43 protein-coding genes (2 of these 43 only partly in view) are annotated in these 57,671 nt (G+C 41.6%); 11 read left to right on the plus strand and 32 right to left on the minus strand.

Annotated features, from left to right (window positions below):
* The 20 genes from BCU57_RS14750 to BCU57_RS14845 form a co-directional block, all read right to left on the minus strand.
* A protein-coding gene (locus BCU57_RS14750; protein ID WP_102440000.1) for a PilW family protein crosses the window boundary here: on the minus strand, window positions 1-792 show its 5' portion. 75 nt of this gene lie to the left of the window's left edge; 792 of the gene's 867 nt are visible here — the first part of the coding sequence; the start codon lies at window positions 790-792; its stop codon lies beyond the left edge, outside the window.
* Window positions 792-1,319, minus strand: a complete 528-nt coding sequence (locus BCU57_RS14755; RefSeq protein ID WP_102440001.1) for a prepilin-type N-terminal cleavage/methylation domain-containing protein — start codon at window positions 1,317-1,319, stop codon at window positions 792-794. Before BCU57_RS14755 ends, BCU57_RS14750 begins: the two co-directional genes overlap by 1 nt.
* Window positions 1,309-1,812 carry a Tfp pilus assembly protein FimT/FimU gene (locus tag BCU57_RS14760; RefSeq protein WP_102440048.1) on the minus strand — a complete coding sequence of 168 codons (504 nt, stop codon included), beginning with the start codon at window positions 1,810-1,812 and terminating at the stop codon, window positions 1,309-1,311. The genes BCU57_RS14755 and BCU57_RS14760 overlap by 11 nt, the downstream gene beginning before the upstream one ends.
* Window positions 1,813-2,000: 188 nt before the next feature.
* Window positions 2,001-2,513 (minus strand): type II secretion system protein, encoded by a 513-nt coding sequence (locus tag BCU57_RS14765; protein WP_102440002.1) that lies wholly within the window; start codon window positions 2,511-2,513, stop codon window positions 2,001-2,003.
* Between the two features lie 471 nt (window positions 2,514-2,984).
* Window positions 2,985-3,512 carry a prepilin-type N-terminal cleavage/methylation domain-containing protein gene (locus tag BCU57_RS14770; protein ID WP_102440003.1) on the minus strand — a complete coding sequence of 176 codons (528 nt, stop codon included), beginning with the start codon at window positions 3,510-3,512 and terminating at the stop codon, window positions 2,985-2,987.
* A gap of 122 nt (window positions 3,513-3,634) precedes the next feature.
* The gene (locus BCU57_RS14775; protein WP_102440004.1) at window positions 3,635-4,240 is read right to left on the minus strand and encodes a prepilin-type N-terminal cleavage/methylation domain-containing protein; all 606 of its coding nucleotides are present in this window, start codon (window positions 4,238-4,240) and stop codon (window positions 3,635-3,637) included.
* Window positions 4,241-4,370: 130 nt separating this feature from the next.
* Window positions 4,371-4,889, minus strand: a complete 519-nt coding sequence (locus tag BCU57_RS14780; protein WP_102440005.1) for an MSHA biogenesis protein MshF — start codon at window positions 4,887-4,889, stop codon at window positions 4,371-4,373.
* Window positions 4,890-4,926: 37 nt separating this feature from the next.
* Window positions 4,927-6,144, minus strand: coding sequence for a type II secretion system F family protein (locus tag BCU57_RS14785; protein ID WP_102440006.1), 1,218 nt, complete (start codon window positions 6,142-6,144; stop codon window positions 4,927-4,929).
* 2 nt (window positions 6,145-6,146) lie between these two features.
* Window positions 6,147-7,901, minus strand: a complete 1,755-nt coding sequence (locus BCU57_RS14790; RefSeq protein ID WP_102440007.1) for a GspE/PulE family protein — start codon at window positions 7,899-7,901, stop codon at window positions 6,147-6,149.
* Entirely contained in the window at window positions 7,898-9,193 is a 1,296-nt protein-coding gene (locus BCU57_RS14795) for a tetratricopeptide repeat protein (protein WP_102440008.1), read from the minus strand. Before BCU57_RS14795 ends, BCU57_RS14790 begins: the two co-directional genes overlap by 4 nt.
* On the minus strand, window positions 9,190-10,122 hold the full coding sequence (locus BCU57_RS14800; protein ID WP_102440009.1) for an ExeA family protein: 933 nt from the start codon (window positions 10,120-10,122) through the stop codon (window positions 9,190-9,192). The genes BCU57_RS14795 and BCU57_RS14800 overlap by 4 nt, the downstream gene beginning before the upstream one ends.
* 23 nt (window positions 10,123-10,145) lie before the next feature.
* On the minus strand, window positions 10,146-11,822 hold the full coding sequence (gene mshL, locus BCU57_RS14805) for a pilus (MSHA type) biogenesis protein MshL (protein ID WP_102440010.1): 1,677 nt from the start codon (window positions 11,820-11,822) through the stop codon (window positions 10,146-10,148).
* A 13-nt stretch (window positions 11,823-11,835) separates the two neighbouring features.
* Window positions 11,836-12,165, minus strand: coding sequence for an MSHA biogenesis protein MshK (locus tag BCU57_RS14810; protein ID WP_372001113.1), 330 nt, complete (start codon window positions 12,163-12,165; stop codon window positions 11,836-11,838).
* On the minus strand, window positions 12,152-12,802 hold the full coding sequence (locus tag BCU57_RS14815) for an MSHA biogenesis protein MshJ (protein WP_102440011.1): 651 nt from the start codon (window positions 12,800-12,802) through the stop codon (window positions 12,152-12,154). Before BCU57_RS14815 ends, BCU57_RS14810 begins: the two co-directional genes overlap by 14 nt.
* The gene (locus BCU57_RS14820; RefSeq protein ID WP_102440012.1) at window positions 12,799-13,401 is read right to left on the minus strand and encodes a fimbrial assembly protein; all 603 of its coding nucleotides are present in this window, start codon (window positions 13,399-13,401) and stop codon (window positions 12,799-12,801) included. Before BCU57_RS14820 ends, BCU57_RS14815 begins: the two co-directional genes overlap by 4 nt.
* Window positions 13,398-14,327, minus strand: a complete 930-nt coding sequence (locus BCU57_RS14825; protein ID WP_102440013.1) for an MSHA biogenesis protein MshI — start codon at window positions 14,325-14,327, stop codon at window positions 13,398-13,400. Before BCU57_RS14825 ends, BCU57_RS14820 begins: the two co-directional genes overlap by 4 nt.
* 454 nt (window positions 14,328-14,781) lie before the next feature.
* Window positions 14,782-16,704 (minus strand): RNase E specificity factor CsrD, encoded by a 1,923-nt coding sequence (gene csrD / locus BCU57_RS14830; RefSeq protein ID WP_102440014.1) that lies wholly within the window; start codon window positions 16,702-16,704, stop codon window positions 14,782-14,784.
* Window positions 16,705-17,116: 412 nt separating this feature from the next.
* Window positions 17,117-18,358, minus strand: a complete 1,242-nt coding sequence (locus BCU57_RS14835) for a malic enzyme-like NAD(P)-binding protein (RefSeq protein ID WP_102440015.1) — start codon at window positions 18,356-18,358, stop codon at window positions 17,117-17,119.
* Between the two features lie 438 nt (window positions 18,359-18,796).
* Window positions 18,797-19,009, minus strand: a complete 213-nt coding sequence (gene rpmE, locus BCU57_RS14840; RefSeq protein WP_076538513.1) for a 50S ribosomal protein L31 — start codon at window positions 19,007-19,009, stop codon at window positions 18,797-18,799.
* A gap of 126 nt (window positions 19,010-19,135) precedes the next feature.
* Entirely contained in the window at window positions 19,136-19,900 is a 765-nt protein-coding gene (locus BCU57_RS14845) for a FimV/HubP family polar landmark protein (protein ID WP_102440016.1), read from the minus strand.
* 77 nt (window positions 19,901-19,977) lie between these two features.
* On the opposite strand from BCU57_RS14845, the gene priA reads away from it, so the two are divergent.
* From priA to BCU57_RS14875, 6 genes are all read left to right on the plus strand, one after another.
* Window positions 19,978-22,173: a primosomal protein N' gene (priA, locus tag BCU57_RS14850; RefSeq protein WP_102440017.1), complete on the plus strand. Its 2,196-nt coding sequence runs from the start codon at window positions 19,978-19,980 to the stop codon at window positions 22,171-22,173.
* Window positions 22,174-22,327: 154 nt separating this feature from the next.
* The gene (argS, locus tag BCU57_RS14855) at window positions 22,328-24,073 is read left to right on the plus strand and encodes an arginine--tRNA ligase (protein ID WP_102440018.1); all 1,746 of its coding nucleotides are present in this window, start codon (window positions 22,328-22,330) and stop codon (window positions 24,071-24,073) included.
* Window positions 24,074-24,658 (plus strand): SPOR domain-containing protein, encoded by a 585-nt coding sequence (locus tag BCU57_RS14860; RefSeq protein WP_102440019.1) that lies wholly within the window; start codon window positions 24,074-24,076, stop codon window positions 24,656-24,658.
* A gap of 175 nt (window positions 24,659-24,833) precedes the next feature.
* The gene (hslV, locus tag BCU57_RS14865) at window positions 24,834-25,358 is read left to right on the plus strand and encodes an ATP-dependent protease subunit HslV (RefSeq protein ID WP_076538501.1); all 525 of its coding nucleotides are present in this window, start codon (window positions 24,834-24,836) and stop codon (window positions 25,356-25,358) included.
* Between the two features lie 22 nt (window positions 25,359-25,380).
* Window positions 25,381-26,706, plus strand: coding sequence for an ATP-dependent protease ATPase subunit HslU (gene hslU / locus BCU57_RS14870; RefSeq protein WP_102440020.1), 1,326 nt, complete (start codon window positions 25,381-25,383; stop codon window positions 26,704-26,706).
* 174 nt (window positions 26,707-26,880) lie between these two features.
* Entirely contained in the window at window positions 26,881-27,273 is a 393-nt protein-coding gene (locus BCU57_RS14875) for a gamma-butyrobetaine hydroxylase-like domain-containing protein (protein WP_102440021.1), read from the plus strand.
* A gap of 174 nt (window positions 27,274-27,447) precedes the next feature.
* Here BCU57_RS14875 and BCU57_RS14880 read toward each other — a convergent pair whose 3' ends face one another.
* Both BCU57_RS14880 and BCU57_RS14885 read right to left on the minus strand, forming a co-directional pair.
* Window positions 27,448-31,095: an Ig-like domain-containing protein gene (locus tag BCU57_RS14880; protein WP_102440022.1), complete on the minus strand. Its 3,648-nt coding sequence runs from the start codon at window positions 31,093-31,095 to the stop codon at window positions 27,448-27,450.
* A 57-nt stretch (window positions 31,096-31,152) separates the two neighbouring features.
* Window positions 31,153-31,674: a hypothetical protein gene (locus tag BCU57_RS14885; protein WP_102440023.1), complete on the minus strand. Its 522-nt coding sequence runs from the start codon at window positions 31,672-31,674 to the stop codon at window positions 31,153-31,155.
* 621 nt (window positions 31,675-32,295) lie between these two features.
* On the opposite strand from BCU57_RS14885, the gene BCU57_RS14890 reads away from it, so the two are divergent.
* Window positions 32,296-32,505, plus strand: coding sequence for a hypothetical protein (locus tag BCU57_RS14890; RefSeq protein WP_102440024.1), 210 nt, complete (start codon window positions 32,296-32,298; stop codon window positions 32,503-32,505).
* A gap of 83 nt (window positions 32,506-32,588) precedes the next feature.
* Here BCU57_RS14890 and acnB read toward each other — a convergent pair whose 3' ends face one another.
* Window positions 32,589-35,186, minus strand: a complete 2,598-nt coding sequence (acnB, locus tag BCU57_RS14895) for a bifunctional aconitate hydratase 2/2-methylisocitrate dehydratase (protein WP_102440025.1) — start codon at window positions 35,184-35,186, stop codon at window positions 32,589-32,591.
* A 436-nt stretch (window positions 35,187-35,622) separates the two neighbouring features.
* On the opposite strand from acnB, the gene hxpB reads away from it, so the two are divergent.
* Window positions 35,623-36,285 carry a hexitol phosphatase HxpB gene (gene hxpB / locus BCU57_RS14900; RefSeq protein ID WP_102440026.1) on the plus strand — a complete coding sequence of 221 codons (663 nt, stop codon included), beginning with the start codon at window positions 35,623-35,625 and terminating at the stop codon, window positions 36,283-36,285.
* Between the two features lie 82 nt (window positions 36,286-36,367).
* Here hxpB and BCU57_RS14905 read toward each other — a convergent pair whose 3' ends face one another.
* The 8 genes from BCU57_RS14905 to ampD form a co-directional block, all read right to left on the minus strand.
* Window positions 36,368-38,581 carry a patatin-like phospholipase family protein gene (locus tag BCU57_RS14905; RefSeq protein WP_102440027.1) on the minus strand — a complete coding sequence of 738 codons (2,214 nt, stop codon included), beginning with the start codon at window positions 38,579-38,581 and terminating at the stop codon, window positions 36,368-36,370.
* 107 nt (window positions 38,582-38,688) lie between these two features.
* Complete coding sequence (locus BCU57_RS14910) at window positions 38,689-43,131, minus strand: EAL domain-containing protein (RefSeq protein ID WP_102440028.1); 4,443 nt, start codon at window positions 43,129-43,131, stop codon at window positions 38,689-38,691.
* Window positions 43,132-43,325: 194 nt separating this feature from the next.
* Window positions 43,326-44,756 (minus strand): dihydrolipoyl dehydrogenase, encoded by a 1,431-nt coding sequence (gene lpdA / locus BCU57_RS14915; RefSeq protein ID WP_102440029.1) that lies wholly within the window; start codon window positions 44,754-44,756, stop codon window positions 43,326-43,328.
* Window positions 44,757-44,914: 158 nt separating this feature from the next.
* Window positions 44,915-46,897: a dihydrolipoyllysine-residue acetyltransferase gene (aceF, locus tag BCU57_RS14920; RefSeq protein WP_102440030.1), complete on the minus strand. Its 1,983-nt coding sequence runs from the start codon at window positions 46,895-46,897 to the stop codon at window positions 44,915-44,917.
* An 11-nt stretch (window positions 46,898-46,908) separates the two neighbouring features.
* Window positions 46,909-49,572, minus strand: a complete 2,664-nt coding sequence (gene aceE / locus BCU57_RS14925; RefSeq protein WP_102440031.1) for a pyruvate dehydrogenase (acetyl-transferring), homodimeric type — start codon at window positions 49,570-49,572, stop codon at window positions 46,909-46,911.
* Between the two features lie 76 nt (window positions 49,573-49,648).
* A complete protein-coding gene (pdhR, locus tag BCU57_RS14930; RefSeq protein WP_076538482.1) occupies window positions 49,649-50,401 on the minus strand; it encodes a pyruvate dehydrogenase complex transcriptional repressor PdhR in 753 nt (250 codons plus the stop codon).
* A 360-nt stretch (window positions 50,402-50,761) separates the two neighbouring features.
* Complete coding sequence (gene ampE / locus BCU57_RS14935) at window positions 50,762-51,613, minus strand: beta-lactamase regulator AmpE (protein ID WP_102440032.1); 852 nt, start codon at window positions 51,611-51,613, stop codon at window positions 50,762-50,764.
* Window positions 51,614-51,663: 50 nt separating this feature from the next.
* Window positions 51,664-52,218 (minus strand): 1,6-anhydro-N-acetylmuramyl-L-alanine amidase AmpD, encoded by a 555-nt coding sequence (ampD, locus tag BCU57_RS14940; RefSeq protein WP_102440050.1) that lies wholly within the window; start codon window positions 52,216-52,218, stop codon window positions 51,664-51,666.
* A gap of 321 nt (window positions 52,219-52,539) precedes the next feature.
* On the opposite strand from ampD, the gene nadC reads away from it, so the two are divergent.
* Both nadC and BCU57_RS14950 read left to right on the plus strand, forming a co-directional pair.
* A complete protein-coding gene (gene nadC / locus BCU57_RS14945; RefSeq protein WP_102440033.1) occupies window positions 52,540-53,418 on the plus strand; it encodes a carboxylating nicotinate-nucleotide diphosphorylase in 879 nt (292 codons plus the stop codon).
* A gap of 1,073 nt (window positions 53,419-54,491) precedes the next feature.
* Window positions 54,492-54,857, plus strand: a complete 366-nt coding sequence (locus tag BCU57_RS14950) for a type II secretion system protein (protein ID WP_102440034.1) — start codon at window positions 54,492-54,494, stop codon at window positions 54,855-54,857.
* Between the two features lie 386 nt (window positions 54,858-55,243).
* Here the strand turns inward: BCU57_RS14950 and BCU57_RS14955 are convergent, their stop codons facing one another.
* A complete protein-coding gene (locus BCU57_RS14955; protein WP_102440035.1) occupies window positions 55,244-56,608 on the minus strand; it encodes an O-antigen ligase family protein in 1,365 nt (454 codons plus the stop codon).
* Window positions 56,609-56,980: 372 nt separating this feature from the next.
* Between BCU57_RS14955 and pilB the strand changes: the two genes are divergently transcribed.
* Window positions 56,981-57,671, plus strand: partial view of a type IV-A pilus assembly ATPase PilB gene (gene pilB / locus BCU57_RS14960; RefSeq protein ID WP_102440036.1) — the 5' portion only. The gene runs 1,022 nt beyond the window's last position; only the first 691 of its 1,713 coding nucleotides appear in the window; its start codon is at window positions 56,981-56,983; its stop codon lies off the right edge, out of view.

A 57,671-nucleotide genomic window follows, 5' to 3' on the forward strand; every position in this document is an offset into this window, starting at 1 on the left:
ATGGACTATGGCATTTCGCATTAGGTTTTGTTCAGTCAGTTTAATAGCAGGCTCTAGTAGCAGATTGTTACTAACATTTTCTGCCATCAATACCGCAGTGCCCATTTGCGATGGTGCGGGCTGACTCGCTATATAGCCATAGTCAGCGTAACGATAAAGTTTTACCTCACTATTGCCTATAGGGCTTTCAAAACAATAACTAATAGGCTGACTAGCAAAGTAAATTCGCTTAATTGGCGACTGCTCGGCAAATTGAGCTAGGCCAGTAAATGTTAGCGTAAGCACATTGGCTGAACTTGAACTTGATTGCAGTTCAAAGCGCTTGTTTCTGCTAGCTTGATATACATCGTTAACGCCGCTGCTATTGCTAGCGAGTGGATAAACCAGCGCATATTGCCCTGCGTTAATGCTAATGCCATTATCAATCACTGTGCCGCTGACAAGGGCATCATCAGGGTAAATGGGCAGCTCAAGGTAACTGGTGCTGGAATCAATGGGCAATAATTCAATACATTGATAACTGCCACCTGTTGCAGTGCGTAATCTGACGCTATTTGGCACTGCATTACGAATATCACGGGTCATACGCTCAACCGCAAAACGGCTTTGGCTAAGCACTTGATCAATTGAGCTTGATTCAACAAAAATACGGGTGCCAAAAATAATAAAACCGCTGACTCCAACCACCAGTATGCCCAAAATCAAAATGACGGTGACCATTTCAATTAAGGTAAAACCGACCTGTTTAGCGCCTATATTTGATAAAGGTTTTGCCCGTTGCAGTATGCCCATTAGTAATTACTCCTAACCGCTTGGTAAGTGATCACTTCACCAGCAGGTGTAGTGACATCTACAGTAATTAATTTTTCGGCTTGGCCGTTAAGGTATGACACATCAACTTCTAACTCATAGCCCAAATACACTTCGGCGTAGGTCTGGTTTGAGTCAAGCATGAGACTGCTAATATTCAAGCCTTTGTAATCATCCACATCATTGAAATTATTACGGCTTTCACCGTTTGGCCCCAGCGTGGTTGAACAAGCTACCCCAGCAGCAGAATTACACGCTGGTATACCACCATTTGGATCGGTATTTTCATCAAAGCGCTTACCCCAAATCTCATTCATCACCGAATGGGCAAGCTCAGCAGAGCGAACCCGTGAAAGTGTTTCAACGGCGCGATCGGCTTGGGGTAACAGCATTGAAGTCATCAGTACAATAGAAATGCTCAACACAAGCATTCCCACCACTAGTTCAATCAAAGTAAAACCTGATTTTTTAGTTGTAAAAGCATTAAATGGGGATAATTTATAAGCCATGAATATAGCCCTCAGATTCCATTGCAATACCTAAGGTTTCATCGGCTACCGCATTAAAACACAAGCCTGAACAATTGATGTTTGAGCGGCCATAATTATCAAAATCTAAAAAGAAGGTCGTCGCGCTTGTACTGGCCAGCTCGATATAAGCGCCACCCTGAAAAGCTTGTTCCACTTCTGTTCTCAACAGGTTTGCGGTATTACAGCTTGCGGAGGCGGTGTTAATCGTTTGCGAATAGTGGCTAAGCTGATAACCCGTTGGCGACACACTAATACGATAACAACGATCGCTATTATTCATTGCTCTTAACTGCACTTGGCGCAGCTCACTAATAAATTCGTTTCGCAAAGAATACGCGCTATAGCTGGACTGGGGGATGAGCCTTGGGATCACAAACACAGCAATAATCCCTACGATTAGAATCGTAGTCACCAGCTCAACTAAGGTAAAGCCACAATGAAGGCGTTTATGTTTAAGCCCGAGTGAAAAGATCGTTACCACCTATCAAAAAGTAAATCAGTTATATAGTATGGCAAAATATAGCATAAACGTCTTGATATCCTTTATTTAAATTGCCATTTAGCCTATTGATAATGTTAGCCAGTAATCAGCTTACATACTGGAATCGTGCCAATAAAAAAGCCTGCAACAGCAGGCTTTAGTTTATCTATTCTTAGATATTAACAATCTGAAGCTGTTGGCATTGGTAAAAAAACATCATTGTCATCTGAAACACCACTCACAAATGTTGGAGTGCTGCCTTCCGTTTGTGATGCTTTATATTGAATAAAGCAGTTTGTTGGGGCACCTTCTTGTTGGATTTTAACAGTCCCATCTGTGTCCGAAATATTCCACTCAGGTGAGTTTAAATCTACTGCATGCTGAATTGCAGCAGCCGTACCAGCTAAGTAACCATATGCTGTCGCAACTGAATTGCTAGGGTCAGTTTCATCGCCATCACTGATACCAATATCAACCGAAAAGGTCGGCTCTTTTTCTACGCCCGTTAATGCCGCTTTTGAATACACTAAGCTATTAGCAGCTTGAATCGCTGCTTTAGCACCTTGTAACGTTGATACACGAGCATCACCTTGCAAATTGATAAATTTAGGCGCTGCGGTAACCGCTAAAATACCTAAAATAATGATGACTACCACTAATTCAATTAGTGTAAAACCTTGTTGTTTTTGCATAAATACGACCTATAGATACGACAATATAAAATATGGATGCCTACGTTTTTTCCAAACTTACTGCGCTTGAGTCAAGCAAGGTAAGTGGCTAAGCAATGTTCTCTGTTTAATCCTTAATGGCGAGACTTGTTAGATAAACAACCTTTACCTAACAAGGGCGTCAATTATCTCACTTCGTCAAATTTCTGTCCCGCATAACTCGGTATCAGTTTGTATCATTTATATTTAAAGCAGATAGCCTTGTTGCTTTTGCATAGATAATGACACTGAATAAAACAGAATTATTTAAACATAAAATCAATACCTTACCGACTTATCAACTTATCAACTTATCAACTTATCAACTTATCAACTTATCGCCACGATTTTATTACCCATCATGTGTTACCAAGATTACACAGCTGCAAATTATTTTCTTTTAAACACAAAAAAGCCTGCAGAAGCAGGCTTTTAATGTATTCAATTGTCAAGTTAACAATCAGATGCATCTGGAATAGCTGTATATGTTGGTACTTCAGTAGCACTTGCTGCGGCTTTATAAGTAAAGGAGCATGTTGAAGGTGCACCCACTTGCCAGAAAGTAGCTGGTGTAGTTGTTGTATCAACAATCCAATCTGTAGTCAGGCCATCAGCAGTTGGATCAACTCCTTCACCAATACTGACTTCTAAAGCATTTTGAAAGTCAGCTAGCACATCTGCTGTTAAATAACCATAGTCAGTTGTAACTGTAACTGCAGTCGAAGGAGTTGCCGTTGCATCACCACTAATAATGACTGCTTGAGCAGTACCCTTTTCTTGACCAGCCAACGCTGCCTTTGAATAAACCAGTGTATTAGCACCTTGAATTGCTGCTTTCAAACCACTTAATGCAGAAACTCGCGCATCACCCTGCAGATTAATAAATTTAGGTGCTGCGGTGACAGCTAAAATACCTAAAATAATAATCACTACCACTAACTCAATTAATGTAAAACCTTGTTGCTTACGTTTGATTTGCATAATGTCGACCCTCTTTAAAAAATAAAATTTATGGCATTTACAACATTACTGAATAATCCTTATTCAGTAATTAACTGTTACTTCCTAGTGTGATTAAGGCTTTAGTTACCTTAATCAATAAATTAATCGTTGCTAAAGCTTAATACTTGTCCTGTGCCTGGATTATAAGTCACACCTTTTGCTCCAGCGGTATTTAAGCTCGGTGTTGGCGCCGGAACACCTGTATTGGTATTCAAGGTTAATGAAGCAATTTGATGATAGACACAAACATCAATACTTTGAACCACTGAGCCATCGATACCGGTAGCCGTTCCGCCAATACCCTTTTCAACTTTTACTGTGTAGCGTAAATCACGCGCGTCTTCAGTATAGATGTCGTTACGAGGGGCACTTTGCAGCACACTATTAAACACTTCCTGACACGTTAGGTCAGTCATTGCTGTAACGTCAGTATTTGTACTACCTGTTGGAAAGCCAAAGCGAGTATCTAAAGAAACAACCGTGCCATCTAAAATCACAGATGTATTACGACGACCGTCAACTTCCCACTGGGCGCGAACAAAGCCAACAGCAGTCGCTAAACCACCGGCAACACCTTCGACACTGGCGTTTTGCGCATCTTCAGTGACATTTAAAAAACGTGGAATTGCGGTTGCCGCTAACAAGCCTAGAATGACAATAACAATAACCAGTTCGATTAAAGAAAAGCCTTGTTGCTTCATTTTCATATAAAATACCTCTATTGAGACTGACACCTGTTTTAATTGCAGTCTTATTACCTATTGTTAACTAGCTAAAGCTTATATGTAAACAAATTTTAGCACTTAATGTAGATTAAACACCTATATCGATTAAAATTTAATCTGACCCGGTAAAAATAACCCGCCCCGATGAAACCTGATAACTAATGCTACCACTTTGCGCTGTAGCGAAATGACAAATCTCTAATTCGGTTTGGTAATTTACCTTAACTCCCATATCTAGCAAGTTGCTTGCCATCAATTGTTGCCATAACTCAACACAACCCTGTGCGGAGGCGGATTTTAGCATTGGCCAGCCAAAAGTCGACATCAAAATAATATTATCCTCCCCAGCCAACTTATCATTTTTAAGTTGTTTAGCTGAACCTGACGCTAGGTTTTCCCAACTTAACTTCAAGCGCTGAGGCTTGCCCTGACTAAGCCACTGGCTTTTTACCATCGCCAGCACATACAGCAGCCGATTATGTTCTCGGTGGATACTTTGAGCGCCGATACTCTCGACGCTTGTAAAATGTTTCGCACCGATAACAACCATAATCACGAGCACTAAGGTGATGCTGATAATACGGATATAGCTCTTAACCAAATTATTTTCTGATTGCTGTTGTTTTTGCATTATGCAATTAACTCAAACATTGTGGCGTTATGCATTGTTAGCCACCTTTGACCACATTGAGCATATCCCACATTGGCAGATAAATACCCAAGGCCAAAATTAATACAATGCCTGCTACAAAGCCAATTAAAATCGGCTCTAATTTGGCGGTTAAATTCTTTAAATCGTAATCCACTTCACCTTCATAAAAATCAGCAGCATCATTAAGTAATTTATCGATTTGACCGGTTTCTTCGCCTACTGCCACCATCTGCAGCACTAATGGTGTAAATAAACCACTGTGGTTTGACACCCTTAGCATTGATTCACCAGATTCAATTCCGCGGCGCATGGCAACAATACGGTCATGCATATAACTATTATCTACGGCATCTGCCACTAAACTGAGCGCTTGAGTCATAGGCACACCCGCTCCCAACATCATCGAGAAACTGCGGCAGTAGCGCGATAAGGTTGAGCGTTCAATGATTGAGCCCACCGCAGGAATATGTAATTTCCATTTGTCCCATTGTCGCTCACCTTTTTCGGTGTGATGCCAATATCGAATGCTGACAATAATGGCTACTAAAACCACTGTCATTACATGCCAATAATTAACAAATAAATTAGAGGTGTTAATTAAAATTTTAGTTGCCCACGGCAGTTCGGCGCCAAAACGGGAAAACATAGCTGCAAACTTTGGAATAACCATGATGTTCAACACCACCATGGCAATACCGATGGCTATCAGTACGAATATCGGATAACGCATAGCTGACTTTATTCGGCGGCGAGTCTCTTGCTCTCGTTCGATATAGCCAGATAACTGAATAAAAGCATCTTCCAATTTACCGGTGTTTTCACCCACATGAACCATAGAGATAAACAGCGAATCAAAAATATCTTGATGCTGATTCATGGCGGCAGATAAAGGGCGACCTGAGGTTAATTGCTCTGAAATATCATTAAGGGCATCTTTCATTCGTTGGGAATGCGTAGTTTCAGCCAAACCTGCAATAGCACGCAAAATTGGAATGCCAGAGCGAGTTAACGAATACATTTGCCGAGTAAAAATTTGTAGCTCTTCTAATGACACTTTTTGAGTAAAAATACCGCCAAGATTAAAAGGCTTGGTCGGTTTTACTTCACGCAGCTCAAGGGGAATAATGCCACGAGACATTAACGCATCTGCGGCGCTATTCTCGTTAGCTGACTCAATTAAGGCAGTAACGGCAGCGCCTTGGGAGTTTCGTCCTCGATACTGGAATGTCGGCATAATTAGACCCCTGAAGCAATATTATGCAGAGCGGGGGGCTCCATTCGCAGCTCACTGACATCTTCAACCAGTTTGGCTACCTCTTCTATGGTTGTCATGCCATTAAATAGATATTCAAATGCTGAGTCTGCCAGCGGCACAAAACTTGGGCTTTGCTTGGCGGCATGGGCAAAGTCTTGCGGGTTACCGGTGCGCATCGCATCCACCATGGCATCATCAAGCTCAAGAATTTCAAAAATACCTATACGACCACGGTAGCCGGAGCCATTACAGCTTTGACAACCTGTACCTACTTTAAAGTTGGCTTGGCTAGGATCTTTTTTGCTTACGGCGTTAATCCAAGCTAATTCGCCTGCTGTAGCTTGGTAATCAGTCGCACAGTTCGCACATACGCGGCGCACTAACCGCTGGGCAATAATCACCCTTAGCGCACTGGCAACTAGGTAACTGGCTGCACCCATATCGAGTAAACGTAGCGCACTGGTAATGGCATCATTGGTATGCAAGGTCGATAACACAAAGTGACCGGTTAATGCGCCTCGAAGGCCAATTTCGACGGTTTCTTGATCACGCATCTCACCCACCATGATGATATCGGGATCTTGACGTAAGGTGGTACGTAGTACATTGGAAAAATCTAAGCCTATCTTATGATTTACCTGTACTTGGTTAATCCGCGGCAATTGGTATTCCACCGGATCTTCAACGGTAATGATCTTAGTATCAGCTTTGTTCAACTCACTTAAAATGCCATACAAGGTGGTGGTTTTACCGCTACCAGTTGGCCCTGTCACTAACAGCATGCCGTGAGGTCGCTTAATCTGTTTACGAATGCGCTGCAGAATATGATCCGGCATACCGGTTTCATTCAACGTCAGTAAGCCTGCTGATTGATCCAATAAACGCATTACCACCGACTCACCATGATAAATCGGCATGGTAGACATACGTATATCAATTTTGTGGCCTTTTACCTCTATATTAAAACGGCCATCTTGTGGCATACGCTTTTCAGAGATATCAAGTCCAGCCATTAGCTTTAAACGCAGTACTAATGCTGAGGCAATATTGACTTCATCTAAGGTGTTTTCATGTAACTGACCATCGATACGCTGACGAATACGCAGTACTTTTTCACCGGGTTCAATATGAATATCCGAGGCACGCATTTGCACAGCATCTTCAAAAATCGACTGTAATAATTTAACCACTGTGGTTTCATTATCACTGTCACTGTTGGTGATACTGGCCAAGTCGAACATGTCATCTGCGGCATATTCTTCTTCTAATTCACCCGCGATTTTTGCAATTTCATCGGTGCGTCGATAGAGGTTATCGAAGGCATCCAGTAACTGTCGCTCTGGCGTCACCGCAATGGTCAATTTTTTCGGTGCTACAAACACTTCAAGGTGATCGATTGCTTGTAAATCAGCAGGATCGCTCATCGCCAAGGTCACACTGTCCGCTGTGGCTTCAACGACTAAGGCGCGATACCGGCGCGCCTGTACTTCAGGGATCAAACTGACCACTTCAGCAGGAATAGAAAGACGACTGATATCTAAATAAGGCAGATTAAGCTGCTGGGATAAAAACTTCAGTAATTGATCTTCAGTAATACAGTTAAGATCAATTAAGGTACGACCGAGTTTTTTACCGGAATTACGCTGCTCCGCTAAAGCCTGCATTAACTGATCGTTTGAAATAATGTGTTCTTGAACTAGTAGATCGCCCAAACGCATTTTCAATTTAGGTTTCATTGGCTACCTCCTAGTTGAATTAAACGCTGCTCTATATAAGTCATAGCACCCGTTGATAAACCTCTATATGACATTGCCTTTCGATAAGCATCTGCCGCCTGAGGGTATTGTTGTTGTGAATCTAACGCATAAGCTAAGCCCATCCACCAGCGCGCTTGCGAGGGTTCAATGGAAAGTAATGAGCGATAAGCCGCTTCTGCCAGTGCAAATTGACCTTCTTGTTGTGCAATATCACTTTGTAACATCCACTTGTCTCTGGCCCATTCGCTGTTATCGTCTATCTCACTCAAGGTATTGAGCGCTTTATTGGGACTAAACGCGGCGATTTGCACTTTTGCCTTTAAGATGGCTAATTCAACCTCTTCAGGAAAAAGGCTCACCCCTTGGGCTAAAATTTGCTCGGCTCTGCCTAAGTTATTGACTGAGTAATACAGCGCGGCGAGTTGCTTTCTTGCTTGATGCATAGAAGGCTGCAGTACTAAAGCTTCATAATAATTTTTAATCGCTTGATCAATTTTTTGCTGCTGCTCAGCCACTTCTGCTGCGTCGAATTTTTTCTTCGCTAATTGTTCATTAGTTAAGGTCACTTCTTTAACCGCCATGTGACCTTTTTGATTTACATTGGCCACGGTTGCACTGCTGCTTGAACGGCGATGTTGGGCAAAATGCACTTTTACATCCGCCGTTTTATCAGCCACTTTGACGGCTTCAGGCTCAACCAGCGTTTGGTGTTGTGTTACTGCCTTAGCTTCTGCGCTGAGGCTTGCTGGCTCACTAACGACTATGTCTTGTTGCTCAGCTAACGCTACATTTACTTGCTCTACATTTGCTAGCTTTGATTGCTGGTTAGCATCAGTTTCATTTAGCTTACTTTTATTTAGATCACTTTCTTTTAGCTCAGTGCCTGCAAGCTGATCCGAGGCTTTAATCTCAGCCTCAGTAATATTATTCTCAGTCTCTTGCTGCGCTATGGTTACCTTCGCACTGGCATTGCTAGTATCAGCCTTAGACTGAAGATTATGCTCAGCCAAAGGCTGCAGGTTTTGTAATTGCTTACCTTGTTGATAAAGCATGAAGCCTAATATCAACATGGTAATTATCATCACCAGCGCGATGAATAAGCCTCGGTTCGCCCCCATTGCTGAGCCAGATGTTGATTCTGGTTGCAACTGACTGTGGAATTGCACTTTGGGAGTAACAAAAGCCTCAGTCGTATTGGCAGCGCCATTTTCATCTACTGCGGTTTGCTGGCGCTTATCTAAATCTTTTAAAACTTTATTTATTACGCTCATATTGACTCACTTAAAACAGCTAACCAGTCAACATCGACAATATATAAACATGTCAGTGATGCGCTAATAATTAATATAAAAAATACCCAAGCATTTATGGTATTGCTGGGTGATAGATGTGTGGCATCTTCAGTATCGGCAATGGCTGCGCGGCAATGTGATGTGCTTATTTGCGCTCGCCCTTCGGCATAACACAGCAACATGGCTTTATTAGCAATTACATTAACTAACCGTGGTATGCCTCTTGCCGCTTGGGCGATTAATTTAATGTCTTTATCACTAAACAAACCTTTGCCTTGGTAGCCTGCAACACTTAAGCGATAATTAAGGTACGCTTTAATTTCATCCCATACTAATGGCCTAAGGCTATAACTAAAGGTGATCCGCTGTTTTAGCTGCCGTATTGCTGGGTCTTGTAAGCGCTTATCTAGTTCTGGCTGACCAAACAACACCACTTGAATTAACTTGGCGCTTTCAGTTTCTAAATTGGTAAATAGCCGCAGCGTTTCTAAACTGTTATTAGGTAAGGCTTGAGCTTCATCGAGCACCAGAATCACTTTAAAGCCTTGGCTGTTGAGCTCAAGTAAACGGCTTTGAATTAAGCTGGTAAGTTGCTGCTGATTGAGGTTTTCAGTTAATAAAACCCCGAGCTCCGCCGCTAACGCCCAACGAAGCTCGTCAGGGGTTAAATAAGGGTTCGGTACATATGCGCAGTGATAATTAGTCGGTAAATCGTTCATCAGCTTACGACAAATCAGCGTTTTACCTGTCCCTACCTCACCAGTTACTTTAATAAAGCCTTCACCATTAGCGATGGCAGTTTGCAGCACTTGTAACGCCTCCACATGGGGCGTCAAACCAAAGAAAAACTGTGTATTTGGCGTAAGCGTAAACGGTAACTGACTCAGGCCAAAGTGCTGCTGATACATAATGTTTGCTCGTGCTTACATCGCTATTCTTGCTCTGGGTACCAACGATCTAACAGGTCTTTTGAACGTTTTAGCTCATTGGTCCAGGTGTCTGCGCCAACAACCGTAGGCTTAAGCATAATGATAAGCTCGGTTTTTTTGGTTGATTTACTGCGGTTGGTAAATGCTTCCCCTAAGAAAGGAATATCACCCAGTAGCGGCACTCTAGAGACGATTTCAATATTCTCGCTCTTCATTAGGCCACCGATCACCACCACATCACCTGATGACGCTTTTATCACAGTGTCAGATTCACGGATTTCACTTTGCGCTAATGGCAACTCTAATGATGAGCCACTCACTTTAATTTCTTTGATTTGCTCAGACACATCAATCACTGATGGATGAACATGCAACAAGACATTGCCTTCACCATCAATTTGCGGGGTCACATCTAAGGCTATCCCCGAAAAAAATGGCGTGAGTTCAACTTGCGGCGTGGTCACTGGCGTTGTTCCTGCAACCGTGGTTGATGATACGTCAGTAACAAAGTACTCATCATTACCCACTTTGATCACTGCTTTTTGGTTGTTAGATGCGGTCACCCGAGGGCTTGAAAGTACATCTACATCCCCTTGGGTATCCAGCAGGCTTATCATGGTGCTAAAGTCGGTACCGGTTAAGCTGACAGAGGTCACCCCACCTATCACATTAGTAATTTGATCGCTTAAGCCATTACCCGGTGAAGTGCCAAAACTAATGTCTGTGCTACCTGCATGGCCTAATACGTTATCCCATTGAATACCTTGCTGATAACCATCAGATAAGGTCACTTCTAAAATCTTGGCTTCCAGAATAACCTGACGCTGTAAGTGGGTTTCTGCAATATTTAAAAAGGTGCTGACTTGGCGTAGCTCGTTTGGAAAAGCCCTCACAGTTACTAAGCCAGCTTGAGGGGTAATCACCACTTGGCGTCCACCACCGGTATCGCCAATAATTGATACTAAGGTTTTTTCTAGCTCACCCCAAAAATTTGACTTGGTGGTCGAGCGAATAAAGGTGCCGTTGGTATTATCGTTACCATCGTTATTGCTATTATTACTGCTGTTATTTGAGCTATTGCTATTACTGTTATTTGAACTATTGCTGTTTGAATTAGAGTTTGAGTTGTCATTACTATCTGAGATACGGCCAGAACTGACAGAGGTTAGTGATAAGCCTTCACGTTCCATATAAATATAATTTAACGGATAGGTTTCAGTGCGCATGCCCGCTGGGAAGATCCGTAAAATACGGCCATCTTGGCTAACTTCATAACCATAAATGTCTTCAATCACTTTAATCACTTCAGAAAGCGTCACGCCATTGAGCGATACAGAAATAGAGCCCGTCACATCAGGATGCACCGCCACACTTAAAGGGGTGCCTTGGACTAAACTTGGGAAAAACACTTTTGCATCAACATCGTTAGCAGACACATCAAAGCGGCGCTCAGTCGGTAAAGATGCACTGGTTCTGCCAAGGGAACTTGAACCATTTAATTCACGCTGCACATCTTCAGGCATTTGCGCTGGCGGCGGGACAATATTTTGCGCCGCTTGTGCTTGCTCAAGAGATTGACTCAGCTCACTTTTAGACGTGGTTGGATCGGGTCTGTCTGTGGTTTGACAACCTAGCAAACATAGAGATAGCAGAGGGGTTATATACTTAATTACATTCATTGTTATTGATTTCCTATCGCTCTGTTATCGATTGAAATAGCGTTAATTTTCTGCCATCAGCTAAATTAACGTATTGCTTTCCAATATATTCAATTCGTACCCCTTCGACGCGATCACCAACAAAAAATATTTTGTTGTTAATCACCGCATGGGGTTTATTACTATGCATTATGCTATTAAGTACTAATGAGCCCGGACGATTAACTTGAGTCGATGACACTGCGTAGCCTTTGCCTGGTAGTGTCGGATCTCTCAATGCTTTTGCAAAACTTAAGCTACTGAATAGCAAAAAGCTTAGGCTGATAGCACAGGTGATTATGAGTATCTGCTTATTGTGCAACACTAATAAACTCCTTATTAATACTTAAGGTATAAAGCTCTATTTCTACTGTGGCATTGGGGTGTTGCTCAACATGGTAATCGAGACGCTTCCAATATAATTTGTCTGGCATCGCTTCAATGGACTGAATAAATTTTAAAATAGCAAAATAGCGCCCTTCTAGGGTCAAGCGAATACCATGGCTATATAAGTTCATTTTGTCTTCTTCGCCCACCTCAATAAGTGGCTGCGGGGCGATAGAGGAAAATGACACTAACTTCACATCGTTAATATTACCCAGCAAAGTGGTTAATACTGTCGGCATATAATTGGCTGGCACCATGGAGATCATCTGGCTTTCTAAATTGGCATCCATCTGCTGATTTTGCTGCTCAATCATGGTCAATCTATTGCGATAATCGCTATTAGGATCCATGGCTAATCGCTGCTGATAAAGCGCAATTTGTTGCTCTGAAATATCATTTTCAGATTCAATTTGCGTGACTTGATGTGACAGCTTTAATCTTTCTTTCCAGATAGTTTCAACCGGAATATAAAGCAGCATTGCGACAACAATTATGCTGGCAAGGGCAATCAATACTCTTTCGCGCTGACTAAGCTCATTAAACTGAGTGGCGAGTTTTTGCCATGTTTGCTTCATTGCTTCGCCCCCTGTTCAGCAGTGCTCGCCAACTTAAACGCCAAAGGCTGGTTTTCGCCTCTATCCATTGTCATGGTGGCAAAGGCATAACCTTTAAGGGTTTCAGTGGTTTTTAATCGCTCAACCCATAGCGGAATGCTCTGGGGGTGAGAGCCAAAACCTTCAAATTCAAAATATTGCTGATTAATCACGATACGGTTTAGCCACACAGAACTATCAGATACAGAGGCAAGATCGGTGAGCAGGCCTGCGTAGCCATGACTTATCATGTTATCTCGTTGTTTTATTTCATCTGATAATAATTGCTTTAACTCTAGACGTTGCTGCTCAAGCTCGACTTTAGCAACTAAATCCGCATCCGGTTGACGGGTGGATAATTGCAGCTCTAACGCCGCTTTTTGGTTGTCTAATTGCAACTTTTGCTTTGATAATGCGCCGTGCTGACTGGCAAGAGTCGACTCCAACCAAAAACCAACACCCCAGGCGATAAGGCTGAGCACAACTACGGCGGCAGCCGCCAGCATCATGCGCTCAAAAGATAGCCTTAACTTGGCGGGCAATAAGTCTACGCTAAACAGGTTAACCGTGGTTTTGATCACTTAACACCTCCAGCGAGTTGCGCATATGCCATGGCGGCAAAATGACCATTTACTGAGTCGTGTGAGATCACACTGACCGTTTGATTAAAGTTTTGTGCAACCAAAGGCACCAAGGCTTGGGATTCACCACTGATAAGTAAATTAATCGAATGAACTGGCGCTTGGCGTAATTGGCTCTCGAAGTAATCCATTGAGCGTTGGATTTCTAAACTCAAATTATCGGCTAATCCATATTGTAAGTCTTGGGCACTGGCGCTATCTATTTGACTGAAACCGCGCACTCGGCGCTGCATTAATAGCTCGCCTTGCTTAACCACGGTTAATAGCAACTCTTGCCCTGATACATGACTAACAATCATGTGGGCTGACTCATCGTCAAATAAGTGGGTCATGGCAAGTTCTTCAATGCTGATGCCGCTAATGACAAAACCATGATGCTCACAAGCTTGTGCCAATTGTGACAGCTGCGCTTTATTGGCTACCACCACATTAATTTTTCCGGATGTATTTAACGAAGACTCAAAGTAATCTAATTGAATGTTGCCAACAGGCTCTGAAACTAAATCTTTAACCGACCACAATAGCGCCTGAGTTAACTCTTGTGCTTGTACATTGGGTTTGTCGGCAGTGACTAACTGATAAAAGGCTTCACTCAAAACAATTTGAAGCTTAGCTGCACCAAATTCTTGCTGTAGCATTTCAAAGGCTTTTGAGTAATTATCGCCATTAAAAGCGATTTGATGAATAACACTGTTTTTAGCCGAGTTTGCAAAGGATTTTGTTTTTGAATCAGTTTGTTGTTCAGCATTGCTGACAATATTAGTCTGAAAAACTGAAATCGTATCCGCGCCAAGGTATAAGCCTAACTCTGTAGTAGGCTGAGGCTTGCGCCAAAAAGCTAATGTGTTCAAAAAACCATTTTTCATTCAAAACCCTGTGCTTCAATGACTCGCAAATGTAATGACATAGAAAAGCAACTCTACGCAGCCAAAATCAAACCAATTATACAACATCAAAATAGCGCACTTACCGAGATGTCATAACGACTATAGCCAACTAAGACTAAAAAAGTGTCAAAAAAATAACGAGTGTCATTTTAACCTCTAGTCCCTTAATTTTGTAGGGTAATATTTGGCTAATTTTCCATTATACATAAGATAGGTTGTTAAACGAAGATATACAAGTTTCACACTTGTTCATCAAACATGCTATCACTGTTAAATGTGCTAAAATCTGCTGAGTAAATGGCCAAAATCTATCATTGCTCCCAGAACGGCTACCGATAACGACCCACTATGAGTCGTTACTGATACAGTAAGATACAATTATTGTACCAATTTATAGCAAAACGCTTTTAAGCTAGCCCAAACAAGGTCAATACTAATGGTTAAAAAAGTCACCTTGGGCGGCACTAACACCGAGAATTTTTAAAGTTTGCCACTCTTCAAAACTGCTGACACCTTCAGCAAATACCTGCACTTCAGCGCGATATAAGCCACCAATTAAGCTACGAATAAACAATTGGTTTTCTGACTTTAAATGGATTTGGTGAATAATAGAGCGATGCAATTTTACTAAGTCAAAATGACACTCTTGAATATAGTGAGTGCCCACAACTTGCAAGCCCACATGGTCAACACACAACCTGGCTCCTATTTTGCGAAGCATTTCGAGCGTGGCTACCAAGTCTTGTTGATGTTTGACCACAATATTTTCAGCCACTTCAAAAGTAAGCCTTGATGCTAAAGGGCGATGCTCAAGTAATGTGGTTTGTAGCCAGCGCGTAAAAGCGCGACTGGTTAGCGAATCGAGGCTTAAATTAACACTAAAATGCTGTTGGTTATTAGCCATTAGCTCAAACAATACAGTTTCAATTAATTGCCGCTCAATTTGCGGCATCAAGCCACATTTGTTGGCCATAGGTATAAATAACGTCGCCCTAACCTCATTACCTTGATTATCAATAGCCCGGCTAAAGACTTCCTGATGACAAGTTGCGCCATCGCTATCAATCACTTTTTTAGTAACAGTCACAAAGCGGCGGTTAACTAAGGTGCTTTCTAAGAAACTGCGCCAACGCACCGATCCTTTGGCGATCTCTTTATCCACAGCGCCTTTGTCATACATAAACCAGTTATTATTTCGTTGCAATTGCGCTGCTTTCAAGGCCATTTCAACTTCTTCAACGATCTGCTGCTGCTGATCGCCAGCCTTATAAAAGGCCGCCCCCAAATGAATATAGTTATCTTGAGAGTCAGACTGATTTTGTAATTGGCTAATGCCAATTTTAAGCAGTTTGCCGGCTAAACTGTCCGCTTCAGCAAGGGAAAGTTGCGGCGCTACCACGACAAATTGATTAAAACTGTAGCGAGCAAAAATGGACTCTTCAAATCTCACCAGCAACCTTTGTACAGCTTGCACTAAGTCATTAAGCTGCTCATTCACTTCTTCAACACCATGTTGTTGCTGCAATAAATCTAAGTCGTCAAAGTTCATCAGCACCACTACTCCATGAGCAATCATGGTTTCTTGGTGCGTTAACGCCTCCAAACGGTTTTCAAAAAATATGCGGTTACCAATGCGGGTGCTGGGATCCAAAAAGGTATTCGAGCGAATAAACTGATCAAAACGGCCACGCTCTTTTTGGGCATCTTGCAGTTGCACAAGTAACTTTGTCATGGCACGGTTAATCAGTCGTGGTCTGGCCTTAGCCGCATATTGCAATGCTTGTTGATGCTCTCCATCCAAAATCAAATGACTACGCTGAGCAATATGTTCAATGCCGTCTAACTCTTCAGTAAACCAGCGCAATCCAAAACGGACAAACAGTCCAATGGCGCTTAAAGCAATAAACAAGCTGATATATTCATACCACCCCAATTGTTGTACTAGATAAGGCTGAGGCAAATTTAGCTCCATCGCTAAATTAGACGACTTATCAAGCGTATGCTTATATAGAGTGGGATATTGATCTGCCGTAGGGGAGTAATACTCAAATAAAATATCATCACCACGGGTCAACTTAAATGAATTGGCGTTAAAAGCCATCAGCATAGGCGGTAGCCATGCATGTAAATCCCACTGATACTTGGGTTGGCTCTTGGATTGGTTTGCGGATTGGCTCTTAGATTGATAGTGTTCAACTAACATCAACCCTAACTTATCGACTTTTTGCTGCTGAAATTTATAGGTCAGTTGCGTGAAACTGACCATAGCACCCACCAAAAAAATAAAGCCCACAGCCGTGAGCGATAACAGCCAAAAACTGATCAGCTTTTTGGTTAGCATTTTCGTTAATTTCATTTATCAGCATCCTGCTTAAACACAGCACTCAAGGGGAATTAGTTATTGTTATTTTATTGCGAGTACATTTTTATTATTAGAGAAATAGTTTAGAAAAATAATATTAAAATCACATGTTCAGTTTATGCTAAACGCGTTTACTTTATACTAATAGTCTCGCCTTATATTGAACGCGTCATACTATCACTTGTTTAATAAAAAAATGCTGTCGCAGTTTTAAAAAAGTGAGCTTAGGCTTAATAATCTTATTTAGCTATATTATCTGCTGCAATCTTGCAAAAATAATAGTGACATTTACTCAGCACCATTTAATTATAGCAGTCAAACTCGTTTATTATTAACGCCATTTTCAGCCAATAAAAAAGGGGCTAATGCCCCTTCTAACTAAGGTGAATATCTAACCATTAATAGATTAATAGTCAGTGGGTACCTTATCTAATACCGCGACACCTGAATCAATGGCCGCCTGAGATACCGCACTGGCGATATTTTTCAATAAACGAGGGTCCATTGGCTTAGGCAGCACGTACTCTGGGCCAAAGCTTAATGAATTAACATGTGGGTAGGCTGCTAATACTTCTGCGGGAACCGGTTCTTTAGCAATTGCCGCTAACGCTTTAACTGCAGCAATTTTCATTTCATCATTAATGACACTGGCTCGAACGTCTAATGCGCCCCTGAAAATGAAAGGAAAACACAATACGTTATTCACTTGGTTTGGGTAATCACTACGGCCGGTACCCATAATCAAATCTTGACGGATTGAGTGAGCCAACTCAGGTTTAATTTCAGGATCTGGGTTTGAACAAGCAAAAATAACCGGTTTTGGTGCCATTAGCGCAATGTCATCAGCAGTTAATAAATCAGCGCCAGAAAGCCCCAAGAATACGTCGGCATCCTTAATCACATCTTGTAAGGTACGCTTGTCTGTGTTGTTAGCAAACAAGGCTTTGTATTCGTTAATGTCTTCACGGCGAGTATGGATCACGCCTTGTCTGTCGAGCATGTAAACATTTTCACGCTGAGCGCCACACTTAACAATCATGGTCATACAAGCAATGGCCGCAGCACCTGCACCTAAACAAACAAATACTGCGTCTTCAATTTTTTTGCCTTGAATTTCAAGTGCGTTCAACATGCCTGCTGCAGTTACGATAGCCGTACCATGTTGATCATCATGAAACACAGGCACATTACAACGGGCAATAAGCTCTCTTTCAATTTCAAAACACTCAGGCGCTTTGATATCTTCTAAATTAATGCCGCCAAAGGTATCTGCAATCGACTCAACCGTATTAATAAAATCTGCCGTAGTTCTGTGCTTCACTTCAATATCAACTGAATCAATATTGGCGAAACGCTTAAACAGTAATGCCTTACCTTCCATTACAGGTTTTGATGCTAATGGGCCTAAGTTACCTAAGCCTAAAATTGCCGTACCGTTAGAAATCACCGCAACGGTATTACCTTTATTAGTATAACGATATGCGTCATCAGGGTTTGCCGCAATTTCTCTTACCGGCTCTGCCACACCAGGACTGTATGCCAGCGACAGATCATGACTGGTTTGCGCTGGTTTAGTGAGGGTTACAGCAGTTTTACCTGCAACTGGGAATTCATGGTAATCGAGAGCTTGTTGGCGAAAATCTGGCATTGTATTTTCCTGAGTGAGGCAAGTGATACGGCGAAGTAAAAGTAATTCTGCGAAAACGAGGCCAGTTAAAAATAACTTGAGATCAAACTAATCCGTCAGCGATCGCTTTCTGCTGGGATTATAAATCAAAAAATAACAAAAGTTACCTTTAATAATTAGAATTTGGTCAAGTTATATTTTTTAATCAAAAAATTAACCATCACATTAAGAATCAAGGACTTAAAAATGTAGAAAAATAACAAGATTTGCTAATAAAAACCGTAAAATGCTACTTAAACTTGTCAAAAGTTTGTCTAAATAACAATATTATTGTCTCAGTTGAGTTTATATAATTTATAACCAAAAACTTTATTCAGCTGAAAATAAATTTGTGTAAAAAGTGACAGCTACAAAAAAAGACGCCGAAGCGTCTTTTTCTTAAAATAATTGCAAGAGCAATTATTTTTTACCAAGTGCACCAAAGCGCTTGTTGAATTTGTCGATACGACCACCAGTGTCTACAACTTTCTGAGTACCAGTGTAGAATGGGTGACATGCGCCACATACGTCCAAGTGCAAGTTTTTACCAGCAGTTGAATTTACTTTAATGATGTTACCACAAGTACAAGTTGCAGTAATTTCAGCGTAGTCTGGGTGGATACCTGTTTTCATTTGGATTACCTTTTAATAGAGGCCACGTCGCTCTCCCAACCCGAAGTTGAGCACCACATGCGTTAATAACAATAGTGTTTTAGGCGCGCAATAGTACAGTATGTGTCCAGACCAAACAAGTGCTATTTATTGGCTACGGTGTTTAGCTTCTATCGACTCAAATTCAAGCTTCGCATCAGCCTTTGTTATATATTGATTCAACTGAACTTTTGTCGGGCATCGCAATGGCACATCTTGTTTGATTAAGTGAATTTTCTGCTGAGAAAACGCCTGAGGATTGGCCTCATAAAGCGCTAACATCGCCCCATAAACATGGGTATTCCACGATGTAGCATAACGTGACGCAATCCCCCATAAGGTCTCAGTGTTATTACGCTCAACCATACAAGCTTGACTGTTATTGCTGTTATTACTCGCCGTTACAATAATAGGATCCTTTTCGGCTGGTGTTGCAGCTAACGGGACTTTTTTGAGTGCTTTAGCGGCATCGATTTTAATATCACTGCGACCATTTGGCTTTATGTAAGGGGCATCAAATACCGACAATACCGCATACTGCTGCCAGCTATTGCCCTTATATTCACTGACAATCAGCTTAGCATTAGGGTCACTGACATCATCAACACCTATGGCATAGAGCATAAAGCGACTCACAGGTTGCAGCATTAACTCCTCAACAACCTCATTTGCTCCAACGGTTTGACGTAAGTGAAAACTCAGCCGTGAAAGATCATCGTTAGCGGCCACAATATTAAGCTTTAATTGCGGATGCTGATCTAGCTTAAAATGGCGGCTATTGATACTGATATGACTCAGCGCTGCTTGGGCACTAAACGAAAATAAAAACACAGACAGTGCTAGGGTATGTTTGCTAAATAATCCTTTTAACATCAATTTTCTCTTATCCTATTTATTTACGGTCTAGCTGGAGTAAACTAGAGCTTCACAATTCTGAATGATGATGACTTATGCCTGTGTTTGTTGAGGTTGCATTGCCCGTTCCCATGCGGCAAACCTTTAGTTACCAAATCCCTGAAGCCAACGTAGCACAAATAAAGCTTGGACTGCGGGTAAAAGTGCCTTTTGGTCGACAGCAACTAATTGGGCTTATTACTGCCATTAAAGATGACTGCGACGTGCCAGCAAACAAGATTAAAGCTATCACTGAACTGCTGGATGATAAACCGTTACTGCCTGAAAGTTTGTACAAATTAACACTTTGGGCGGCAAGATATTACTTTGCCAGCCAAGGGCAAATGCTCAGCCAAGCCTTACCGGTTGCCCTGCGTAAAGGGTCAAGTGCTCAACCGCAGACTGTGACTGTATTTGCGTTAAACGAGCAAGGCAAGCAAGTCGATATCAGCGTGCTCAAAAGAGCGCCAGCACAAAAGAAATTATTCGAATTACTGCAGCAGTCGGCCATCAGCCAAGATGAATTTACCACCCAAGAGCTCAGTAAATTGGCCTTAAAAGCCCTTGAAGATAAAGGCTGGGTTGAGCGCCAACACATCACCAATGCCGCCGACTTAAGCTGGCGTCAACAATTGGTCATGACAGAAACCCCACTTAAACTTAATAAACAGCAAGCAGTGGCAGTATCTATCCTTAATCAGCAGCAAGGGTTTCATTGCAGTTTATTAGAGGGCATTACTGGATCTGGTAAAACCGAAGTCTATTTGTCAGTATTAGAAACTATCCTAAAGCAAGGTAAACAAGCGCTGATTTTGGTGCCTGAAATAGGCTTAACACCGCAAACCATTAACCGCTTTAAGCGCCGATTTGATGTCAATATTGCCGTTATTCACTCCGCATTAACTGACAACCAGCGCTTAGAAGCCTGGCGTCAGGCCCGTAGCGGTGAAGCCGCGATTATTATCGGCACTCGCTCGGCATTATTTACCCCAATGGCATATCCGGGGCTTATCATTCTTGATGAAGAACATGACAGCAGCTTTAAGCAGCAAGAAGGGGTGCGTTATCACGCCCGCGATTTAGCTGTTATGCGCGGCCACTTAGAAGATATTCAAGTGATTTTAGGTTCGGCAACGCCATCGCTAGAATCGCTACAGAATGCCATTTCAGGCCGTTATGCCCACTTAGAACTCGGCGAACGCGCAGGTGCAGCCCAAAAAGTGAAGCAAGGAATTATCGATATTCGCTCCCATCCGCTTAAGGCCGGCATGAGCGCCTCAATGATCAATGAAATGCGTATGCACCTAGATGCGGGCAACCAAGTATTACTATTTCTAAACCGCCGTGGCTTTTCGCCAGCCCTACTTTGTCATGAGTGCGGACATTTGCATGAATGCGATCGCTGCGATGCCTTTTTTACTGTTCATCAAGGTTTAAATGAAATCTGCTGTCACCATTGTGGCAATCAATATGCTATTCCTCATCAATGCCATGAGTGCGGCAGCACCATGTTAATGGGCCATGGCACCGGCACAGAGCAATTGGCACAAGCCTTAGCACAAGAGTTTCCCCAATATCCGGTAGTGAGGATCGATCGTGATACCACTCGCAGAAAAGGCTCATTAGAAAAACAGCTCAACGGCATTTTAAAAGGTGAATATAAAATTTTAGTGGGCACCCAAATGCTAGCTAAAGGGCATCATTTTCCAGATGTGACTTTAGTGGGATTAATGGATGTCGATGGCGCTTTATTCAGCGCTGACTTTCGAGCCCCAGAGCGCTTTGCGCAGCTTTATACCCAGGTTTCAGGCCGCGCCGGCCGTGCTGATAAGCCCGGTAAAGTATTACTACAAACCCATCAAAGTGATAACCCCATATTAAGGGATTTACTGCAGCACGGTTATGGTAAGTTTGCCCGCGGGCAATTACTTGAGCGCCAACAAGCCCTGTTACCACCCGCTTGGCACATGGTGCTGCTTAGAGCCGATGCCCATTTAGCAGAAGATGCCGATAGCTTTCTCAATCAGGTGGCCAGCTTATTACCCCAAGATAAAGAGTTTGAAGTCATTGGCCCAATGCCTGCTCCATTGGATCGTAAAGCGGGCAAATACCGCCGCCAGTTATTATTCCAAGCTAAAAATAGACAACGATTACAACAGGTTCTTGAGCAAGTATTGCCAACCATTGAGGCATTGCCTGAAAGTAAAAAATGCCGTTGGAGCATTGACCGCGACCCGCAAGATTTAATGTAATCAGCTTGGCTTATTCTGCGATAAAATTCGCTTTGCTGAAATTTAAAAAAAATCTCGAATAAAAACACTATCGAGATAGCATTCGAGTATCAAAAGCGGCTAAAATAGTCGGTTACTCCTGTCTTTTACTTTAAGTTAGTGCTGATAAACGCCCATGAAATCACATATTGCATCTTTACTAGAACAAACCGTCGACTCTTTTAAGCAACAAGGCATTGTCCCAGCTGATTTTCAGGCTCGCATTCAAGTTGAGCGCACTAAAGATAAAACTCATGGTGATTTAGCCACTAACTTAGCGATGATGCTAACCAAAGTTGCTAAAAAGAACCCGCGCGATATCGCTCAGCTAATCATCGACAACCTACCGGCATCTAGCCATGTGGCTAAAGTTGAAATTGCAGGCCCTGGTTTCATCAACTTCTTTATTGATGAAAATGCCTTAGCGAATCAACTGCAAGATGCATTAAACAGTGAGCATTTAGGGATCACCTTACCTGAATCACAAACCATTGTAGTTGATTACTCATCACCAAACCTTGCCAAAGAAATGCACGTAGGTCATCTACGTTCAACCATTATTGGTGACAGTGTAGTACGCGCACTAGAATTTTTAGGCCATAAGGTCATTCGTCAAAACCATGTGGGTGACTGGGGCACTCAGTTCGGCATGTTACTGGCATATATGGAAGAGCTTCGCGCAGCTCATGGCGAACAAGCTGATCTTGAGCTATCTGATTTAGAAACCTTCTACCGTGAAGCAAAAGTACGTTTTGATGAATCAAGCGACTTTGCTACCCGCGCCCGTAACTTAGTCGTATCACTGCAATCAGGTGATGAATACTGCAACAAACTGTGGCGTGAATTTAATGATATTTCGTTAGCCCATTGTCATGAGGTATACAAACGTCTTGGGGTGACCTTAACCCGTGAAGATGTTCATGGCGAAAGTGCTTACAACGATGATTTAGCCCAAGTGGTTACAGACTTAGCAGCTAAAGGATTATTAAGCGAAAGTAATGGCGCTAAAGTGGTATTCCAAGAAGAGTTTCGCACCAAAGAAGGCGAGCCTCTACCGGTTATTATTCAAAAAGCAGATGGCGGTTATTTATATGCCACCTCTGATTTAGCGGCAATGCGTTACCGCTCAAATGTATTAAAAGCCGATCGCGCCCTGTACTTTGTCGACTTGCGCCAAGCACTGCATTTCCAACAAGTATTCAAACTGGCTAAAACTGCCGGTTTCGTCCGTGAAGGTTTATCGCTAGAGCACACAGGTTTCGGCACCATGAATGGCCCTGATGGTCGTCCATTTAAAACCCGTAGTGGTGGCGTTGTTAAGTTAGTGGATTTACTCGATGAAGCAAACACTCGCGCCGTTGAATTAGTGCGTAGCAAAAACCCTGATATGGACGAAGAGACACTCCTTGAAGTGGCTCGCGTTGTGGGTATTAGCTCAGTTAAATATGCTGACCTTTCAAAAAACCGTGCCAGCGATTATATCTTTAGCTTTGAGCAAATGCTCAGCTTTGAAGGTAATACCGCTCCGTACCTACTTTATGCTTACACCCGTGTTGCAGGCATCTTTAAACGTGCAGCAGATGTTGACTTAAGTCAGGCTAAAATCGTGCTTGAACACGATAAAGAAAAGCAACTCGGCACTAAGCTTGCTCAGTTTGGCGAAGTATTAACTCGCATGACAGAAAAAGGCTTGCCACATGTTATGTGTGCCTATGTTTATGAGCTAGCCAGTGAATTCTCAAGTTTTTATGAAGCTTGCCCTGTGCTTGCCGCTGAAACTGAAGCGCAAAAACAAAGCCGTTTATTATTGGCGCAGTTAACTTCAAAAACCTTAAAAACCGGTTTGTCGCTGTTAGGCATCGAAACCTTAGAGCGTATGTAAATGAGCCGAGATTACGCTAATAAAAAGCCTAGTCCCAAAAAACGTTCTGCATCTAAAAAGAGAGGCGCAGCTCAGCAAAAGCGCTCTATTCCTTATTTGCCGACCTTGGTGGTCATTTTACTGTTAGGCGGTTTTGGTTATTTCTTGTGGTTTATCAGTGGTAGTTCTGATGATGCTACGCCTGAGTCAGCACCAGCAAGCCAAGTGGTTGAAAAGCCAACGCCAAAACCTGCGAAAAAAGACCCTAATGCCCTGCCGCCAAAGCCAACGGAGCAGTGGACTTATTTGGAAGAGCTAGAAAATAAAAGTATTGATATTGAAGTGCCAGAAGGTGCGATGAAGTCTCAAGGCCCTTACCAAATGCAATGCGCCTCATTTAGAAAGCTTGCTCAGGCTGAAGAAATGAAAGCCGTGATTGCCTTTCAAGGTCTAGAAGCCCAAGTGAGAGCGACCCAAGGCACGACTGGCGTGTGGCATAAAGTGATCTTAGGGCCATTTGAGTCAAAACGTGCCGCAGAGCGTGCCAGACATAAATTGCAGCGTGCTAGCATTAATGGCTGCCAAATTTGGCTATGGGAATACTAAACTTAGCGAAGTGAGAGTTCAGCCTCAGTAGCCAAGAACTTATAAACAACTCAAAAAAGACGCTAACATTGTTAGCGTCTTTTTTATTCCCTTGAATTTCTATTAACCACCCCCATATCTAGTTTATCAACCAGCAGCAGACTATTTTACGCTGCAGTCGTTAAGAGGATTTACCGTGACTACTATCGTTTCCGTTCGCCGCAATAATCAAGTTGTCATCGCAGGTGATGGCCAAGTATCCCTTGGCAATACCGTCATGAAAGGCAATGCACGTAAGGTGCGTCGCTTATACCAAAATAAAGTTATCGCAGGTTTTGCTGGCGGCACAGCCGATGCATTTACTCTTTTTGAGCGTTTTGAAACCAAGCTCGAAATGCATCAAGGCCATTTATTAAAATCAGCCGTTGAACTCGCCAAAGATTGGCGCACCGACAAAATGCTCCGCAACCTTGAAGCCATGCTTATTGTCGCCGACACCAAAGAATCATTAATCATTACCGGTAACGGCGATGTGGTTCAGCCTGAGCATGACCTAATTGCAATTGGTTCTGGTGGCAACTATGCCCACGCTTCTGCGCTAGCCTTATTACAAAATACCGATTTAAGTGCCCGTGACATTGCAGAAAAATCATTAACGATTGCCGGTGATATATGTGTATTCACCAACCAACATAAAACCGTTGAGCAAATCGACTACTAAATTAGCACGTAAGGAATTATCTATGTCTGAAATGACCCCACGCGAGATTGTCCATGAGCTAGACTCGCACATCATTGGTCAAAAAAATGCTAAACGTTCTGTAGCCGTTGCGCTTCGTAACCGTTGGAGACGCATGCAACTTGAAGCCTCATTTCGCCAAGAAGTGACGCCAAAGAACATTTTAATGATTGGCCCAACCGGTGTCGGTAAAACTGAAATTGCCCGCCGTTTAGCAAAACTAGCTAATGCGCCTTTCATTAAAGTAGAAGCCACTAAATTCACTGAAGTGGGTTATGTCGGTAAAGAAGTTGAGCAAATCATCCGTGATTTAACTGACTCAGCCGTGAAAATGACCCGCGAACAGCAAATGAAAAAAGGCCGTCATCGCGCTGAAGAGCTTGCAGAAGAGCGCATCCTTGATGCCCTATTGCCTAAGCCAAAAGAAGACTGGGATACTGAAAAGAAAGATGATTCAAATACCCGTCAAATCTTCCGTAAGAAATTACGAGAAGGCCAGCTAGACGATAAAGAAATTGATATCGACTTAGCCGCGCCGCAAGTGGGTGTTGAGATCATGTCACCTCCAGGCATGGAAGAGATGACTAATCAGCTTCAAAGTATGTTCCAAAACATGGGGCAAACTAAAGAAAACCGTAAAAAGGTTAAAATTAAAGAAGCCTTCAAGCTGCTTATCGAAGAAGAAGCTGCAAAACTTGTCAATCAAGAAGACATGAAAGAGCAAGCTATCGACTTGGTAGAGCAAAACGGTATCGTATTTTTAGATGAAATCGACAAGATTTGTAAGCGCGGCGAAAGCTCAGGCCCTGACGTATCACGTGAAGGGGTACAACGTGACTTACTGCCATTAATCGAAGGTTGTACTGTGACCACTAAACACGGCATGGTCAAAACCGACCACATCTTGTTTATCGCCTCAGGTGCATTCCAGATGTCTAAGCCATCGGATTTAATCCCTGAGCTTCAAGGTCGTTTACCAATCCGTGTTGAGCTAAGTGCACTCACCGCTGATGACTTTAAACGTATTCTAACTGAGCCACATGCATCATTAACCGAGCAATATGTGGCGTTAATGGGGACTGAAGGCGTTAAAGTTGAATTTAGTGAATGTGGTATTGAACGCATTGCTAAAGCGGCTTGGCAAGTGAACGAGACCACTGAAAACATCGGTGCTCGTCGCCTGCATACTGTGATGGAAAAGCTGATGGAAGAGATTTCATATGACGCTTCAGAAAAATCAGGTAGCACCTTTGTAATTGATGCCGACTATGTCAATGATCACTTAGATGCCCTAGTAGAAGATGAAGACTTAAGCCGCTTCATTTTGTAGTGATTACTTAAGCTTATCTCAACCTAGCTGTGATCTATTACTAATTTAGCCTCACAGATATTAGGAAATTAAAGGTGAATAGTGCCACAATGGACTATCACCTTTTTTATTGTCTATCATTGCCAGCCAAGAGTATCTTAACGTTGCTGACAGTATTTTAAAGAGAGCAATGCCATGAACCAGCAAGCCAATAGCCCCGTTGTAACCAATCTTAAATTAAAGCGTAAATCTAAGTTACTTGAAGTGAGCTTTGAAAGCGGTGAAGTGTTTAATATCAGCTGCGAAATGCTACGTGTTCACTCCCCTTCAGCTGAAGTGCAGCGCCACGGCAATCCAATTTTGGTCACCCACAAGAAAAACGTCAATATCACTGCCATTGAGCCTGTAGGCAATTATGCAGTAAAAATCATTTTTGATGATGGTCATGATACCGGTTTGTTTTCGTGGAAGATTTTATTTGAACTGGGTAACCAACAAGTGGAAATCTGGGAACGTTATTTGGCTCGTTTACGTGCAGAGAAAGGTTCTCGTGAACCTTTGATTAATATGAATATTAAGTATTCATAAGATTAAATTAGGCATTACGCCTTTAATTGGATCTTGGTTTTAACTTCTAATTTTTACTCTATTTATTACGTAACTGCAAAATATTTAAACTGCTCTTATCAAGCCTTCCTGACTGTTTTAGAGACTAAATAATGGACCAGAAAACTGGTCCATTATTACTAGTAAAACTAACGTTTATTTAGGTTTACGTCTATTGAACACCAGAGGCGTCAACAACAATAATAGCCATGACATGCTACCACCTGATGACTTTTCTTTTTCAGGTTCAACATCAGGAATAGGTTTAGTCCCTTCTCCATTAATAGTGACTGTCACTTGTGCTGCAGCCTCTTCTTCACCATCAGAAACTGTATAACTGAATATTTCTGTTGCTGATTCGCCTTGGTACAACTCACTAAATTGACCATTAGGGCTGTAGGTTACAGTACCATCGTCATTATTAGTTACTAAACCTTTAAGCTCTGAGCTATCAATTTTGATCACCGATAAATCATCAGCGTCTGCGTCCGAATCGTTAGCAATAAGGTTAATTTGTACATCAGCGCCTTTAGTTGTTTCAGCAACATCCGCAATAGCTTCTGGGGCAGTGTTAATACCAACAATATTAATTGTTATATCTCCAGTACTTACAGCGCCTAGTTCATCAGTAATTGAATAAGTAAATAATTCAGTTGCGGTTTCACCTTTAATCAAGCTAGAGAACTGGCCATTAGGATCATAGGTTAAACTGCCATCACCATTATCGACTAATACACCATCAGAAGGAGATTGAGTGTTCGTCAATGTAAAGCTATGACCATCGGCATCAGCATCATTTAATAAAGGGCTTATCGTTACTGTCTTATCCTCATCCACTGAAACGCTATCTGGGTTTGCATCAGGAGAGGTATTAACTTTAACTGTAATGTCTATTTTACCCTCTACAAAGGCCCCCTTATTGTCAGTGACTGTATAAGTCAAGCTGTCGATTAACCTTGCACCTTCAGCTTCACTATCAAAAGCTGAACCTGGATCATAAGTTAATGTTTCGCCTACTAACGTTACTCCCCCTCTTAAAGATGACGTATCTACACTATCAATAACTAACGTGTCTCCATCTAAATCTGTGTCATTCTCTAACGGAGAGATTGATACTGTCTGACCGACCCAAACCATAGTAACATCATCATTAACTTCAGGCGCATAATTTGGCGGTACATCTGTGTTTAGTGGCTCACCAGCACTAACTATATAACCTCCAAAAGTTGCCGCTGAATCTTCATGACTAACAGAGACATATATCTTTGCTTCTAAGTCTGCTGAAGCTATTTTGAAATATAAATAATCCGTTGATGATGGATTGCTTACTACAGTGATGCCTTCAGTAATAATGGTTAATCCATCAGATTTATAAATAGCTAATGATGGCAGCATATCTAAACTAAAGTCAGATACACGTACTACCATGTCTTTAGTCGTATCTATATTTTCAACAACATAAAAATCAACATCTCCCGCCAGATCGATCATGCCATCTATACCAGTATTATCAGCTTCAAGAGAAGTTGAATAAAAATAACTGTCATCGCCATCAGAATAAGGAATATCTGACACCACTAAGGAAGTTTTGGTAATACGAACAAAGTTTTCATCAATAGTAGGTAAAGCTTCCTCTTCTGGTTCAGAACCATCGAGTGTAGGGGTCAATAACCCAGTACTTGTATATTGAGCTTTACTGTCTGCATTATTAACATTTACCTCAACTTGATGTATACCATTAAGGCTATATGGTGCAATAGCTGAATAAATACCATCACCAGCAACTGCATCCCCCGCTAAACCATCATCAAGCATCGATAAAGTAGTTTCTCTTTGTGCAGGATCGATTATCGTAGCAATGACGTTGGCACCAGTAATCAATTTATCCTTGGTTAATGCCGTTGTTAAAATCATCGGATTAGGATAAGTCACGGCATTCCCAGCAAAACCTTCTACAGAAACAGTATAGCTACCTTGTAAACTTGGCTCCCCAATTACATTAACTGTTACGTCTACAGGATAATTTGTTTGATTATTTAAAACTTCTAGCTTCCATTGCCCATGCCCTAGCGACGCAATAATGCTATTAGGGATATTAACATTACAAGATTGAGTCGATGACACCTGAGTACAGGCAAAATCTATACCAGACACCTCTGCATCATTAGCATCGATAAGTTTTAGTAAAATCTCATCAGGGTTACCATTATGGTTAATAAAGATATTGATATTATCTAACCCTGAATCAATATGTATTTCTTTTACAACACTGCTACCATTTGCAATGTTCATAGATGACGAGACAATGTTTTGGTTGTCTGTTGCAACAGCATTAGCTTGCAAAAAAGCATCAGTAATTTCAGCCAAGGTTGTTGGAGATGAAAAGTACTTGCCACCTGTTGAATTGGCTAATGTTAGCAGTGGTCCAGTTGGAGATGCAGAGCCATAACCAAAACTAAAAATAGGCACATTTGCTTGCTGATATTCAACTATAACTTCAGATTCACTAAATCTAGAACTGTTATCATCACCATCTGCTAGCAAAAATACCACTCCTGGTGCGCCACTACCGGAAGTATTTTGATAATTATTTAAATTAGTTAACGCAAGTTGGCTACCATCAAATAAAGCTGTACTTCCTGTTGAACGAATTGCGTCAATTGTATTTTTCAATGCGGGTTTAACGGTTGTATCTGCATTTGGAATTATTTGTATAGGGAAATCTTGGGTCGCTGTGCTAGAAAACGATACCAACCCCATTGCTGTGGTGCCTTCAGCAACTGCATCAACTAAAGTTATAGCTGCTTGTTTCGCGTTATTAATTGGAGAGCCGGACATGCTCCCTGAGCGATCTATCACGACCTGCATATCAATATCACCCTCAACCCAGACAAAGTTAAGTTGCTCTCTACAGGTCGCTTGCAAACCTGGCAACTCTTCTTTTAAAGGGGTTGCTAAGTCAGGTGCGTTGTTGGCGAGAGTGGTAAAACGAGTTCGATTTGGTTGCGCTGTTTTACGACCAGACTTAGGGTCATTTTTGGTATCTTGAAGTAAAACTTCCCAAGCACTTTTACCATAAACTCGACCTTGTGCTGTTCTGCTGTGGTTACCAATAACGCTCGCAGTTGAATGATTCAGCCATTTCATTTCACCATTCACAGCTTGCCATTGATTACTCATAATTGAGTCCGTAGCAATATCTGTGCTTAATGTTCTACTGCTAATCCCTGTTGCAGAGTTGCCTTTATATTCATCGAATAATCCATATGCATAGTGGCCCCACTCATGAGCAAGGGTATAGCCAGCACCAACAGGGTTGCTTAACATATCATAATCAGTACCTGGCCCAGTACCATTAGGAAATACATCACCAAACCAGATGTGCATACCATTTGCACCAAAACCTGATGCATTAGCTCTAGGCCACTCTCTTGCGCCCCAAATAATATCTGACTTAGATCGATGCTTGTTCTCTCTAAAGATACTGACCTTGCCTAACTTATGTTCACCGTTAGATTGTTCACATATACCATCAGCAAAATTTCCTAATATTTCTTCATACTGTTGTTGATCAGAGCCTTCAGGGTTGTTATGCAAAGAAACTGTAATATCAAATACAGCTTTGGCAGAGCTATTACTTTTTTGCTGAACAGCTTGCAGCTGTGAAGCAACTAAAACTTTCGCCTCATAATTTTCTGATTCAGTGTTAACCCTTGAGAGCCAACTATTAGCTGCCATTGCCGATGTAGACCCTAGCGCTAAGCCTATACATAAAGCGCTTTTACTAAAACTAAACTGCTTCATTCTATTTCCTTTTAGATAGTAACAATATTTGAAAAGTATGATTTCCCTCATTAACAATCAGCTGTTTATGTTTTCCTGTAACTGATTTGCAATTCCAGGAAGTAAAACCCTGAATTTTTTTAATGAAGTAAGTTGAAACACTCGATCAAATAGAATATGACCGAGTAATTGGTGATCTGGTAAAATATCCGAATGGATTTTAGAAATCATGACACTAGCCTCAAGAGCTAATTCACTTGCATCGATATAAGTCGAGGCTACAGCGGTTGGGCTAATTGAACAACTTTCTAGGGTTTGGCCAGTTATTGTATATTTGTATGCGAAACCTGTATTAGGGTTTGATAAGGTATTATCAAGGCAACTGATATCTAGTGGTGGATTCAATAGAATGCGGTGAGACAAAAGCACTTGATTAGAATCAAATTCGATTAATTCAAATCTAGCGTTATTTTGCTCGCCTACTATTTGAGTTGTGTAATAACGTGTTATGTCTAATGGGGAATTAAAAACATACACTACTCTAGCTGAAGCTGAGCTGCATAAAACAAAAAGCAAAATACCCAAAAGTGTAAAAAACACTCTAATCATCCTTGAAAACCGATTTAATTCCATGTAATTACAAAATGTTAACAGACTACAACAATAAATCAAAGTGTCTCAAGTAATGATCGCAACATTAATTTTAAATTACATTTTAATTGACTCCATATAATTCAATCAAAATATCGATATTCCAATCTATCATCACAAGCATGGGTGATCAAAGAGGGGGATTGCTGTTGTTTCCCCTCTTGGTCGGGTGTGGGTGGATAACCCACGACTTTTTCCAAACGCAGTTTGGACATTTCAGTATCAGCTTAATAAAGTGAAACTGATCACCTTACTTGAATTATTTATAAATCATAGTCCCAGCTGGCTAAGTAATATTTTATCAAAAATGACACGTTTCTAACGAGAGTTCTGGGCGAACTTGATTATCTTGATAAACTCTTTGAACCAAAATATTAAAATGTAGTATATTATTATCAATAGCTTATATACGAAAACCCTTTAAGTTAGGCGTTAATTATTAACAGAGTTTTCTCAAGCAAGAGTGACCCCATGTCAAAAATCAATTTATTCAAACCTCTAGAATGGTATATGTATGCTCAAGGATACCTTCTTGTCGGATGGCTATACTTTCAAATAGTGATATAACCCATGGCAATTGGTGCCATTATCAACTTATTCATTTTAGATATGCTTGGCTTAGAAGGCATGTTTTCAACCTTATATCTTTCACTATTTCTAGGTTTCATTGCTGGCTTAATTTGGGCTGAACGCATAAGAAGAACCATTGGAATTCTGACTTTTCACTCCTATTTGCTCTCAACACCTGAAATTGAAGGTTGGCGAAATATACAAAAGTAATTTATCTCGCCCATTAAAAATGCCAGCTTAATCGCTGGCATTTTTCAGTTGACGCTTTTAAACGTCAGTCATCTTTTTAAAGATTAAAGCGCAGTTTGGAAAATCACGCTGTCAGCTTTCTTAGTGTAAGAATCAATTTGATCAAAGTTCAAGTAACGGTAAGTATCAGACGCTGTAGCATCTAATTCTTTGGCGTAGTCTTGGTACTCTCCAGGTGACGGTAGACGGCCTAATAATGCCGCTACTGCTGCTAACTCAGCTGAAGCTAAGTACACATTTGCACCTGTACCTAAACGGTTAGGGAAGTTACGCGTTGACGTTGAAACAACGGTCGCACCTTCAGCAACACGTGCTTGGTTACCCATACACAGTGAACAACCTGGGATTTCGATACGCGCACCAACACGGCCAAAGATCGCGTAGTAACCTTCTTCAGTTAACTGGTCTTTATCCATCTTAGTTGGCGGTGCAATCCATAAGCGAGTCGGCAAGGTCGTGGCAAACTTCTCTAGCATTTTACCGGTTGCGCGGAAATGACCAATGTTAGTCATACAAGAACCAACGAACACTTCGTCAATTTTTGTTTCTGCAACTGATGATAGTAATACCGCATCATCTGGATCGTTTGGCGCACAAAGAATTGGCTCTTTGATATCGTTCAAATCGATTTCAATAATTTCAGCATATTCAGCATCTGCATCTGCTTCCATTAGCTCTGGGTTTGCTAACCACTCTTGCATCGCTGTAATACGACGCTCGATGGTACGGCGGTCACCATAACCTTCAGAAATCATCCACTTCAACATCACGATGTTAGAGTTTAGGTATTCAATGATTGGCTCTTTATCTAGCTTAATCGTACAACCTGCAGCACTTCGTTCTGCTGATGCATCAGATAATTCGAATGCTTGTTCAACTTTAAGTTGCTCAAGACCTTCAATTTCTAATACGCGGCCAGAGAAAGCGTTAATTTTGCCTTTCTTCTCTACCGTTAACAGACCCATTTCAATGGCTTTAAGCGGGATAGAATGAACTAGGTCACGTAAGGTGATACCTGGTTGCATTTCACCTTTAAAGCGCACCAAAATTGATTCAGGCATATCAAGAGGCATAACACCTGTTGCAGCAGCAAATGCTACTAGGCCAGAACCGGCTGGGAATGAAATACCGATTGGGAAACGGGTATGTGAATCACCACCAGTACCAACGGTATCAGGTAGTAACATACGGTTTAACCAAGAGTGAATAACCCCGTCACCTGGACGCAGTGCAACACCGCCACGATTCATGATGAAATCAGGTAAGGTGTGGTGAGTGTTCACATCGATAGGTTTAGGATAAGCCGCAGTGTGACAGAAAGACTGCATGGTTAAATCGGCGCTAAAGCCTAAACATGCTAAATCTTTCAGTTCGTCACGGGTCATTGGGCCTGTGGTGTCTTGTGAACCAACTGAAGTCATTTTAGGTTCGCAGTATTGACCTGGGCGAATACCTTTAACACCACATGCTTTACCAACCATTTTTTGTGCCAGCGTAAAGCCTTTATTGGTTGCAACCACATCTTGTGGGCGAACAAACACTTCAGAAGCCGCAAGGCCTAATGTTTCACGGGCACGGTCAGTTAACCCGCGGCCAATGATCAATGGAATACGGCCACCAGCACGTACTTCATCAAGCAGTACCTCGGTTTTTAGCTCGAACGTAGAGATAACTTCATCGCTACCGTTACGCTTAACGACGCCTTCGTATGGATAGATGTCGATAACATCGCCCATGTTCATCTTGTCGACGTTAAGCTCGATTGGTAGCGCGCCTGCATCTTCCATGGTGTTGAAAAAGATAGGGGCAATTTTACCACCTAAGCAGAAACCACCAGCACGCTTGTTTGGCGCATAAGGGATATCATCGCCCATGAACCATAGTACTGAGTTAGTCGCTGATTTACGTGAAGAACCGGTACCAACAACATCACCCACATAAACAAGCGGGTAACCTTTGCCTTTAAGGGCTTCGATTTCTTTAACTGGACCAACAGTGCCAGCAACATCAGGTACAATACCGTCACGGGCATTTTTCAGCATCGCTAAAGCATGTAATGGGATGTCTGGACGAGACCATGCATCAGGAGCCGGAGACAAGTCATCTGTGTTTGTCTCGCCTGATACTTTAAATACGGTCAAGGTGATCTTTTCAGCTAATTTAGGACGGTTTAAGAACCATTCTGCTTCGGCCCAAGACTCAACAACTTGCTTAGCAAAAGCATTACCTTTTTGCATTTTTTCTACCACGTCGTGGTAGGCATCAAACATCAACAAGGTGTTTGATAACGCAGTAACCGCGATTGGCGCAAGTGCATCATTATCTAATTGAGCGATAAGCGGTTCAATGTTGTAACCGCCCTGCATGGTACCTAATAGCTCGGTAGCACGCTCAGCTGAAAAGATGGGTGACGATACAGTGCCTTGAGCCACTGCATCTAAGAATGCTGCTTTTACGTAGGCAGCTTCATCAACACCTGGGGGAATACGATTCTCTAATAAGTCAAGAATCACGGCCTCTTCACCAGCAGGCGGCATCTCAACTAACTTCACTAATTCAGCCACTTGTTGTGCATCTAATGGCTTAGGGACAACACCCTCTGCAGCACGTTCTGCGACGTGTTTACGATATGCTTCTAGCACGGCAACATTCCTCTTTGTTATTGCGCCTAACAGCGAAACTGAACGTCATTCAATATAGAGAATGACCATTCCACAGGTTCGGGCTTGAAATCCGACCCGTAGTATACTACAGGTTTGCAAAAGTATGAATTAGATCACACTCTATCGGAGGCGAAATCTATCTGAATTTTGAGTTCGATGGCTAATTTACAGCTCACTTTAAACAAATAAAATTAGACGATAGTTTAAAACATTATAAAAAATGATTTAATTCAATATATTAAATAATACATACAATTTAAACTTAACCGAGTCTACTTCAGCAAATTGTCGCTATTTTTTTGCAATTATTTTGACTGTTAGGCATAGTTATTTGGCTAATATTAATCACTTGCACCCACCAACATACTTATTCAACCTTATTGCTTAGATATTCAAAATAGTAAACAGGACTATTATGACATTGATAAAAATTAACGCGGTTATTTTTGATATGGATGGGGTCATTATTGATACCGAGCCCGCTTGGCAACGAGTCGAGGTGGCAGTATTAAGTCAATTGGGCGTGCCTATCACTCTTGCTGATGCCGAAAAAACCACCGGCATGAGAATTGATCTTCTGGTCCACTATTGGTATCAAAAATACCCTTGGCCTGAGTATGATAATCAAGCGGTTTCCCAACAAATTATTGATGGGGTTATTCACTTTATTGAAACTGAAGGCAAGCCGATGCAGGGGGTAGTGGCAGCATTACAAGCTTGTCAGCAGCAAGGGCTAAAAATTGGCTTAGCTACCTCATCGTCCAGTGACTTAATTGCTGCAGTAATGAATAAACTGGCTATTAGGGATTATTTTGAGGCCATAGCCTCTGCCGAAAAGCTGCAATATGGCAAACCCCACCCTGAGGTTTATGTAAATTGTGCCACGGCCTTAGGCGTTGAGCCTGCAACGTGCTTAGCTATTGAAGACTCATTTAATGGCCTGATCGCAGCAAGAGCGGCAAGCATGCAAACGGTGGCAATCCCTGCGACTGAATTCGCCGGTCAGTCTCGCTGGCAAGTGGCTCACCACCAGCTAGCACATTTAGGTCAGCTTAAATCATTGATTGAAAATATCTAGTAGTAGTGTCTTGCTAACATCTGCCATAAAAAAAGCTGCCTTATCTAAAGATACGGCAGCTTTTTATATTCAAACTGAACAATTAAAAGTTTTTACCTAAAAATAAGTAAAACGATTGCTCGCCAGTATCTGTCAAACCAAAGCCAAGTGCGGCAGGACCCCAGCTGGTATCAGTGCCTAAATATAAGCTACCTGCATAGATAAGGTCATCAAAGTCCACTGCATCACGATTAGTCCACACATTACCCGCTTCAAAGCTAGTACCTATGTATAACGGCACATCACTGAGTAACACATCTCGGCCTAAATCATATTGATAAATCAAGGCGCCAAAGGCTTTATGGGCACCTGCCAATGCGCCTTTATGAAAACCGGACAGATTTAAAAAGCCACCGAGCTCTGCAACATGTAAAGTAAAATCACGGTCCACATCAACGGTGGCTAAAGCGACTTTACCTACAATGGCATGGTTACCTAGCTTAAGCGCCCCTTTCCAATCCGCTTCAAACTGCCAAGATAGTTCATCAGAGTCATTAATAACCGCGCCTTTATAATCTTCATTTCTTACCGAGGCCGTAAACGTTAACCGCTGCCCTTCTGTAGGGAAACTAATGCTATTTAAGGTGTCAAAACTAAAGGAAAAATAGCCGCCATAAGAGCCATATTCAAGATCTTGGGCAGAAACGGCTTTATTACTTAAATCACCTATTTCACCCACTGCGCCAATCTCAATTAATCCAGCGTGGGAATAGTTATAACCCACTCCAAATGCCAATTGATTTAGGGTGTTTTTAAGCTCAAAGACTCGGTTGTTATCATCATAATAATCCCAGTTTTTGATCTCGAATTCGTATTTAGAACGAATGTAGAAGTCTTGGTCTCTGTCTAATGGCTGATAAAATTCTGAGCTAACTCGCTTGTCGTAACCTAACTGAACTTCGTTACGCCACTCACCGCCATTATCAGTCAGCTCACCCATGGTATAAGCCAGACTAAGGGTAATGGCTGAATCTAAGGTAAAGTCATCTTCCCAGTTAAAACCGGCGTCAAAATAATTTGGTCCCCAGGATTTGGCATGGGTGGTCACTGTTAATATGCGTCCAGCTTCTGTGTCTTCAAACTCGGCATCAACACGCTGAAACTTATTAAGGGAATAAAGCCGTTTTATGCCCTCGTCTAAGGCTTCTTTGGTGATCACTGTGCCTTTTTTAAGAGCTAACTCTTCATCTAACAGGCTTTCACTCACTCTAGATTGATTATCAAATACAATCTTAATCACTGGGCGGTTAACTTGATTAACTAGTAGTAATTTGGCGCGTTGTTTATTGTCTTGATAGGCCTGATATTCTTCAGCGCTGACACTTAAATGTGTCAACATTGGCAGCGCTGCTTCGCCCGCCACTGTGCCGGCAGCTAATGCGTCAGGCATGATATCAAAGTCAGTGGTGCTCATGTCATCAATCGCAGGACGGATCAGCACATCATCATCGGTTAATAATGTTTTTTGATGCTCTGTGGTGGCTTTGGTCAAAATGGTTGAAAGCTGCTCCAACACCGCAATCGTGCCATTAAGTTGCTCTTTGCTGGCCAATGGTGAGCCAATATCAATGGCAATGACCACATCTGCGCCCATGGCTTTAATGACATCGACAGGCATGTTATTTGAGATGCCACCATCAACCAGTAGCTTGCCGTCTATTTCAGCCGGTTGTAATGCCCCGGGTACCGTTGCAGAGGCTTGCATGGCTTTAACGATACTGCCTTGAGCTAATACCACTGCATGACTAGTAACTAGATCAGTTGCCACAGCGCGATAAGGAATAGCTAGATCATCAAAATCGCCAAATTGCTCTACCACATCAGTTGATGAACGTAATAGTTGCGACATGGTTTGGCCAAGTAATAAGCCACTGGGGACGGCTAAGCCGCCATCTTTATAACCTACGTTAATGGGGATATTAAATTTGTCGCGGTGTTGTTTATCGCGGTAAGTAAGTACTTCTCGAGGAATGGTATCTGAGTAGCCATCAGCCCAAGGGGAGTTAAGCATAATGTGTTCGATTTCTGCGGCGCTATAACCTAAGGCATACATGCCGCCGACGTAGGAGCCGATACTGGTACCAGTAATATAATCAACCGGAATGCGATGCTGCTCTAACACCTTAAGCACCCCAATATGCGCCGCGCCTTTTGCGCCGCCACCACTTAATACTAATCCCACTGACTGGCGTTCTTTAGCCATTAAGTTGTGTGAAAATAAACTGAGTAGTAACAGCAGTGCAATCTTACGGCCCATATAAAGCATCCTATCTTTAATCATGATCTACCGCGTCATTCTAACAGAGAAAACTCACATGAATAAAACCTTTATAACTTACTGTTAACCATGCGAACTTCGCTTTATTACAGCTTTTTCCTAATCCCGATAAACTTATCCAGCTCAGCCTTTGGCATAGGTTTGGCAAAGAAATACCCTTGGATGATATAACAACCTCGGCTAAAAACTTGCTCCATTTGTGCGTGAGACTCTATCCCTTCTGCGACCACCTGTAATTTTAGGTTTCTTGCCAGTTCAATAATACTGCTCACAATGGCTTGATCAGCTTCATTAGTAGCAATATCAATTAAGAAGGAGCGATCGATTTTTAAGGTATTCACCTCAAAGCTTCTTAAATACGCCAGTGATGAATAACCGGTGCCAAAATCATCGATGGCCACCTCAATACCAAGCTGCTTAAGCTGGGTTAAATGCGATCTTGCCACCTGCAGCTCTTTCATCAACACCCCTTCGGTAATTTCCATAGCAAGGCACTTTGCCGGCATACCAGTATCGGCTAAGGTCGCTTTTAAATTCTCAATAAAATCAACTTGTCTAAACTGCACTGCAGACACATTGACTGACAGCTGAAAAGGCTGGTCGTAAAGGGCATGCCATCTTGCACCATCGAGACAGGCTTGGCGCAGCACCCAGCGATCTATATCAATAATTAATCCACAAGATTCAGCCACCTTGATAAAGATATCTGGCCGAATAAAGCCCTCGATAGGGTGACGCCAGCGGAGCAGCGCTTCCATCCCTACAAATTTATCACCTTGGAGTATGTCTACCTGAGGTTGGTAATAAAGCTCAAAGTCGTTATTTTCGATGGCGCTACGTAAGTCAGCTTCAATTTTCAAATGATATTGCGCTTCAGCATTGCGCTCAGCAGAGTAATATTGAAAGTTACCTCGGCCTTCTTCTTTGGCGTGATACATGGCTAAATCAGCATTTTTAATTAAGGTTTCAGAATCTTGGCTATCTTCAGGCCACATGCTGATACCAATACTGGTTGAAACAAAAAACTCACGGCCAAATAATTTAAACGGCGTAGCAAACCTTTGTAAAATTTGCTCAGCAATCAAATTTATCTGATCAATAGAATCAGCATTTCGAACCAATATGACAAACTCATCACCACCAAAACGGCAAACCAGATGATCATCACCAACACTATTTTTTAAGCGTTGAGCCGCTTCAACGAGTAAAGCATCCCCCATGCTATGACCATAAGAGTCATTGACGTGCTTAAAGCGATCTAAATCCAAAAACAATAATGCTAACTTTTCATTAGTGTGGCTAGCTTGCTCAATAATCTGTTGTAACTGACGAGTAAACATCGCTCGATTAGCAAGGCCTGTAAGCACGTCATTATTGGCTAAGTGCCGTAAATTAGACTCGTATTGTTTGCGCTGGGTTATATCTGAAAACACCACCACATAGTGCTGTGAGATATCGCGCTTATCAGACATTTTAGAGATATTAGCCCAAACAGGAAAATGTTCATTATTCCCCCGTTTAAAGCTTAACTCGCCATTCCATGAGCGGCTATTTTGCAATAAATCATCGATATTTTTGGAGCCATGATCCACATACAATAATGACTCAAACCCCCTTCCATCAAGTGCTTCATGCTTGCTGATAAAGATAGTTGTAGCTGCGGTATTTAGTAATTTCACCCGCTTGCGACTATCAAGAATTAACATGCCTTCTGAGGTGTTTTCAAATGCCTTGGCAAACAAATCAATTTCATTTTGAAGCTCACGTTGCTCAGACACCTCAGTATAAATACCGGCAACTTGCTCTAATTGCCCTGTAGTCTGATTGCGGGTAACTGCGCGGCCTCTGATGCGCAGCCAACCAATAGCCTCTTCACCACGGTGATACCTAAATTCTACATCAATGGTTTCTTTATCGCCCTTTAACAAAGCTCGCCATTGCTGCTGGAGGTTATCTTTATCGGCGGCAACAATCGGTATATCAGGCACGAGATAAGATAACTTTCTTCTCTCACCCAACAGACCCGATTTATTATCAAATTGGATTTGGTTAGTGCTAGCTTGCCACTCCCATAAATCTGAATCGCTACCGCGCAGTGATTGACGTAATTTGTCTTCACTTTCCCTTAATGCCTGATTAATACCAATAACACGGTTTATTTGTTTTTTACGAAGCCATAAAGAGGTAAATACCCCAAAAAGAATGGCAAAAAGCACTAAGGCTTTAAACCACTGTGACGCCCACCAAAATTGTTCAACCTTAAAACTAAATTGAAACGGACTGCTTGCCCACACCCCATGCTGTTTATGCAATAGCTCTAGGGTATATTTACCCGCTTTTAAGTCAGCAATATTAATCTGAGTTTGGCCTTGCAGATAAATATACTGGCTATCTAAGCTATTATGCTCATGAAGCAAACGGTACTTTAAGCTGATTGGCGTTTCATTCACGTAGTCGAAAGTGGTTATTTGAAAACTGATTAAGTTAGCCCCAGGGCGCACTAAGTTAAAGGATTCAGGTATCAAGTGATACTCTGTATTGTCCTCATAGTAAATCGCAATGGACTCAAGGGCGATATCATCATTACTTACTCGAGGTGCAAGCTTATCAATATCAACTAACATCGCCCCATTAGGGCCGCCAATATATAAGCCTGCATTAGGGTCATAATAAGCTGCTGACTCATTAAACTCATTACCAATAAATCCATCGCTAGTAAAAAATACATCAATGGCTTTTGTCTGTTTATTTTGTCTAATGACCGAAGAGCTGCAGCCAACCAAATGATCTTTTTCAGTTTGCTCGATAAAGTAAATCGTCGGGCAATCAACATGCCAATAGTCACTCATGGATGAAATCTCATGGGTTTGGGTGTCAAAAACAATGACCCCATTTTGGCGAGTCCCTAACCACAGGGTTGTATTATCAACTTGGTGGATATTAGTAATCATAATATCCTTGTGGTTAATGCCTAACGCTGCGTTTAATGAAGTGACATTATTATTGCTATCTATATAGCCAAATAGACCTGCGCCACCGATCCACAGACGATCATGATTTTCACGGAAAAAACTTCGAATGTTCACTGAGTGGGATAGAAGAATATGCTCTGTCGGTGACACAGTGACGATATTGTCTAACCCTGGCTGCCAATAATAAACATCATTATCTGCTCCCCACCAAACCCTGCCGCTAAACAGTGGGTCTGCATAGGAGTTAAATAACAATTTACCTTTTAGCGAGTCACTTGATGCAGCAAAATGGCTAAAATCAACTTGCTGATCAGTTTGTTTATTAATGACAAACAGTCCACTGGTTGTTGTTACCACAATATGCTGATTATCAAGCTCATTAACGCCGTAAATTGAATCTCTCGCTTCAAAGCCTGCAGGGATAAGATATTTTGAAGTCTTGGTTGATTTATCAACAATGGTCAAGCCACCATCACCGCCGAGCCAAACTTTATCTTGCTCGGCATAAATACTCCAAATCATGTCATCTTCAATTTGATAAGTTGATGAACGAGTGAAACTTTCCAATAAAAATTCAGGAGCTATTGCCAGTAACGCTAAACCTTCGCCTGCGCCGCCAAGCCAAATTAAACCATCGTCATCAACAGCCATATCGTCGATATAATCAACGTCAGCATCATTTTTTAATTCCTCTTTATATGAAATTGCCTTCGATGATTGCTTATCCCATGAAAATAGCCCACTTCTGGTATTAAGCCACAAATGACCACGACTACCTTCAACCGCGCCACGAATATCAAAAGGAAGCGCAGTGGTAGCAGTCATCCGATAGCTTTGAAGGGTTAGCTCATATAAGCCTTTGTTACTTAAGATCCAAATACGCTGTTCAGCATCTACAAATAGCTTTTTAATCAACATATTATCTATAGGTCGCTTAACTTGTTTTATCAATTCGCCCCAGGCATTTTTTATCACAACTTCATAGGCGGATGAGTAAATATAGCGGCCATCACTTAGCTGATTAACACTATTCCATTGCAATGTCTTATCCAATTCTTGGGCTGTTAGCGCTGAGATTGACAATGAATTCACATCAAACTCAAGCACCTGACCTAAACGGGTAAGCAGAATTAAGTTACCATTATCTAGACGTGTTTCGTCAACAATAGAATCATCACTAGTTATGAGGCCGGCAATAATGTCATCTGAAAAACGATTGAGTTTAATATCGTAGAGGTAAAGCGATGTGCCAGAAGCGACTAGAAGGCGCTGAGAAGTCACCTTAGCGATAAGATGAATGTTTTCTGCAGCTAATGCATTATCACTATCAGGTTGATCAATGCGGCGGGTAACAGTATCGCTAACACGAAATACTCCCTGCTCAGTTGCCAGCCAAACATAGCCATAATCATCAAATGCAATGTCATTGATAGTGTAATTAACCAGGCCATCTTTGATATTAAATAAACGTTGGACAAGATCGTCAGCCACGCTTGGAAAGCTGCAACTAAGGGTAAGAACGACCAAGGTGAGAAACGATTTAATTCCTTTTATCATTATGACTGGGTTACTCTTTTATTGATTTTATTATGCTAAGCGCTTCTATGTGAACCTATATGGCTTTATGCCTGCAACAACAAAAACAATTAAATTTAATACAATATTTGAATATATCACCTAAAAGTAAATTTAGAGCAAAAAAAAGCACCTCGAAAGGTGCTTTGATACAAATTGCTACAAATAGCTACATGTTACTTTTTCTTTTTTGCCTTCGGGTTTGGCAAATCAGTAATTGAACCTTCATAAACTTCAGCCGCAAGACCTACAGATTCATGTAACGTTGGGTGAGCATGGATGGTTAAGGCTAAATCTTCAGCATCACAACCCATTTCAATTGCTAGGCCGATTTCGCCAAGTAATTCACCGCCATTAACACCAACGATAGCACCACCGATAACGCGATGAGTTTCTTTATCGAAGATGAGCTTGGTCATACCGTCACTTGCATCAGAAGCAATTGCGCGGCCACTTGCAGCCCATGGGAATGATGCCGTTTCATAGGCTACGCCCTGCTCTTTGGCTTCTTTCTCAGTAAGACCAACCCACGCGACTTCAGGGTCTGTGTATGCAATTGAAGGAATAACTTTAGGGTCAAAGAAGTGCTTAAGACCAGAAATAACTTCAGCAGCAACATGACCTTCATGCACACCTTTGTGCGCAAGCATTGGTTGGCCAACGATATCACCGATAGCGAAGATATTAGGTACGTTAGTACGCATTTGCTTATCAACATTGATAAAGCCACGCTCATCTACATTTACGCCAGCTTTTTCAGCGTCTAGGCCTTTTCCGTTTGGTGTACGACCAATAGCAACTAATACTGCGTCGTAACGAACTGGCTCAGATGGGGCTTTCTTACCTTCCATAGAAACATAAATGCCGTCTTCTTTCGCTTCAACTGCAGTTACTTTGGTTTCTAAGATTAAGTTAAACTTCTTCTTAATCTTTTTAGTATAAATTCGAACGATATCTTTATCAGCAGCAGGAATAACTTGGTCGAACATTTCAACTACGTCAATTTGGCTACCTAAAGACGAGTAAACCGTACCCATTTCTAGGCCGATAATACCGCCGCCCATCACTAATAACTTTTCAGGAACTTCTTTCAGTTCTAAAGCATCAGTTGAATCCCAAATACGTGGGTCTTCATGTGGGATAAATGGCAGTTTAATTGGACGAGAACCCGCTGCAATAATGGCATTGTCAAAGTTAACCACTGTTACAGTGCCATCTTCAGCTGTCACTTCCATTGTATTTGGGCTAGTGAATTTACCTAAACCATTTACCACATCAACTTTACGCATTTTAGACATTCCGCCTAAACCGCCAGTCAGTTGACCTACTACTTTTTCTTTAAAGCCGCGTAACTTGTCTAAATCAATTTTAGGCTCACCAAAAACAACACCGTGATCGGCAACGGCTTTAGCTTCTTCAATGACTTTAGAGACGTGTAAAAGTGCTTTTGATGGGATACAACCCACGTTCAAACATACACCACCAAGGGTGCTAAAACGTTCTACAATCACAGTCTCTAGACCTAAATCTGCAGCGCGGAAAGCTGCTGAATAACCTGCTGGGCCGGCACCTAGTACTACTACCTGAGTTTTGATTTCGTTACTCATGTTTTCCTCTATTTTATCTATCGTTGGCGGAAAAACCGTCCAAACTGCAAAATGTGGTCAAATCTTGTAAGGTGGCCGCATTTTACCCTTTGTTTGATACTGATCACAATCCTAGTGATAAGAATAAAAAGGCCGCTCAATATGAGCAGCCTTTTTGTTTACAAAATTAGCGTACGAATATCGCTAAGAATGCTTGATAATGTCACGCTAAATCTGGCAGCCATTGCCCCATCAATCACACGGTGGTCGTATGATAACGATAGTGGCAACATCAACTTAGGTTCAAAATCAGTGCCATTCCACTTCGGCTTCATTTCTGATTTTGATACCCCAAGAATAGCCACATCAGGATAGTTAACGATTGGGGTAAATGCTGTACCACCAATGCCACCTAAACTAGAGATAGTAAAACAGCTACCTTGCATGTCTGCTGACTTCAGCTTGCCATCACGGGCACGAATTGAAATATCCGTTAACTCACGAGAAAGCTCTACAATGCCTTTCTTATCGACATCACGAACCACTGGCACCATTAATCCGTTTGGCGTATCAACCGCTACACCAATATGGAAATATTTCTTCTGGATTAACGACTCGCCATCAGGGCTTAAACTTGAGTTAAATACAGGGAATTCAGCCAGTGTTTTCGCCACGGCTTTCATCATAAATACTAACGGAGTAATTTTGTAATCCGCTTTCTTCTTAGCTGCAAGTGTATTTTGTTGTTTACGGAATGCTTCTAATTCAGTGATATCAGCTTCATCAAATTGAGTCACATGTGGAATCGTCACCCAGTTACGATGCAAGTTAGGCCCAGAGATTTTCTGGATACGGCTTAATGGCACTTCTTCCACTTCACCAAACTTACTGAAATCAACTTTAGGCGCTGCAATCACATTCAAGCCACCCGCGCCACCAGCAACCGCTGTGGCAGCACTCGCTTTAGGTCGGCTAAGTTCATATTTAATGAAGGCTTGAACGTCTTCTTTCAGAATACGTCCTTTACGGCCAGAGCCTTTCACTTGGGTTAAATCAGCGCCAAATTCGCGCGCTAAGCGGCGAACTGCAGGTGATGCATGTACAGCACCGGTTTTAGGTTGGCTACCAGCACTTGGATGATGCGGCACAGGCGGCTTACTTGCTGGCGCAGCGGTAACTGGTGCTGGTGTTGCTGCAGTAACTGCAGGAGCACTAGCTGCCGGAGCGGCTTGCAATGGAGCTGCAGGTGCGGTTGATTGCGTCTCAACCATAGCAATAATGCTACCTTGAGATACTTTATCGCCAACATTAACCGTTAAACCAACCAGTTTTCCGGCAAATGGCGCTGGTACTTCCATGGTGGCTTTATCGGTTTCTAAGGTAATTAAACCTGTATCCACGTCAAGCATATCGCCAACAGCAACTAGCACTTCAATCACATCTACATCAGAGGCATCACCAATATCTGGTACTGCAACTTCTTTAACTTCAACAACCGATGTTGCAGGATCAGAGCTTGCTGCAGGCGCTGATACTGCTTCAGCAACAGGCGCACTAGCACTAGTGCCTACTTCAAGCATCAGCACTAAAGAGCCTTGTGAAACCTTGTCGCCAACGTTCACTTTAAGTTCTTTCACCACACCTGCGGTTGGCGCAGGCACTTCCATGGTTGCTTTATCAGTTTCTAAGGTAATAAGCCCTGTGTCAGCTTCAATGGTTTCACCCACACTCACTAACACTTCGATAATATCAACATTATCAGCATCACCAATATCAGGCACATGCACTTCAATAACTTCAGTGCCACCCGCAACGGTTGCTGGCGCTTCTGCTACTGGAGCCGCGGTTTGAGCAGCAGCGGCTTGAACAGGCGCCGCTACCGGTGCAGCCACTTCAGCTGCAGGCGCTGGCGCATCGCCAGCCGCTTCTACAGAAAGTACCGCAATTAGCGAGCCTTCAGAAACGCTATCGCCCACAGCCACTTTCAGTTCAACTAATTTCCCAGCAAAGGGTGCTGGAATATCCATAGTCGCTTTATCCGTTTCAACTGTGATGATTGATGCTTCTTTTTCAAGCACTTCACCAATCTCAGCACAGATCTCAATAACCTGCACAGCATCAGTATCAAGGTTAGGAACCAAAACTTCTTGTAATTCAGCCATTTTGTTTCTCCCTATGCGAACTGTGGATTGATCTTATCAACGTCGATACCGTATTCAGTGATAGCTTTCGTTAGCACTTCTACAGGTAACTCTTTACGGTCAACAAGGGCTTTTAATGACGCGATAACAATGAACTTAGCGTCAACTTCAAAATGGTGACGTAAGTTTTCACGGCTATCACTGCGGCCAAAGCCGTCAGTACCTAGTACTTTATAATCAGTTGGAATGTAAGCACGTAATTGCTCACCATAAATCTTCATGTAATCCGTTGCTACAATAGCTGGCGCATCACTTGATAACACTTCAGAAATATAAGGCACTTTAGGCGTTTCAGTTGGGTGCAGCATGTTGTAACGCTCTGCAGCCTGACCATCACGGGTTAGCTCATTGAAGCTAGTCACGCTGTAAACGTCAGCAGTAATACCGAAGTCTTTCGATAATGCCACAGCCGCTTTACGTACTTGCTCTAAAATCGTGCCGCTACCCATTAACTGTACAGAGCCTTTACCTGAACCTTTAAGAGTTTCAAGCTTATAAATACCTTTAACGATACCTTCTTCGCTGCCTTCTGGCATCGCAAGCTGCTCATAGTTTTCGTTCATGGTAGTCAAGTAGTAGAACACGTCTTCTTGCTCGCCATACATGCGGCGAATACCGTCTTGTACAATCACTGCGATTTCATAACCATAAGTCGGGTCATAAGAAATACAGTTAGGAATCGTGTTAGCTAATACATGGCTATGACCATCTTGATGCTGCAAGCCTTCACCGTTTAGGGTTGTGCGACCTGAAGTACCACCGACCATAAAGCCGCGAGCACGCATATCACCAGCAGCCCATGCCATGTCACCAATACGTTGGAAACCAAACATTGAGTAGTAGATGTAGAACGGGATCATTGGGGTATCGTTAACTGAGTAACTGGTTGCCGCAGCAACCCAAGATGACATTGCACCTAACTCGTTAATCCCTTCTTGCAATACTTGACCGGTTTTATCTTCACGGTAGTAAGCAACTTGATCAGAATCTTGTGGCTCGTATTTTTGCCCTTCATGAGCGTAAATACCCACTTGACGGAATAAACCTTCCATACCAAAGGTACGCGCTTCATCAGGAATGATCGGTACGATTTGCTTGCCGATTTTCTTGTCTTTAAGCAATGCCGTTAAAATACGCACAAATGACATAGTGCTTGAGATTTCACGACCATTTGAGCCTTTAAGTACTGAATCAAAGATCTTTAATGGCGGCACTTCAATATCTTTAGAGAACTTTTCAAGACGCTTTGGCATAGCACCATGAAGGGCAGCACGGCGCTCTTTTAAGTATTTAACTTCTTCAGAATCAGCACCTGGATGATAGTAAGGAATGTCTTCTAACTGATCATCGCTAATCGGGATATTAAAACGATCGCGGAAGTATTTAAGCGATTCAATGCCCATTTTCTTCACGTTATGGGCAATGTTTTTACCTTCGCCCGCATCGCCCATTCCGTAACCTTTAACTGTTTTAGCAAGGATTACTGTAGGACGGCCTTTAGTGTTTTTAGCATGTTGCAGCGCAGCATAAATCTTAACTGGATCATGGCCACCACGGTTTAAACGCCAAATGTCATCATCTGACATGTTAGCCACCATTTCAGCAGTTTCAGGGTATTTGCCAAAGAAATGCTCACGAGTGTACGCGCCACCTTTAGCTTTACAGTTCTGGTACTCACCATCTACGGTTTCTTCCATTAACTGTAATAACTTGCCGCTAGTATCACGTGCAAGTAATGGATCCCAGTAGCGCCCCCAAATCACTTTAACAGCTTCCCATCCTGCGCCGCGGAACTCGCCTTCAAGCTCTTGGATAATCTTACCGTTACCACGTACAGGGCCATCAAGACGCTGTAAGTTACAGTTAACAATAAAACATAAATTATCTAATTCTTCACGAGCTGCAAGCCCGATTGCACCTAATGTTTCAGGCTCATCACACTCACCATCACCTAAGAAACAGTAAACCGTTTGCTCAGAGCAATCTTTAATACCACGGTCAGTCAAATACTTAAGGAAACGTGCTTGATAAATCGCTTGAATAGGACCTAAGCCCATAGATACTGTCGGGAACTGCCAGTAATCAGGCATTAACTTGGGATGCGGGTATGAAGACAAACCTTTACCATCAACTTCTTGACGGAAATTATTCATTTGGTCTTCAGTGATGCGGCCTTCAAGGAAAGAACGAGAATAAATACCCGGTGCAATATGCCCTTGATAATAAACTAAATCGCCGCCGTCTTTTTCATTTGGAGCGCGGAAGAAGTGGTTAAAACACACATCATAAATAGTCGCACTAGAAGCAAAACTTGAAATGTGACCACCTAGCTCTAAATCTTTCTTAGAACCACGTAATACCATTGCAAGTGCATTCCAACGAACGATAGCACGAATGCGGCGTTCCATTTCCTGATTACCAGGCATATGTGGCTCTTGGCCAGATGGAATCGTATTCAAATAAGCAGTGGTCGCTTTATATGGTAAATGTGTACCATTGCGGCGCGCTTTATCGATTAATTGTTCAAGTAGATAATGTGCACGTTCAGGGCCTTCTTGCTCTAATACGGCTTGCAGTGAATCTACCCATTCTTGAGTTTCTAATGGATCTAAGTCTTGTAGAATACCTTCAGACATGTCGCTGTCCTTTCTCTAGATACAGATAATTAATGTGTTTCGGTAAATTTATAATGCGTTTGATTATAAATCGGTATCAAACACCACTTTTTAAGCGGCGCAAGCTACGCTGTAACCGACTGTCTTCTTCCCTCACTGACAACATGACTTCCTCGATATAACTTAAATGTTCGTTCGAGGCTTCACGTGCCGCTTCAGGATCACGACGAATAATGGCAGCAAGCAGTGCTCGCCTATGTTCATTCGCCATGGTAGATGCTTCTTCGCGACGGCTTAAAAGCTCTAAATTTTGTGCCACGTTTTTGTGCAGCACAGGGGTTAAACTGAGTACAAGGTGTAACATCGCCACATTGTGTGACGCTTCGGCTACCGCACGGTAAAAACGCACAATGGCATCAGCCTGCGCTTCTACATCAACAGCCGCTTCAACTTCGTTAATTGAACGTTTAATGCTTTGCATATCGGCATCATTACCACGCAGCGCAGCAAAATAAGCCATCATGCCTTCAGTGGCATGACGAAACTCCAGTAAGTCGTACTGACTTTCTGAGTCGTTATGCATTAATTCAACGATAGGATCGGCAAGACTTTGCCAAAGTTGTTCTTTAACGTAGGTTCCGCCACCTTGGCGGCGCATTAGTAAGCCTTTGGCTTCTAACTTTTGAATCGCTTCACGTAATGAAGGGCGTGACACTTCAAATTGCAAAGCAAGCTCGCGCTCAGGCGGTAATTTTTGCCCAGGCTGTAAACTTCCTTCGAGGATCATGCGCTCTAATTGCTCCATGATCACATCTGAAATTTTAGGCTGAGTTATTTTGCTATAAGCCATTTGGGGCTCGGCTCCGTTGTCAATTGGTCTTACCAATTTATATGATATAGCGCACTTTATCAAATCAAACAATTGATGTCTAGTTAGACGAGCGTTGAATGGGTGTTAATTGAAGGTTTCAAACATCGCTACGCACTTTGAGCAAGAGCATAACGAAAAAAAACGTCTAAGAGGTTTGACCATCTCGGTGTTATCGCGCTAAAGCATTGATTGCCTTATTATCGCTATAACAAACTCATTTTAAGCTTAGATTGTAGCTATAAAAATCCGTTTTACACAGCACAATTTATAAAAACACTGTTTTAACTTATGATCATTATTTCGGCGGCTCAGGCCGCCCATCACCGCAATTAAAACTTATTAGCTAACCAAACCAAATATAGTCAGCACCGATAATACCGTAACCAGTAAAATAAAGTTTCTTTTGCTCAATGCAAGCAGTGCCAATGTGGGCTGTGCGCAAACAGGGGCATCGCTTTGCTCAGGCATCACTTCAGCGGCTAAAGCGGTATAGGTAACAATATTTTTGGCGCTATTATTAGGGTTAAAAACCTGCTTCCGCCACTGTGAAATACCTGCAGCAAAGTGACCACTTAATACAAACCCAAAGCTAAATACTCGGCTCGGTAACCAATCGAATAAAAATAATAATTGATCAATAAATGGCATATCCAATTGCTGCTGCTGATTGTATTGCTGATAAAAACGCACCGAACAATAAAGCACTGCGCCAACAGGGCCAAAACAAATCAGATATAATGCCACCGCGCCATAATAGCGATAATTAACCCAAGCCACGGTTTTACCAATCTGCTGACCTAAGTCTTTTTCATCAACCGCATCTAAACATTCACTGCAATCGAGCTTTTCTGCATGGTGATAACAGGCTTGAACATCGCCGCGACAAGCCGCCAGCATATATTTTTTAAATGCCGCCCGTAAACTTTGGTGGCTAAAGCACACAATCGAAACCAGCATCCAGATCAATAAGGTGATCACATCGAAAAAAACACCATCTAGTAACAGCAGCACCAAAAACAGTGTCATTGCTGGCAGTAGCACCACAAAGGCAACCCAGCCAGCAGAATCTAATGCTTTATCTTTCCAAAATAATTGCTGGTATTTAGAAAGTAAATCATCAAATTGCCAATGTGCGGGTAACAGCTTTAAGCGCTCAACCATAATTGCAATTAACAATGAAAATAGTGCCATGGGACCTCTGCAAACAATCTAAAAAATATTGGGTTAAAGTAACACTAACATCATGACTTAGCCGTTAATGCAGTTAAATATCTTTGCCAATCAAAACTATCACCTGGATCGGTTTTGCGTCCAGGAGCAATATCACAATGTCCGACGATATTTGCTTGATTAAGCATAGGATATTGCGCAAACAACACCAAGGTTAATTGCACTAATTCGCGATATTGCGCATCGGTATAAGGGTCGCTATCTGTGCCTTCCATTTCAATGCCAATGGTAAAATCATTACAACCTTCTCGGCCATTAAAACACGAAACCCCAGCATGCCACGCTCGGTCATCACAGCTAACATACTGCACTAACTCACCATCGCGGCGAATTAAAAAGTGTGCCGACACTTCAAGCCCGGCAATATCAGCAAAACTTGGATCTGCATCCACCGCTAAACAGCCCTGAAATAAACCATCAATGTGCGGCAAGCCATAACAACCTGCAGGCAAACTAATATTATGAATAACTAAGCCGCTAACCTCATTATTAGGGCGCGGGTTAAAATGCGGTGATGGGCATAGCCGTGCACCTTGATGCCAGCCTGATTTCAATTGTGTATCCATAATTAATAATAAAATCTCAAGTAATGAATTAACCATGCCTGCGTGGCTGCAGTTTGCATTTCAACGAACCATCAGTAAGTCACCATTATCAGTGCCCAAAAAGCAAGCAACAAATACCTACGATAAAAGATAAAAAAGCACCAAGGTTCGTCGCTGTAAAACCTTAAAATAATATTGCCCTAGCAGCCAACACAGTAACAGTTTGACTGCTATATTTTAAATTAACAACTGTGATAAAGTAATAGGCATATTGTTTCTCATTTTTTAAACATTGAGTTGGCCCAAGCAACTCAATTTAGTTGTAATTTCAAGGACATTCACATGATTGAAAATGACATCCGTCATGCCGTTAAAGCTGCACTTGATGAAGACCTAGGCCATACGCCAGCCCAAACCCCGCAAGATATGCTTAATGCCGATATAACCGCGCAACTTATTCCAGCAGATAAACATGCTGAAGCGGTGTTAATCACCCGTGAAGAAGGCGTTTTTTGCGGAAAAGCATGGGCAGAACAAGTATTTAATCAGCTCGGCGGTGATGTAGCCTTGCATTGGCATGTGGATGATGGCGACTTATTGGTTCCCAACCAGGTGTTATGTGAATTATCAGGCCCAGCAAGAGCCATCTTAACCGGTGAACGCACCGCGATGAACTTCATCCAAACCCTATCTGGTGTTGCCAGTCTCACTAAGCTTTATGTTAACAAGTTAGCTGATACCCACACTAAACTGCTCGATACCCGCAAAACCATTCCCGGTCTGCGCACCGCGCAAAAATATGCCGTCGCTTGTGGTGGCGGTAAAAACCATCGTATTGGTTTGTTTGATGCCTTCTTAATTAAAGAAAACCACATTATGGCCTGCGGCAATATCGAACTTGCAATAAAAACAGCCCGACAAGTAGCCGCTGACAAACCAGTTGAAGTGGAAGTAGAATCAATCGCCGAGCTAACCCAAGCGTTAGAAGCAGGTTCTGACATCATCATGCTCGATAATTTTGATGTCACCATGATGGTAGAAGCAGTAGCGCTTAATTCCAGCTATTTAGATCAAGGTAAAGGCGCAAAGCTGGAAGTATCCGGTAATGTCACCATCGACACCATTGCAGACTTTGCCAGAACCGGTGTTGACTACATCTCAGTTGGCGCACTCACTAAGCACGTTAAAGCCTTGGATTTATCCTTACGCTTTAAAAACTAATGTTAAGCTGAGCTTGATAAATCATTAGCCCAGTTAAATAGCAAGATAAGTCAGTAATCGCTAATAACAATCAAAACCAGCTATTTATAGCTGGTTTTTTTGCTCGATCTAAAAGCTTAGCTAAATAAGGCTGACTAAATAGACAGCGCAATGGCAGCCTTACAACAATTGTAGCCTTACTATAAGCCCTGTAGCTTGAATCAATAGCCACAAAGATTAAACTGGTGCCCACTTTTGACCTTTTGACCTTTTGACCTTTTGACCTTTGACAACTATCTCCCCCTAAGGGCTTAAATAACCTCCCTTAAAAGCTCAAATAACCTTACCACCAGGGCTTAAATACCTACATAAATCAAGCGCTATAACCTTACATTTTCTATGGTGTCATTTTTTTGACAAACAACAACCAAAGTCAAATTGGCTAAATAATCGACTAAAAGTGTCAATAATGTGCTGCAAAATCATTACAAACAGCAGCTTAAAACAACCTTTTTATCTTTTTAGTTAAAAAACTCGCCACAAGCTATTCCATTTCCAGCAACTTTATACTAACGTTTAGCTTGGATGAATGAAGTATCAGATTTAACTTTTAATAATCAGCTTTTCAACATGTTACAAATGTAACATTGAGTGAGCGAAAAATGATTTTTAAAAGAACAATGATAAATCAAACATTTTGTTAACAAACTGACCTTGCAGCACTTTGTTGACCCTGGTTACAGATTAGATAGCAATTTGTTAATGACTAGCCTATTCTGCTTTCGAGGTATTTAGTTGGACATATTGGTTTTACTGATCCGTTTTACAAGAACGGCTTGATTGTTCTTGATGAAATCATTCATTTAAAACCCTTTGTAGTTTTTAACAGTTATCACAGTCAATTGGGCCAAGCTAGTTAAACCGTAAGTTCTGCCCAGTAGACTGTAATGCAAACAACACTAGTAAATTAATGCCGACAGGTTGTGGTGACTAGGACACCACTCATAACAATTAAGGGCCTTTAACTGTTATGAGATTCAAGGATGACAACAAACCCGACGCAACACTTAAGCATCATAAGAGAGAGATAAAAAATGAAAAGCATTAACCAAATCAAAAACGCTAAGGGTTTTACTCTTATTGAATTAATGATCGTAGTTGCGATTATCGGTATTCTTGCAGCAATCGCATTGCCTGCTTATACTGATTACATTAACAAAAGTAAAATCAATGCCTGTACAGGCGAAGCTGCATCATTTTCAAAGGCTCTACATGCCGCTATTATTGGTGAGACAGTTCAACCGACTTACACAGCTTCATCTTGTGGTGGTGCTCCAACAGGTACAGTACCGACAACAATAGCTACATTAACTGGTACTTTAACATTTGCAGCGAAAGATCAAGATACAACACCTGTTTACTGTGATATGACTAATGCTACGTGTGGACCGACCACTTAATTAGTTTAATCAATGGATCAAAAACGCCCTGTTTCAGGGCGTTTTTATTTGGTTCTTCAATTAATATACTCTTACAGCCCGCAGGTTCAATTACTCGCCTTTATATCCTATGTGTAAGTACCTTAATTAACTTTTGTAAAAACATATTCAGTAGTAATGACAGTATGTTTGCCCATATCGAATTCTCAACTGAAAAAAATAGTCTATATCCACATTGGTAACACACCATTTAAATTCCGATCTATTTCTGATTGTACCCATAAATTGAAAATACCTTTCTTGTTCTATCGCTATAGAACAAAATGATCATTGATTCGTCAGCCCCTAAGGTCATGCTAATTCTGATTCTAACAGAATCAAAACGATAACTATGTCCATTTATCTGTTTAGTAATCGATTAATCCGTTAATCCATATTCTAGGATATAAGACTGGGAGCAGTTGTTCATGTTTATATGTATAGAGAAGAAACCAAGCCGTTAGCAATATCGAGATAAACAATCCAATACGGAAAAACTTATCAACAAGGAAAAAGCTGCGCTTTCCTTGTTGAACCTGTATTGCTACCAAAAAAACCAGCATTAATTGTGCGAACGGCATAACTGCTACACCACTAACTAATGAGTAGATAAGACCAGCTATAACCCCATAACTCACAGGTAAAAATGAGAGACTCTGCAGCTGACACGAAAACTTTAACTGCTTATAACCCCTGTTTATAACCCATGAAAGACAAACTACACAGATTAAAAAACCATACTCATAAAGTAATTGCATTACTAGATTATGTGGATGTGTATTAGCTAATGGCCGCCCTTCAGCCCAAGCAAAGCTCATCGGGCCAAAACCAAACCAAATCCGATCAGTGATAACATCAAGGATATAAAGCCACAAATCCAGACGACCAGAACTACTAGTTCTAATTTGAAACGTTACGGAGTCCATCAACCAATAAGGAATAATAATGATGAATACTAGCCACAAGCAGATGCCGATTGAAACGGTTTTCAATAAGTTGAAAAACATCTGCTTTCGGTAATTTTTCGGTAAGAAATATAAGATAATACACGAAGAAAGTAATAAGGATATTATCCCACCACGGGCTTCAGTTTGCAGAAGCACTGCCCAATGCAATGACATTACACCTAAAGCTACAGCTCTGAAATTGCGAAGGTGTTGATTAAAAAATGGAAAGAAAAGCAAAGGTATGACCATAACTTGTAACTGATTAAAAAAACGAACATTAACATAACCAGAAACTAATCCGTGAATATTGAAGTTTTGTGCATCTGTGTAAGAAAAAATCAAAAAAAGGATATATTTGACAAAAGTAAATATAGAAAATAACAATGCACAAATAAAAACTGCAACAATAAATCTATCTTTGCGAAAGGTTTTAATGATGACAGTAAACAATACAAAGGCGTTAATTAACAAACCTATATTGGCAATCTCAACCATACTCCAAAATGGATATTTACTGAGAAAAGCTGAATAAAAAGATGATAGAAAGAAAGTAACAACAAAAGCCTTTGTAATTGTGGAAATTTTAATAAATTCGAATTTATTATAAAAACACAACCCTAGAGAAAAAAAGCTAACAGAAGTAATTAACAGTAAACGTTTGGTATCGTATACACTCTCAATGCCTATGACTTGGGAAAATTTGTTTGCAAAAATGGTACCCAACATAAAAATACTAGCAAAAGCTATCAGCACCGATTTAGAATATACCTTTAAAAGTTTAAACATTATTTCAACCTATTTCTTAGCCGCACATTATGTCTACCACTAACCATTCATATGAATTCCCCCTGATGAAACTACATTAATATTGTGACTAAATCTATCTCAGTTCATTGCACAGTCACGGTCGAAACTCACCATGATATAAATACTCTAAAGCCAATGATAGAATCAAAATATTGAATACAGTTAAAAGCAATAATAAACACTCATTAAAGTAAATCTTAACAGTGTCCCTCTCTAACTATCCGAGCATGGATTGGCCTCCCTCAGACACATATATATTTATTGCTAAAATTGATATATTTTAAGCTAGTAATTATGACAAAATATTAAAAAGAAGTTACTATTTAACACTTGGTTTTCATTGGAGTCTCCATGCCTTCTAACGGCTTACATCTTGGTTTATCAACACTATTCATCCGTAAGGGTTTATTATCTGAAGAACAGATTTCTTCTGCGATTGGTCAGTCTCGTAAATCTAAGCATTCATTGGTAACAACCTTAGTTGATTCAAAAGTCATATCCGCCAGAGCAATTGCTGAATTGTGTTATGAAGAGTATGGCTCGCCACTATTAGATTTAGCTGAGTTTGATTTAGCCAATATCCCCGAAGACATAATCAATAAAAAGCTCATCGCCAATCACTGCTGCCTGCCATTATTTAAGCGCAGTAATCGCATATATATCGCCACTTCTGATCCAACTAACATTGCCGCCCTAGAAGACTTTCAATTCAGCCTAGGCTTACATGCCGAAGCCATTATCGTTGAAGACGATAAATTAACAATCGCAGTTGAAAAGATTCTAGAAGATGATATATCTGGCTTAAGCTTAGACGGCATGGATGAGCAAGCACTAGCTGGCATTGAAATAACTGATACCGATAAACAGCATCAAGAAAAAGAAGCTGAAAGCAGCGACGATGCGCCTATTGTCATTTATATTAATAAAATCCTTACTGACGCTATTCGTAAAGGCGCCTCTGATTTACATTTTGAGCCCTATGAAAAGCGCTATCGCATTCGTTTTCGCATCGACGGTATTTTGCACGAAGTATCTGAACCAC

Source organism: Shewanella sp. 10N.286.48.B5 (assembly GCF_002874355.2).
GTDB lineage: Bacteria > Pseudomonadota > Gammaproteobacteria > Enterobacterales > Shewanellaceae > Shewanella.

Coding starts and splice junctions, on each gene's coding strand:
- BCU57_RS14875 (WP_102440021.1), top strand. CDS start 26,881: ATGAACCAGCAAGCCAATAGCCCCGTTGTAACCAATCTTAAATTAAAG.
- BCU57_RS14815 (WP_102440011.1), bottom strand. CDS start 12,802: ATGAAGCAAACATGGCAAAAACTCGCCACTCAGTTTAATGAGCTTAGT.
- priA (WP_102440017.1), top strand. CDS start 19,978: ATGCCTGTGTTTGTTGAGGTTGCATTGCCCGTTCCCATGCGGCAAACC.
- BCU57_RS14910 (WP_102440028.1), bottom strand. CDS start 43,131: ATGATAAAAGGAATTAAATCGTTTCTCACCTTGGTCGTTCTTACCCTT.
- BCU57_RS14790 (WP_102440007.1), bottom strand. CDS start 7,901: ATGAAACCTAAATTGAAAATGCGTTTGGGCGATCTACTAGTTCAAGAA.
- BCU57_RS14780 (WP_102440005.1), bottom strand. CDS start 4,889: ATGCAAAAACAACAGCAATCAGAAAATAATTTGGTTAAGAGCTATATC.
- aceF (WP_102440030.1), bottom strand. CDS start 46,897: ATGGCTGAATTACAAGAAGTTTTGGTTCCTAACCTTGATACTGATGCT.
- BCU57_RS14860 (WP_102440019.1), top strand. CDS start 24,074: ATGAGCCGAGATTACGCTAATAAAAAGCCTAGTCCCAAAAAACGTTCT.
- BCU57_RS14800 (WP_102440009.1), bottom strand. CDS start 10,122: ATGTATCAGCAGCACTTTGGCCTGAGTCAGTTACCGTTTACGCTTACG.
- BCU57_RS14955 (WP_102440035.1), bottom strand. CDS start 56,608: ATGTTTAAACTTTTAAAGGTATATTCTAAATCGGTGCTGATAGCTTTT.
- BCU57_RS14825 (WP_102440013.1), bottom strand. CDS start 14,327: ATGAAAAATGGTTTTTTGAACACATTAGCTTTTTGGCGCAAGCCTCAG.
- BCU57_RS14835 (WP_102440015.1), bottom strand. CDS start 18,358: ATGCCAGATTTTCGCCAACAAGCTCTCGATTACCATGAATTCCCAGTT.
- BCU57_RS14770 (WP_102440003.1), bottom strand. CDS start 3,512: ATGCAAATCAAACGTAAGCAACAAGGTTTTACATTAATTGAGTTAGTG.
- hxpB (WP_102440026.1), top strand. CDS start 35,623: ATGACATTGATAAAAATTAACGCGGTTATTTTTGATATGGATGGGGTC.
- pdhR (WP_076538482.1), bottom strand. CDS start 50,401: ATGGCTTATAGCAAAATAACTCAGCCTAAAATTTCAGATGTGATCATG.
- BCU57_RS14785 (WP_102440006.1), bottom strand. CDS start 6,144: ATGCCGACATTCCAGTATCGAGGACGAAACTCCCAAGGCGCTGCCGTT.
- BCU57_RS14765 (WP_102440002.1), bottom strand. CDS start 2,513: ATGCAAAAACAACAAGGTTTTACACTAATTGAATTAGTGGTAGTCATC.
- rpmE (WP_076538513.1), bottom strand. CDS start 19,009: ATGAAAACAGGTATCCACCCAGACTACGCTGAAATTACTGCAACTTGT.
- BCU57_RS14905 (WP_102440027.1), bottom strand. CDS start 38,581: ATGGGCCGTAAGATTGCACTGCTGTTACTACTCAGTTTATTTTCACAC.
- ampE (WP_102440032.1), bottom strand. CDS start 51,613: ATGGCACTATTTTCATTGTTAATTGCAATTATGGTTGAGCGCTTAAAG.
- BCU57_RS14795 (WP_102440008.1), bottom strand. CDS start 9,193: ATGAGCGTAATAAATAAAGTTTTAAAAGATTTAGATAAGCGCCAGCAA.
- mshL (WP_102440010.1), bottom strand. CDS start 11,822: ATGAATGTAATTAAGTATATAACCCCTCTGCTATCTCTATGTTTGCTA.
- argS (WP_102440018.1), top strand. CDS start 22,328: ATGAAATCACATATTGCATCTTTACTAGAACAAACCGTCGACTCTTTT.
- BCU57_RS14845 (WP_102440016.1), bottom strand. CDS start 19,900: ATGTTAAAAGGATTATTTAGCAAACATACCCTAGCACTGTCTGTGTTT.
- nadC (WP_102440033.1), top strand. CDS start 52,540: ATGATTGAAAATGACATCCGTCATGCCGTTAAAGCTGCACTTGATGAA.
- hslU (WP_102440020.1), top strand. CDS start 25,381: ATGTCTGAAATGACCCCACGCGAGATTGTCCATGAGCTAGACTCGCAC.
- BCU57_RS14775 (WP_102440004.1), bottom strand. CDS start 4,240: ATGAAAATGAAGCAACAAGGCTTTTCTTTAATCGAACTGGTTATTGTT.
- BCU57_RS14880 (WP_102440022.1), bottom strand. CDS start 31,095: ATGAAGCAGTTTAGTTTTAGTAAAAGCGCTTTATGTATAGGCTTAGCG.
- lpdA (WP_102440029.1), bottom strand. CDS start 44,756: ATGAGTAACGAAATCAAAACTCAGGTAGTAGTACTAGGTGCCGGCCCA.
- ampD (WP_102440050.1), bottom strand. CDS start 52,218: ATGGATACACAATTGAAATCAGGCTGGCATCAAGGTGCACGGCTATGC.
- csrD (WP_102440014.1), bottom strand. CDS start 16,704: ATGAAATTAACGAAAATGCTAACCAAAAAGCTGATCAGTTTTTGGCTG.
- BCU57_RS14950 (WP_102440034.1), top strand. CDS start 54,492: ATGAAAAGCATTAACCAAATCAAAAACGCTAAGGGTTTTACTCTTATT.
- BCU57_RS14755 (WP_102440001.1), bottom strand. CDS start 1,319: ATGGCTTATAAATTATCCCCATTTAATGCTTTTACAACTAAAAAATCA.
- BCU57_RS14890 (WP_102440024.1), top strand. CDS start 32,296: ATGGCAATTGGTGCCATTATCAACTTATTCATTTTAGATATGCTTGGC.
- aceE (WP_102440031.1), bottom strand. CDS start 49,572: ATGTCTGAAGGTATTCTACAAGACTTAGATCCATTAGAAACTCAAGAA.